We start from the raw sequence: 55495 nt of genomic DNA on the forward strand, positions 1-55495 counted from the left end.
CGGGGGGGGGGGGGGGGGGGGGCCCGGGGGCCCCCCCGGGCCGGGGGGGGGGGGGGGGGGGGGCCCCCCCCGGGGGGGGGGCCGGGGGGGGGGGGGGGGCGGGGGGGGGGGGGGGGGGGGGGGGGGGGGGGGGGGGCCCCCCCCCCCCCGCCGCGGCCCGGTCAGACCTTGGCCGGGGCCTCCTCCGCCGCCTGTTCCTGCGGCGGGACCGCCGTCGGGCGGGCCTCGCGCTTCGCGGAGCGCTTGGCGCGGCGGCGTTCCTTGCGGAGCTCCACCATCGTGTAGAGGGTCGGCACCAGGAGCAGCGTCAGCAGGGTCGAGCTGACCAGGCCGCCGATCACCACGACCGCGAGCGGCTGCGAGATGAATCCGCCCTCGCCGGTGACGCCCAGCGCCATCGGGAGCAGGGCGAAGATCGTCGCCAGGGCCGTCATGAGGATCGGGCGCAGACGGTGCCGGCCGCCCTCGACGACCGCCTCGACGACGCCCAGGCCCTGGGCACGGTACTGGTTGACGAGGTCGATCAGGACGATGGCGTTGGTGACGACGATGCCGATGAGCATCAGCATGCCGATCATCGCGGGGACGCCCATCGGGGTTCCGGTGACGAGCAGCAGACCGAGTGCGCCGGTCGCGGCGAACGGGACGGACACCAGCAGGATCAGCGGCTGGACGAGCGACCGGAAGGTCGCCACCAGCAGCATGAACACGATCGCGATGGCCGCGAGCATGGCGAGGCCGAGTGAGCCGAACGCCTCGTCCTGGTCCTCGGAGACACCGCCGATGGAGGCGGTGGCGCCGTCGGGCAGGTCCAGGGCCTTGAGCTTCGTCTGGAGCGCGGCGCTGACCGCGCCCGTGTTGTCGCCCTGCGGGCGGGCGGTGATGGTCGCGGCGCGGGCGCCGTCGATCCGGGTCATCGCGACCGGGCCGGGGACCTCCTTGACCTCGGCGATGTCGCCGAGCCGGACCGGGCCGACCGGGAGCGCCCGCAGTTCGGCCAGGGTGGTGGCCGGCTGCGCGGACTTGATGACGATGTCCCGCTCGGTGTCGTCCAGTACGGCCTTGCCCGCCGGGTTGCCCCGTACGGCCTGGGCGACGAGTCCGCCGAGCGCGGCCTGGTTCAGGCCCGCCTCCGCCGCCTTGGGTGTGGCGGTCACCGAGATCCGGGGCACGGACTGGGACAGGTCGCTCTGCACGTCGGTGACGTTGTCCAGCTTCGCCACCTCGGCGCGGACCTGCTCGGCGGCCTTGGCGAGGACCTCGCCGTCACCGGCCTTGACGACCACGCTGAGGTTCTGGCTGCCGAAGGCGTCGCCCGCCGCGATGCGGGTCTCGCCGATGCCGTCGAGGGCGGCGAGCTGCTCCTCGATCCGCTTCTTCACGGCCTCGGCCTCGCCGGCGTCCTTCAGGGTGACCTGGTAGGAGGCCTGGTTGGAACCGGTGCCGCCGCCGAAGGCCGCGAGGAAGCCGGAGGAGCCGACGGTGACCTGGTAGCTCTTGACGCCGTCGACCGAGCCGAGGACCTTCTCGACCTTGCGGCTCGCCTCGTCGGAGGCGGCCAGCGAGGTGCCCGGGGCCAGTTCCTGCTTGACCGTCAGGAGGTCCTGCTCGCCCTGGTCGAAGAAGTTGGTCTTCAGCATCGGGGTCATGCCGAAGGTGCCGAGGAGGACGACCACCGCGATGGCCACGCTGGTCAGGCGGCGCCGGGTGGCGAAGCCCAGGACGCGCACGTAGAAGCGCTGGAGGCGGCTGCGCGATTCCTTCTCCTCGGCCTCGCGCCGGGCCTTCGCGGCGCTCTCGGCGTCCCCGGGTGTGACGCCCTTGGGAGCGCTGAGGAACCAGTAGGAGAGCACCGGAACGACCGTCAGCGAGACGAGCAGCGAGGCCAGCAGGGCCGCGGTGACGGTGAGCGAGAAGGAGCCGAACAGCTCGCCGATCATGCCGCCGGTGAGGCCGATGGGCAGGAAGACGGCGACGGTGGTGAGCGTGGAGGAGGTGACCGCGCCCGCGACCTCCTTGACCGCGGTGATGATCGCGGCCTCGCGCTCCTCGCCGTAGCCGAGGTGGCGCTTGATGTTCTCCAGGACCACGATCGAGTCGTCGACGACCCGGCCGATGGCGATGGTCAGCGCGCCCAGGGTCAGCATGTTGAGCGACAGGTCGCGGGTCCACAGCACGATGAGGGCGAGGACCACGGACAGCGGGATGGAGACCGCGGTGACCAGCGTCGAGCGCAGCGACGCCAGGAAGACCAGGATCACGACCACCGCGAAGAGCAGGCCGAGCATGCCCTCGGTGGTGAGGCTGGAGATGGACTTGGCGACGGCCGGGCCCTGGTCGCTGACGACGGTCAGCTCGGCGCCGGCGCCGAGGGTGGAACGCAGCTCGGGCAGTTTGTCCTTGACCGCGTCGGAGATGGCGACGGCGCTGCCGTCCTTGTCCATGGTCAGGACGAGCGCCAGGCTCGGCCTGCCGTTGGTGCGGGTGATGGAGACGGCCTTGGCCGGCTCCTGCTTGACGACGGCGACGTCGCCGAGGCGGACGGCCGGCTTGCCCGGACCGGGGCTCAGGCGCAGGTCCTCGACCTGGGCCAGGGAGGTGAAGCCGTCGCCCACGCGGACGGTGCGGTTCTTGCCCGCCTCGTCGAAGGAGCCGGCGGGGACGGCGGCGCCGCCCGCCTGGAGGCCCTGGGCGAGGGAGGCGACGTCGAGGCCGGCGGCCGCGAGCCCGGCGTCGTCCGGGGTCACGGTGACCTGGAGGTCCTGGACGCCGTCGACGCTGACCTGGCCGACGCCGTCGATGTCCGACAGGACGGGTACGACGGACTTCTCCAGCTGGTCGGCGAGCGCCTGCTGGTCCTTGTCGGAGGTGACGGCCAGGACGACCGTCGGGATGTCGTCGGTGGAACCGGCCACCACCTGCGGGTCCACGTCGGCGGGCAGCCGTACGCGGGCCCGGTTGACGGCCTGCTGGACGTCGGCGACGAGCTGCTTGGTGCCGCTGTCGCCGTAGTCGAAGGTGGCCATGATGAGGGCGTTGCCCTCGCTGGCGGTGGAGGTGATGCCGGTGATGCCGTCGACGCCCTTGAGCATGGCCTCGATCGGTTCGACGACCTGCTTCTCCACCACGTCGGGCGAGGCGCCCTGGTACGGCGCGAGCACGGACACCATCGGGAGTTCGATGGAGGGCAGCAGCTGCTGCTTGAGCTGCGGGATGGCTATGGCGCCGAAGAGGAGCGCGACGATCGACACGAGGCCGACCAACGCCCTTTGGGCAAGGCTGAAGCGGGACAGCCAGGACATGGGTATGGGATCTCTCTGCAGTGACGAACCGAGGGCACTCCCACCCTGTCCCACGGGGTGGGGGCGTTTCGTCGCTCGCAGGTCCCGTCCTTATGTGCGGCATACCGCGTCCGTAGTACGCGGCCCTGCTCCGCTCCTGCGCCTCGCTACTCCACGCGGGGCCGGACCAGTCCCGATTCGTAGGCGATGACCACCAATTGGGCCCTGTCGCGCGCGCCGAGCTTGGCCATGGCCCGGTTCACATGCGTCTTGACGGTGAGCGGGCTGACCTCCAGCCGCCCGGCGATACCGTCGTTGGACAGGCCGGCGGCGACGTGTACGAGGACCTCGCGCTCCCGGACGGTCAGCGCGGCGAGCCGCTCCGAGTGCGTCCCGGCGGAGGCGCCGGCGTCGGCCGGGTCGGCGCCCCCGCCCTGGGCGAGGAAGGTGGCGATGAGGCCCTTGGTGGCGGCCGGGGAGAGCAGGGCCTCGCCGGCGGCGGCGACGCGGATGGCGTTGAGGAGTTCCTCGGGCTCGGCGCCCTTGCCGAGGAAGCCGGAGGCGCCCGCCCGCAGCGCGGAGACCACGTACTCGTCCACCTCGAAGGTCGTCAGCATCACCACGCGCACGGCGGCCAGTTCCGGATCGTCGCTGATCATGCGGGTGGCGGCGAGCCCGTCGGTGCCGGGCATCCGGATGTCCATCAGCACGACGTCGGGGCGCTCCCGCCGGGCCAGCGCGAAGGCCTGCGCCCCGTCGGAGGCCTCCCCCACGACCTCCATGTCGGGCTCGGAGTCGACGAGCACCTTGAAGGCGCTGCGCAGCAGGGCCTGGTCGTCGGCGAGCAGCACCTTGATGGGGCCGGTGGGCGTGCCGGGCGCGGCGGAGGGCAGGTCCGTCGGAGAGTGGTCCACGGGGTGAGCGTACGCGGGCCGGTTCCGGGCCGGGCGGCGTGGGACCGGACGGGCAGACGGGCCTCAGCCGAGGGCGAGGACGATGAGCGCGGTGGTCGCCGCCACCTCGGCCAGGGCCCCGAAGACGTCGCCGGTGACCCCGTCGAAGCGGCGTACGCAGCGGCGGAGCAGGACCTCCGCGGCGAGCAGGGCTGCGAGGACCGCCGCCGCGGACCGGGCCGCGGCGGGCAGGCCGATCGGGAGCGCGGCGGCCGCGGCGGCGACGGTGACCAGGGCGGCGAGGGCGGCGGCGGCCGGGCGCGGTACGACCCCGGCGACCGCGGCGCCGAGCCCTTCGGGCCGGGCGGGCGGGACGCCGTCGCGGGAGGCGAGGGTCATGGCGAGGCGGGCCGTGACGGCGGCGACGACGGCGGCGAGGGCGCCGCGGACCCAGCTGTCGGCGTACACCTCGGAGAGGGCGGCCGTCTGCACGAGCATGACGATCACCAGGGCGATCACGCCGAAGGGTCCGATGTCGGACTTCTTCATGATGCGCAGTGCCTCGTCGGCCGGTTTGGCGCTGCCCAGGCCGTCCGCCGTGTCGGCGAGCCCGTCGAGGTGCAGGCCGCGGGTCAGGGCGGCCGGCACGGCGACGGTGACGGCCGCCGCGAGCAGCGGTCCCCCGCCGAGCAGCAGGAGCAGCACTCCGGGGACGGCCGCGAGCACGCCGACGACCAGTCCGGCGAGCGGGGCGCAGGCCATTCCGGTGCGGGCCGCGGGGCGGTCCCAGCGGGTGATGCGGGCGGGCAGCACGGTGAGGGTGCCGAAGGCGAAGCGGACGCCGTCGGGGAACGAGGCGCGTTCCGCGGGCGGCGTCGGGGGCGGATCGTCGAACGAATCTGTCATCGGCGCGAACGCTACCCGCTCGGGACGGACGGTAAATTACCCATTACGGTCCAAACAGGGAGTCAGTGGGATGGGTCACTGGTGGTATCGGAACATCGTCGAGCCGGGGAAGCTGCCCATGCTGCTCGCCCTGATCTCCTTCGTGATGTCGTTCCTGGTCACCCGTGTGATCACCCGCATGATCCGGGCCGGCCGCGGCCCCTTCAAGAACGTGACCCCGGGCGGCCTGCACATCCACCACGTGGTGCCGGGCGTCATCCTCGTGATCATCGGCGGGTTCGGGGCGATCGGCAGCGCCGGGCACAGCTTCGGCGCGGCCCTGTCGGCCGTGGTCTTCGGGCTGGGGGCGGGCCTGGTACTGGACGAGTTCGCGCTGATCCTGCACCTCGACGACGTCTACTGGAGCGAGCAGGGCCGCAAGAGCGTGGAGATCGTGGTGGTGACGGCCGCGGTGGTGGCGCTGGTCCTGGGCGGGTTCGTGCCCTTCGGGGTGAACGACCTGTCGCCGGAGGAGCGCCAGAGCCGGGGGCTGGTCGTCATGAACGCGGCGGGCAACTTCTGTCTCGCCCTGATCGCGCTGTGGAAGGGCAAGGCGCGCACCGCCCTCTTCGGCGTGGTCATCCCCTTCGTGGCGCTGGTCGGTGCGATCCGGCTGGCCCGGCCCGGGTCCCCGTACGCGAAGCGGTTCTACGTGAACCGGCCCCGCGCCCGGGCCAAGGCCGGGCTGCGGGCCTTCCACCACGACCGGCGCTGGACGCGGCGGCGCCGCAGGTTCGAGGACTTCATCGGCGGCACCCCGGACCCGCGGCCGGTGTCCCTGGAGAAGTCGCCGGAGCCGGAGAAGTCGCCGGAGCCGGAGAGGCCGCCGACCCCGCGGGACTGAGCACACGGGCCCGCCCCCTGCCCGGGGAGGGCCCGCCGCGGTGTCGGTGCGTCCGGGGCGTCCCCGGTCCGAGGCGTCCCGGTCCGGGGACGCCGGCGGTCAGCCCGGGATCAGGCCGCCGTCACTGAGCATCGCCCGGACCTCGCCGAGGCTCGCGTCGGGCGCCGGCAGGATCAGCTCGGACGGCTCCAGGGAGTCGTCCGGGAGCGGCTCGCCCAGCCGGCGGACCGCTTCGAGCAGCGCCCCGAGGGTGCGCCGGAAGCCGTCCTCGTCACCGCCCTCCATCTCCGCGAGCAGCTCGTCGTCCAGCGCGTTGAGCTCGGCGAAGTGACCGTCGGCCACGTCCAGCTGGCCTTCCCCCATGATGCGAACGATCATGACGGGCCCCGTCCTACTGCTTGTCGAACCGGTGCTGGGTCTGCGGCTGCTGGGCGTTGCCCTGGGCGCCGCCCTCGATGGCCTGCTGCTGCGCGGAGGGGCCTCCGGCCAGCTCCGCCTTCATCCGCTGCAGCTCCAGTTCCACGTCCGAACCGCCCGACAGGCGGTCCAGCTCGGCCTGGATGTCGTCCTTGGAGCCGAGGCCGCTCTGGTCGTCGAGCGCGCCGGAGGCCAGCAGCTCGTCGATCGCACCCGCGCGGGCCTGCAGCTGGGCGGTCTTGTCCTCGGCCCGCTGGATGGCCAGGCCGACGTCGCTCATCTCCTCGGAGATGCCGGAGAAGGACTCCGCGATCCGGGTCTGGGCCTGGGCCGCGGTGTAGGTGGCCTTGATGGTCTCCTTCTTCGTGCGGAAGGCGTCCACCTTCGCCTGGAGCCGCTGCGCGGCCAGCGTCAGCTTCTCCTCCTCGCCCTGGAGGGTCTGGTGCTGCACCTCCAGGTCGCTGACCTGCTGCTGGAGCGAGGCGCGGCGGGAGAGGGCCTCACGGGCCAGGTCCTCGCGGCCCAGGGCGAGGGCCTTGCGGCCCTGGTCCTCCAGCTTGGCGGACTGCCCCTGCAGCTGGTTCAGCTGCAGTTCGAGGCGCTTGCGGGACGTCGCCACGTCGGCGACGCCGCGGCGCACCTTCTGCAGCAGTTCGAGCTGCTTCTGGTACGAGTAGTCGAGGGTTTCGCGCGGGTCCTCGGCCCGGTCAAGGGCCTTGTTCGCCTTCGCGCGGAAGATCATCCCCATACGCTTCATGACACCGCTCATGGGCTTCGCGCGCCCCCTTCTAGACGGACTGTGCTCCAGATCACCGACAGAACCCACAGTACGGGCCCTGTCTCCATTACCGCACTGTTCGAGGACGGATGCGCTCCTCCTCCAGGACGACTGTGCCCGCGCCGTATCAGGCGTGAGGAGGAGGTGCGTCCCCGACCGTACGGCGGCGGGCCCGCCGCTCGGACCGTGCACAGGGAAGGACGCCCGCCGTTGCCGGATCGTTCCCCGCCGGGGTGGGGCCCGTGCCCGCAACCACGTAGGCTTGGGTTTTGTGTTTGGTAGCCGCTCCTCCAAGGAAGAGAAGGCCGCCGCCGCCGACAAGGTGAGCGCCGACCTCTCGCAGCCCCGTGACCCGCAGGCCCCGAAGGGCCGTCCTACGCCGAAGCGCGCCGTGGCCCAGTCGCAGCGCAAGGCCGTGGTGGCCTCGACCGGCAACCGCAAGGAGGACGCGAAGCGAGCCCGTGAGCGTCGCCGCGCCGAGATGGCCAAGCAGCGCGAGGCGCTGGCCAACGGCGACGAGCGTTACCTGCCGGTCCGGGACAAGGGCCCCGTCCGCAGGTTCGTCCGCGACTTCGTGGACTCCCGCTTCTCGGTCGCCGAGATGTTCCTGCCGCTGGCCGTCGTGATCCTCGTGCTCAGCATGGTGCGCCAGCCCGCGATCCAGAACATCGCGCTGCTGCTGTGGCTCGCCGTGATCGCGCTGATCATCCTGGACTCCATCGGTCTGGTGTTCCGCCTGCGCAAGGCGCTGATCACGCGCTTCCCGAACGAGCCGCGCCGCGGCGCCGTCGCGTACGGCCTCATGCGCACCCTGCAGATGCGTCGGCTGCGCCTGCCGAAGCCGCAGGTCAAGCGCGGGGAACGGCCCTGAGCGGAGGGACGCCCGGGGCGTCGGGGGAAGGTTTCGCCGAGGGGGCACGGCTGTGGCTTGAGGGCCTCGGCGGACTGCGCAACGCGGTCCGTCAGGAGCTTGTGGGCCGACAGGTCGACGAGCAGATCGCGCAGCGCTTCCCCGTGGGGCAGCGGCTGCGCGTCCTCGACGTCGGCATGGGCCAGGGAACCCAGGCGCTGCGCCTCGCCCGCGCCGGGCACAAGGTGACCGGTCTGGAGCAGGATCCGGGGATGCTGGCCGTCGCCCGCGAGGCGCTGGCCGCGGAGCCCGCCGGGATCCGTGACCGGGTCAAGCTGCTGGAGGGGGACGGGCGCGAGACCGGCGCCCATTTCCTGCCGGGCAGCTTCGACGTGGTGCTGTGCCACGGGGTGCTGATGTACGTGCCCGAGCCGGACGCGATGCTGGCCGGGCTGGCCCGGATGCTGGCCCCCGGTGGGCTGCTGTCCCTGCTGGTGCGCAACGGCGACGCGCTCGCCATGCGGCCCGGGCTGGACGGCGACTGGCAGGGGGCGCTGGCCGCCTTCGACAGCACCGACTACACGAACCGGCTGGGCCTGGACGTCCGCGCCGACCGGCTGTCGGGGCTGACCGCGACGCTGTCGGGGATCGGTGCGCCGCTGCAGGCCTGGTACGGCGTGCGCGTCTTCACGGACGGCACCGAGGCCGGCGGGGCGCTGCCGCCCGACGAGGAACTGGAGCGGCTGCTGGCCGCCGAGGACCGTGCGGGGCGCAGCGATCCGTACCGCGGTGTCGCGGCGCTGCTGCACCTCTGCGGAGTCCGGGGCTGACCCCGGTCCGTTCGGCCCCGCCGGGACTGCGGCGGGGCCGAACGGTCAGCAGGGCCGGCCGCCCCGCGGGGTCAGGCCTCCAGGGCGGAGCGCAGGCTCATCGTGTAGAGCTCGGTGCCGCCGTCGTCGGACAGCCTCACCTGTTCGGTACCGCCTTCCAGCAGGTCCTTCCAGTACTCGCCGATCCAGGACTCCGCGTCCCCCTGCGTGGTGAACTCCTCGGGTACCACCGACGGGCTCGTCTCCGTGCCGTCGGCCGTCTCGAACCGCCACGTCCACGCCATGTCCGCCTCCGTTGCTCGTCCGCTGCTCACACGCTTCTCGCCTTGAGTGTGCCCGCAGAGTAACCGGGCGCGCAGCAGTCTCCGCGACGCGGGAGGATCATCCTGTGGAACTCACTCTGCTCGGCACCGGCGCCCCCGAGGGGCTGCCCCATCCCGGCTGCCCCTGTGCGGCCTGCGCCGTCTGCGTCGGTACGCGTTCCCGCGCGGCCACGGCGGTCCTCGTCGACGGGGCGCTGCTGCTCGACCTGACCCCCGGTGCGGTACTGGCCGGGGCCCGGGCCGGGCATTCGCTGACCGGGGTGCGGCAGGTCCTGCTGACCCACCCGCACGACGGGCCCGCCGTGGAGCTGCCGCCGGGGCTGCCGACCGCCGGCCGGGTGCCGGACGGGCAGGAGCTCTCGGTGATCTCCGGGCACCGGGTGCGGGCGGTGCCCATGGACGCTCCCGGCACCGGGTACGAGGTGACCGGCCCGGACGGCGGCCGGCTGCTGTACCTGCCGCCCGGCGGGGCGCCCGCGGGGACCGCCGGGCAGAACGGGCAGCGCCCGTACGACGCGGTGCTCGCCGACGTGCTGGGCCGGCCGGAGGGGCTGGCCCGGCTGCGGGCGAGCGGGGCCGTCGGCCCGGCCACCGACGTGATCGCCGTCCACCTCGACCACGACGTGCCGCCGGGCCGGGAGCTGGACCGGCGGCTGGCGGCCGCCGGGGCGCGGACGGTGCCGGACGGGACGACCGTGCTCGTCGGGGAGTACCACGCGGTACCGGACCTGCCGCGCCGCACGCTGGTGCTGGGCGGTGCCCGCTCGGGCAAGTCCGTGGAGGCGGAGCGGCGCCTGGAGTCCTTCCCCGAGGTGGTCTACGTGGCCACCGGAGGCACCCGGGACGGGGACGCGGAATGGACGCGGCGGGTCGGCCTGCACCGGGAACGCCGGCCGGCGACCTGGCGGACGACGGAGACGTGCGACCTGGTCCCGCTGCTCGCCGAGGACGGGCCGGCGCTGCTGATCGACTGTCTGGCGCTGTGGCTGACCGACGCCATGGACCGGGCCGGGGCCTGGGACGACGAGGTGTGGGCGGAGCGCGGCCGGCAGGAGCTGGACGAGCGGACCGCGGCGCTGGTGGCGGCGGTGCGCGCGACCCGCCGGCAGGTGGTGCTGGTGAGCAACGAGGTCGGCTCGGGCGTGGTTCCGGCGACGGCCTCGGGCCGGCGTTTCCGTGACGAGCTGGGCCGGCTGAACGCGCGGGTGGCGGGCGAGTGCGAGCACGTCCTGCTGGTCGTCGCGGGGCAGGCGCTCGTCCTCAAGGAGTAGGCCCCGTCGGGGTGTTCGCCGGGATGCCGTACCTCCGGGAGGGGCCGGAAGCGGCCGGACCCGCCGAGGCCTGAGGGAGGGCTTCACCGGCTGTACTCTCTGGCAGATGAGCACGCTGAATCTCGACGACTTCTCCGATCTGATCGAGCGCCCCGACGGGGGCGTCCGGCGTGACGCCGAGGAACGCCGTGAGCGCCTCGCCGTGCCGCCCGGGGCGCTGGGGCGGCTCGACGAGCTCGCCGAGTGGCTCGCCGCCGCGCAGGGGCAGGTCCCGGTCAGGGCGATCGAGCGGCCCCGCGTGGTGCTGTTCGCGGCCGACCACGGGATCGCCGCCCGGGGGGTCTCCGCCCGGGCCGCGGCCACCGGTCACGAGCTGGTACGGGACGTGCTCGACGGATCCAGCCCCGTCGCGGTCCTGGCGGGCCGGTTCGGCGCCACGATACGGATCGTCGACGCCGGGCTCGACTGCGATCCCGGGCTGCTGCCCGAGGACGTCGTGGCGCACCGCGTCCGGCGCGGCAGCGGCCGCATCGACGTCGAGGACGCGCTGACGGTGGAGGAGGCGCGGCAGGCGCTGCGGCTCGGCATGCGGATCGCCGACGAGGAGGCCGACTCGGGGACCGACCTGGTCGTCCTCGGCGACCTGAGCGTCGGCGGGACGACCGTGGCCGCGACCCTGGTCGCCGCCCTGTGCGGAACCGACGCGTCGGTGGTGACGGGCCGCGGTGGCCGGCCCATCGACGACCTGGCCTGGATGCGCAAGTGCGCGGCGATCCGCGACGCGCTGCGCCGGGCCCGTCCGGTGCTGGGCGACCAGGTCGCGCTGCTGTCGGCGGTCGGCGGTGCGGACGTGGCGGCCATCACCGGATTCCTGCTCCAGTGCGCGGTGCGCCGTACGCCCGTCATCCTCGACGGTGTTGTTTCGGCCGCGTGCGGACTGGTGGCGCAGCGGGCCGCTTTCCGGGCTCCGGACTGGTGGCTGGCGGGTCAGGCGAGCGGCGAGCCGGGTCAGGCGAAGGCACTTGACCGAATGGCGCTCAACCCCGTGCTCGATCACGGCGTCACAGTGGGTGAAGGCACCGGGGCATTGCTGGCTCTTCCCCTCGTCCAGGCGGCCGCCGCACTCGCGGCGGAGCTTCCTGAACGGGCGGCCGAGGAGCCGACGGAATGAGCCGCCGGGGGCCGCGGTCCTGACCAGGCCGTGGCCCCCGACCGCACCATCACGGACAGCGACGCCCCATATGATCGCTTTTTATGGGAGAGGTCCGTTTGACCAGCGCAGCCACCGACCGCACCGCCGTACCGGCGACCGGTCCGTCATCCGGCAGGAAAGAGACCGGTGGAGACCCCGCCGGCAAGGCGGCGGGGGGCCGCCGGGAGACCGGTCGGGGGAGCGCCCGCTCACAGCGCGGTGCCGCCTTCGCGGTCTGGTACCTGCGCGTCGTCACCTTCATCAACTTCCTCAGCGCGGTGTGGGTTTCGCTCGGGCAGGACCTGCGTCGGCACAACGTCGAGGACTTCTACACCCCGTACATGCTCACCGCGGGCTTCGCGTCGGGCCTGTTCACGCTGCTGCTGGCGGTCACCCTCGGCCGCCGCAAGCGCGCCTCCTGGATCCTGAACCTCGTCGTGAGCGGCCTCCTGGCGCTGCTGCTCGCCTACGCCCTCTTCGCGTACGAGGAGATCCGCGAGCACCCGCAGAACTGGGTCTCGCTGGCCCTGACCGCGGCCTTCACGGGCGCCCTGCTGGTGGGCCGCCGCGAGTTCTACGCCAGGGGCGACCGCTCCAACCCGGCCTTCGCCGCCGCCGTCGCCGCCGCGGGCCTGCTCGTCACCTCACTGGTCGCGGCCCTGCTCGTGGGCGCCGCCAACACCGCCCCGGACAGCTCCGACGTCTCCTTCCTCGAACGCTGGAAGTACGGCGTGATGCGGCTGATCACCCTGGCCCCCGACGACCCGGGCTCGGCGGTGATCACCCCGCCCGGCTGGGTGGACGTCTTCATCAACGTCATGTCGATGCTGCTGCTCCTCGCCGTGCTGTTCGCCGCGTTCCGTTCGCGCCGCGCCGTCGACCCGATCAGCGAGGAGGACGAGGAGCGGCTGCGGGCGCTGCTGGCCCGCCAGGGCGACCGCGACTCGCTCGGCTACTTCGCGCTGCGCCGCGAGAAGTCCGTCATCTGGTCCCCCACCGGCAAGGCCGCCGTGACCTACCGCGTCGTCGGCGGGGTCTCGCTCGCCTCCGGCGACCCGATCGGCGACCCGGAGGCATGGCCCGGCGCCATCGATCCGTGGCTGGCCGAGGCCCGCGAGCACGGCTGGGTGCCGGCCGTCATGGGCGCGAGCGAGGAGGCCGGGCAGATCTACGCCCGGCACGGCCTGGACGCGCTGGAGCTCGGTGACGAGGCGATCGTGGAGACCGCCGACTTCACCCTGGAGGGCCGCGCCATGCGCACCGTCCGGCAGGCCTACAACCGGGTCAAGCGGGCCGGGTACACGGTCCGCATCCGCCGGCACGCCGACATCCCCGCCGAGGAGATGGCCGAGCTGGTGCGCCGCGCCGACGACTGGCGCGACGGGGCCACCGAACGCGGCTTCTCCATGGCGCTGGGCCGGCTGGGCGACCCCGCCGACGGCCAGTGCGTGATGCTGGAGTGCACCGACGGCGACGGCGACCTGCGCGCCGTCCTGTCCTTCGTGCCGTGGGGCCCGGGGGGCCTGTCGCTGGACCTGATGCGCCGGGACCGGGACTCCGAGAACGGCCTGATGGAGTTCATGGTCATCGAACTCCTCGAACGCTCCAAGGAGATCGGGGTCACCCAGGTCTCCCTCAACTTCGCGATGTTCCGGTCGGTCTTCGAGCGCGGATCCCGGCTCGGTGCCGGTCCGGTGCTGCGGATGTGGCGCTCGCTGCTGAGCTTCTTCTCCCGCTGGTGGCAGATCGAGTCCCTCTACCGGGCCAACGCCAAATACCGGCCGATCTGGGAACCGCGGTTCATGCTCTTCGAGAAGAGTTCGGACCTGCTGCGGATCGGTGTCGCGGCCGGCCGGGCCGAGGGCTTCCTGGAGGCCCCCGGCCTTCCGAAGTGGCTGCACCGCAGACACCTGGAGACCCGCCGTTGACAGCGCGGAACAGCAGCACCCCACTGCGGCGGTTCGCCCGCCGCGAGTGGGGACCCATGTTCTGGACCGTCCGGGACGCCCTCGTCCGCGACAGGTGGCGGGCGATCCCGATGACCCTCGGCGCGGTCTGCCTGACCTCGGTCTTCCAGATCGTGCAGAACACCTCGTGGGGCTTCCAGCCGGTGCAGGACCTCGGGTCGGTCAAGGCCGTCGACCCGTTCTGGCTGGCCCTGCTGCGCACTCCCCTGTCGCTGTTCGTCCCGGCCCTCGACCTGCCGGTGTGGGGGGCGCTCGCGCAGGTGCTGCTGGTGTTCGGCATCGCGGAGATCTGCATCGGCCGGTGGCGGACGCTGGTGATCGGCTACGTCGCCACCCTCGCCGGGACCACGTACGCGCGGATCGGCGTCGCGCTGGGCCCCGACCACCCCTTCGGCCTGCCGGTGTCCGACCGCGTCGTCAACGACACCGGGCCCTCGGCGGCGGTGGTCGGCCTCGCCCTCTACCTCTGCTGGCGCTACCGGGCGTACCTGACCGGCGCCCTGGTGATCCTCGCGATGATCGGCGAGGTCCTGATCAAGAACAATCTCGCGGGCAAGGAGCACCTGGCGGCCATCGCCGCCGTCATGGCCGTGTGCGTGGTCCGGACGCGATGGGGTCCGGTGCGCTCCCGCGTCCCGCTGGGGCAGGGCCCGCCGCCCTGAGCGGCGTCCCGGAAGGCCGTACCGTATCGGGGTGACGACAGACCTCGGGCGGTTCGCCCCCACCCGGCAGTGGATGCGGGCCCATCCGCTGGCCACCGACGCCGTGCTGGCGTTCGGCGCGCTCGTCGCCATGGTCGTCGGCTCCTTCGCCGACCCACACGGCCCGCACGGGCCCACCTTCGGGACCCGCACCCCCGAGCCCTTCTCCCTGCTGCTGATGCTGCTCGGCTCGGCCACGCTGGTGTTCCGGCGCCGGCAGCCGATCGCCGTGCTCGCGGTGACCTGCGGGCTCTCGCTGCTGGAGCTGACCACCGGGGAGCCGCGGGCGCCCGTCGTGATGTGCACGGTGATCGCCCTGTACACGGTGGCGGCCCTCACCGACCGGCCGACGACCTGGCGGATCGGGCTGCTCACCATGGCGGGCCTGACCGGTGTGGCGATGCTCGCCGGGCCGCTGCCCTGGTACGCGCAGGAGAACCTCGGGATCTTCGCCTGGACCGGCATGGCCGCGGCCGCCGGGGACGCCGTGCGCAGCCGGCGGGCCTTCGTCGACGCCATCCGGGAACGGGCCGAACGGGCCGAACGCACCCGCGACGAGGAGGCCCGCCGGCGGGTCGCGGAGGAACGGCTGCGGATCGCCCGGGACCTCCACGACGTGGTGGCCCACCACATCGCCCTGGTCAACGTGCAGGCCGGGGTCGCCGCGCACGTCATGGACAAGCGCCCGGACCAGGCCAAGGAGGCACTGGCGCACGTACGGGACGCCAGCCGGTCGGCACTGAACGAGCTGCGGGCGACCGTGGGCCTGCTGCGGCAGTCCGGTGACCCGGAGGCGCCCACCGAGCCGGCGCCGGGGCTGGGCGTCCTCGACGAGCTGGTGGACACCTTCCGGCACGCCGGACTGCCGGTGGAGGTGATCGTCCAGCTGGACTGCGGTACGGGCCCGCTGCCGGCCGCGGTGGACCTGGCGGCGTACCGGGTGATCCAGGAGGCGCTGACCAACGTGCGCAAGCACGCGGGGCCGGGGGCGCGGGCCGAGGTGAGCGTGGTCCGGGTCGGCCCGTCGGTGGAGGTGACCGTGCTCGACGACGGGGGCACCGAGCCCGTCGACACCGAGCCGGGCGGTGGGCACGGGCTGCTCGGCATGCGCGAGCGGGCCTCCGCCCTGGGCGGCTCCTGCTCCACGGGCCCCCGCTTCGGCGGCGGCTACCGCGTCCACGCCGTGTTGCCGTGGGCCTGACCGCCGACTGTCTTCTCCCCGCCCCGCCCTCTCGCCGTCTCCCGGGCTCCGCCCGGCCCCTCTCCCGGCTGTGCCGGCCACTTTCGGCCTCGCCGGCGTTCGAGGCGCGGGGTCCGGGGCGGCGCCCCAGGGACCCCGGCTCCGCCGGGCACCGGCCTACGGGCAGGTTTTGCGCCAGGCGTCGAGGTCGTACCGCTTCTGGATCGAGCTGAGCTTCAGCGTCTTCGACCGTGTGCAGAAGCGGGACGTGGACAGCTCGTATTCCGCGTGGAAGACGGCCTTGCCGGCTTCGACGAAGGGGGTCAGCCGCTCGCACTCGTCGTACTGCGCGCACTGCTCGTTCACCGCGAAGTCGAAGTCCCCGACGAGCTGCGGGATCTGGTCGAGGTCGTTCTTCAGGCCGACGGCCATCCCCCGGTCGTGGGCGAGCTTGGCGATCAGCCGGTTGTAGCGCAGTTGGTCGTCGGCGGTGAGCGGGAAGCCCGAGGCGTTCTGGTAGCCGTCCATGTTGTCCGGTTCGACCGCGTCGAAGCCCTTGTCCCGGCACATGTCGAACCGCTTGGCCATCAGCGGTTCCAGCTCCGCCACGCGCCGAATGTCCAGCCAGCGCTCCCCCTCCCAGCCGTTGCCCTTGCCCAGGAGGTCCCGCGGGAACGCTTCTGCGTCCGGGCGGAAGTCCTCCCACGCCCCCGTGGAGAGGTAGCAGATGGTCTTGCGGCCGGCCTTCTTCAACTCGGCGACCTGCGCCTTGGTGGTGGTGAAACCGTCGATGTCGTAGACCGGTGCCTTCACCGAGGTGTCGAGCCTTCCGGTGAGCTGCCACTGCCAGCCGGTGCCGGGCGGGGGCTGCCAGCGTTGCCCGGGGGCGAGTTCCGGCCAGCGGTACGGTGCGTCGTCGCCCTCGCCGTCCGGTCCGGACGTACAGGCGGCGAGCAGCAGGAGGGGCACGACCAGCAGGAGCCGCAGCGGCCGCGGGGCCCTCATTCCGCCGCCTCCAGTGCGTACGGGAGGGTCCCCCACGGGTGGGGGCCGTTCCCTGGGACGGCGCAGTGCACGCCCGCACCCCGCTGGGCGGCCAGTTCCCCGGCGAGCCGGGCGGCGGGTTCGCCGGGCGGGACCCCGTAGACGAGGTGGCAGAACCGCTGGGCGGGGTGGTCGGTCGTCCAGGGCGGTGGCTCCGCCGCGTCCCGGTAGGCGTCCCAGGGGCCTTCGAAGGTGACGAGGAGGTCGGCCAGTTCGACGTAGCCGGGATGCGGGTGGGCACCGTGGTTGAGGACGAGGGTGTGGGCGCCCGCGGCCCGGGCGGCGACCGTGAGCCGCCCGTAGTGCGGGAGGAGTCCGGGATCGGCGGAGGCCTGGTCGAGGAAGGCCCCGTCGCTGGCGTACCAGTCGCGGTGGCGCAGCAGGTCCTGCACCACCGCGGCGTGCGGGCGCCGTCCGTAGTCGGTGTCGACGTATCCGAGTACGGGCACGCCTGCCTCCCGGAGCCGCTCCGCGACGAGGGCGAACCGCTCGTCGCGGGCGGCTCCTGGCCCGCTGTCGGGGTTGAGCACCACCGAGTGCAGCCGGTCCGCGGAGTGGATGAGGCGCTCCCAGACCTCGGGCCGGTCGGCGGGATGCTCGTAGAGGGGCACCAGCAGCATGGGGTCCTTCTTCTCGTCCGTGTCGTGCGTCGCGTGCGTCTCGTGCGTCGCGTGCGTCATCGGTGGGCGGTCGCGCGGCCGAGGAGCAGGCAGACCAGGACGGCCAGGGCGGCGGCGGCCGTGCCCGCCACGACCAGCTGGACGACCCGGGGCTGCCCCAGCCCGGTCAGCAGGGCCAGGCTCTGGGCGACGGCGGCCGAGGCGCAGACCACGGCGGCGGGCCGGACGGCGCCGAAGGACTGCAGGAGCAGCCCGCTCCACATCACCGCCCCGAGCAGCAGCAGGGTGGCGACGCGGACTCCGGTGAGGCCCGGGGCGCCGGGCCACAGCAGGGTTCCGGTCGTGCCGAGGACCAGGAGCACCGCCAGGTAGATGCCGAGGCAGCGGGAGAGGGTGGCGAACATCCGGTGCCGGAACTGCCGGGGCGAGCGGGCCCCCCGGAGGCCGGAGAGGCTGCCGCTGCGGAAGCAGTGCAGGAGCCATTCGGCGGGGCCCATGCTGAGGGTGAGGGCCACCGCGGAGGGTGCCGCGACGGCCTCGGCGGGGCCTCCGGCGAGGACCTCGCCCAGGGCGGCGTAGAGCACGAGCAGGCCGGTTCCGAGGCCGAAGACACCGAAGGGCACCGAGTCCCCGAGCCGGGGCCCACGGGGTGTGTACTCCTCCTCGGCTCCGCGCAGCATCTGCCAGCGCACGGGACCGACCCGCGCGGGGCGGCGGGCCGACCGGTCCCGGATCCGGTGCGCGGCCGTCCGGAGCCCGTCGGCCAGCGGGAGTTCCCGTACGGCCAGGGCGCAGGCGGCCAGCAGGGACACCACGAGCAGGGTCACCCTTACCGGTACGGGCAGGTCGACGAGGAGCACGGTCACGGCCCCGGCGGCCATCGGGGCGAGGGCGGCGAGGAGGACCCGTTCCCGGCCGAGGACCAGCAGGACGGTGGCGGCTCCGACGTAGCAGGCCTGTCCGGCGGCGAAGGCGTAGGAGAACGGCGGCCCGCCGGGCACGGACAGCGCCGCCGCGGTGCCCAGCAGGGCTCCGACGGGGGCGCCGACGAGGAGGGTCCGCCCGGCGGCGGCCCGGTCGCCGAGGCCGAGCCAGGAGTAGGCGCGGTGGGACAGCGTCTGGTCCCAGACCCAGCCGACGAGCGCGCCGGCGAGCAGGGTCAGGGTCCCGGCCGGCAGGCCGAGTCGGTCCCGGGGGCCTTCGAGGAGGGGCGCGCCCAGGAGGTAGGCCAGGCCGGGCAGGGCGAAGACGACCCCGCGCAGCAGGCAGGCGGTGAGGGAGACCTTCCAGGGGTCGGAGGCGGGCCCCGGATCCGGGAAGGAGCGGGGCACGCGGGCGTAGAGCTCCTCGGCGAGGGCGAAGGAGTCGTGGCGGCCGTAGGTGAGCCGGATGTACTCGTCCGTCATGCCGTCGGATTCGAGGACGGCGGCGATCTCGTCGGGGTGGACGGCGGAGGCGATGAACGCGTCGAGGCGCTCGGCGAGTTCCTCCATCGGGTCGGCGGCGGGTCCGGGGTCCCCGGCGCGCTGCCGGGGGATCGCCGGGAGTGTTGCGGAGTCCGGGCCCGGGCCGGAGCCGGGACCGGGGGGTTTGAGCCAGAGGGATCCGCTCACCAGACCCTGCCTTCCCCGGACTCCGCCTGGGGGCGTCCCATCGCCGCGAGTTCGCGGTACCAGGGGTCGGCGAGCCGCTGGGTCCAGGCGTCGCCCGCGTGGACGGGCAGGACGGGCTGGCCGGCGAGTTCCCGGTAGATGTGCCGGAAGCCGTCGACGGACTGGTGGAGGGTGAACTTCTCCACGACCCGTCGGCGGGACATCCGGCCGAGTTCGGCGCGGCGTTCGTCGTCGCGGAGCAGGGCGAGGGTGGCGCGGGCCATGGTCTCGGGTTCGCGGGGCGGGACGACCAGGCCGGTGTCCCCGACGGCCTCGCGGACCCCGCCGACGTCGGTGGAGACGGTGGTGCGGCCGCAGGACATGGCTTCGATGATGCTGAAGGGGAAGCCCTCGCTGATGGAGGAGAGCATGACGATGCTGCCGGCCGCGTAGGCCCTGGCCACCTTCTCGATGCGGCCCTCGTAGGTGATCCCGTCGGTCACGCCGAGTTCGGCGGCGAGTTTCTCCAGGCGGAGCTTGTAGTTCTCGCAGCCGGCCGGGACGGGGCCGAAGAGGCGCAGCCGCAGGGCGGGCATCTCCCGGCGCATGAAGGCGTAGGCCCGGATCAGGGTTTCGAGGTCCTTGATCGGGTCGATGCGGCCGCACCAGCTGAGGGTGGGTACATCCGGTTCGGGGCCGGCCTCGGGGAAGGCGCGCGGGTCCACGCCGTTGTAGACGGTGCGGATCCGTGTCGAGTCGGCGCCTCCGCGTTCCTCCCAGCGGCGGTTGTACTGGTTGCACGGGGTGATCAGGTCGGCCTGGCGGTAGCCCTCGGTGTTGAGCTCGCGGTAGAAGCCGAGCATGAGCGCCTTGACGGGCCAGCGCTGTTCGGCGGTGCGGTAGCCGAGGTAGCGCTCGCGCAGGTAGATGCCGTGCTCGGTGAGGAGGAAGGGCACCCCGTCGAGGTGTTTGGCGGCCAGGGCCGGCAGGGTGGCGAGGCCGCTGCTGACGGCGTGGGCGACGCTGTCGGGCGGGATGCGCACCGCGAGCGGGCGCAGGGCGTGCTCCAGCAGGTCGGTCGCGGTGAGGGCGTCGTGGACGGTGGGCTCGGCCTCGGCGGTGGAGAGGCCGCGCCGGGTCCAGACGTTCATCAGGAGGCGCAGAACCGATTCGGAGCGCAGGGCCGGGGCGAGTTTCCCGGCGCGGGCCAGGACGGCCAGTTCGCGCAGGGCCTCGGAGAAGGTGCGGTCGGCGGGGTCGGCCGACGGGTGGAGCAGGGAGAGCAGGAAGCTCTCGTAGACCTGGGTGAAGCGGCGGTGGGCCCTGCCGCGCAGGGCCGACCGGCGGCCACGTCCGGGCGGTGGGCCCCAGAGCGGGACGGCCGTGTGCCGGTAGACGTTGCGGGGCAGTTCCCAGGTGACCGGCTCGCGGCCGGAGCCGGTCAGGGCTATGACGTTGAAGTCGACCTCCGGCATGCCGCGGACCAGCTGGTCGCACCAGGTGCTGACGCCCCCGTGAACGTGTGGATAGGTGCCTTCGGTGAGCATGGTGACATGACGCCCATGACTCATGCGGTGTGTCCCCCCAGGACGGAAAAGGGGCCGGCGCCCGTCGGGATCGCGGAGCGCCGGCAGTAGGTGTTACGGGTGGTCGCTCGCCGGTGGGTCAGCTGGGCAGCTTGAGCTTGACGGCGCGCTGCAGCAGCTCGGGACCGGTCCAGGCGGAGCGGTTGCCGGCGTAGGCGGTGCCGAAGTCCGAGGAGCCGAGCAGCATCTGCTTCTTGGTGCCGTTGGGGGCGGTGACCGGAGCCACGACTCCGGACGGCGCCTTGATGGTGACGTCGCTGCCGATGCGGTAGGCCGTGACCTTGCCGTCCGCGAGCGCCTTGTCCCAGGCGGCGCGGCGCTGGAGCTCGACGCCGGTGTCCTTCATGCTCTGGTTGACGATCGGCGCGCTGGGCGCGTAGAGGCCGCGGTAGGTGTCGAGGACCTGGTTGAGCACGGGGTAGAGGGTCCGGTCCTCGGCGAGGTTGGACTGGTGGACGTAGTGCGGCCGCGGGTCGTTGGCCAGGACGTGCCGCAGGGCGGTGCGGGCCTCGGCGGGGACGATGTGGTCGAGGTAGCCGGTGTTGACGTCCAGCGGGGCCGGCAGGCAGGTGGAGGTCGCCGGATTGTCCTCGCAGACCCCGCTTCCGCCGTGGGCGCGGCTGGTGTAGATCCAGTTGTACTCGTCGGCCATCTCGGCGTTGGTGCCCGTGTTGTAGTACACGTTCATCGGGTGCCGGGGGACGGTGAGGGTGGAGCCGATCGCCCGCTGTGCGGGCTCGCGGGAGTTGTCGCTGCCGGCCCACTTGACCCCGTTGTCGGCGAGGGCGCCGGCCAGGTTGGGGTTGTCCACGGGCTGCTGCGGGGCGGTCTTGAGGCCGGAGTGCTCGCCGGTGACGAGTTCGGACCTGTCGAGGGTGATGCCCTTGGAGGCGGCCCAGTTGTTGTTGTCGCGGATCTGGGCGGAGATCTCGGCGCGGCTCATGTACTGGACCGCGCCCTGGGCGTTCTTCGTGCAGCTCCACGGGATGGTCGTGGTGTCCTGGACGCAGCCGAGGAACGGGTGGGTGTAGGTGTGGTTCATCCACCGGTACTTGGCGCGGTCGGCGACGAGCTGGGCGGTCAGCGCGTCGACGCCGCCGTTCTCGGCCTTCCATTCCTCGCCGGCGCCGCCGTTGAAGAGCATGTCGAGCTTGAAGTCCTTGGAGGTCTGCCACTGCGCCGCGTACACGGCGTCGGCGGCGGACATCCGGATGGTGCTCTCCTGGCCCTCGCCGCCCGGGCAGGCGTAGTCGCCGGGCGTGCAGTTCAGGTCCTTGTTCCAGCGGGCGTCGGGGGCGAAGACGTCGTCGACGTGGACGGCGAAGTAGTTGCGGCTCTGGCCGAGGTGCACGCCTTGCGTCAGCCAGTCGACGATGCCGCGGGCGAGCAGCCGGAACTGCTGCTGGTACTGGTTGTAGCCGAAGGTGACGACCAGCTCGCTGCGTCCGTCGTGGACGTACTCGCCGACGAGCGAGGCCCGTCCGGAGCCGACGGGGGCGTCGACGAAGCTGGTGTAGCCGGGGCGCGGCTTGGCCATGTAGCCGTAGCTCTCGGGGACGAGGGCGGAGTTGTCCTCGAAGGTGACCTGTCCGCCGAGGTAGGCGAACGGGCCGGCCTGGCCGGCGGTGGTGACGGCGGCCTGGGTGCCGTCGAGCTGTCCGCTGTATCCGCCGTTGTCGGTGTATTCCAGGCCGACGCCCGGGTGGGCCCAGGTGTAGGCGTCGACCTGGCGGATTCCGTACGTCGTCTCGTACGCGGCGAGGGCGGCCATCTCGGCGGAGCCCTCGCCGAAGGGGTTCTCGTTGGGCAGGACCACGCCCTGGTACTTGGCGCGCGGCCGGCCGTCGACCGTGTCGCTGAGGAACGCCGCGTTGATGACCGGGCGGCTCGCGCTGCCCAGCTGGACGCGGGTGAAGGGCACTCCGGTGTCCCGGAGCTCCGCGGTGATGGCCTCGACCGAGCTGCCGCCGTCGTCGACGACGAGCACCTTGAGGTCGATCCGCGGTGGTGTCGCGGCCGCCTGGGCGGTCGCGGCGGGTACGGCGACGGACACCAGGGCGGCCGCGGCCATGACGGCGGCCAGCCTGTTCATCCGGTTCTTGTTGACCATTTCGGCCTTTCCCCCCGCAGGCGTCCCTCGACGCGGCCCCGGGCGGTGTGCCGGGCCGTGGGAGGCTCTGTGGAAATCATGCAAAGGGACCCCGCGTCCCCTTGCGAGAGTGGACCGAGTCTTTCGGACCTCGTCAGGTCTACGAGGCAAACCTGGAGCAGAGTCCACGGATGGGTGAACCCGATGGCTGCTTGATCGAACAACCTGCCAAACCTTCGAGTGGCGTACGGGCGAGCCCGTGCGCGTAGGCTCCTTCCAGGCGGCCGTCGGGCCCCGAATACGATCGCTACGGATGGCCGTCCACCCACTCGGCCCACACACACAAACGGAAGCGAGACTTCACCACCGTGACTGCTCTGACTCTCAGCACTGCCGGCGCTGCGACGCTGCGCGCCGACGCCCTCGTCGTCGGTGTCGCCAAGGGCCCCAAGGGCGCGATCGTCGCCGCGGGCGCCGAGGCCGTGGACAAGGCGTTCGACGGCAAGCTCGCCGGTGTCCTCGACGCACTCGGCGCCTCGGGTGCCGAAGGCGAGGTCACCAAGCTGCCGGCCCCGGCGGGCCTCAAGGTCCCGGTCGTGCTGGCGGTGGGGCTCGGCTCCGTCCCCGAGAAGGACGAGTCGTTCGACGAGGAGGTGCTGCGCCGCGCCGCCGGCGCCGCCGCCCGCGCGCTGCACGGCAGCAAGAAGGCCGGCTTCGCCCTCCCGCTGGAGGACGCCTCCGCCGTCACCGCCGTCGCCGAGGGCGCGCTGCTGGGCGCGTACGCCTTCACCGCCTACCAGGGCGGCGAGAAGAAGGCCGGCAAGGAGAAGGACTCCGGTCCGAAGCAGCCGCTCGCCGAGGTGGCCCTGCTGGGCGCCAAGCCGCGCGACAAGGAGCACAAGGCCGCCGCCGAGCGCGCCACGGTCGTCGCGGCCGAGGTCAACGTCGCCCGTGACCTGGTGAACACCCCGCCGAACGACCTGACCCCCGAGGCCTTCGCCGCGGTCGCCTCCGCGGCCGCGAAGGAGAACGGCGTCAAGGTCCAGGTCCTGGACGAGAAGGCGCTGGTCAAGGGCGGCTACGGCGGCATCATGGGCGTCGGCAAGGGCTCCGAGAACCCGCCGCGCCTGGTGAAGCTCTCCTACACGCACCCCAAGGCGGAGAAGACCCTGGCCTTCGTCGGCAAGGGCATCACCTACGACTCGGGCGGCATCTCCCTGAAGCCGGCCGGCCACAACGAGACGATGAAGTGCGACATGGCCGGCGCCGCCGCCGTCTTCGCCTCCGTCGTCGCGGCCGCGAAGCTGGGCCTGCGGGTCAACGTGACCGGCTGGCTCGCGCTCGCCGAGAACATGCCGTCCGGCTCCGCCACCAAGCCCGGTGACGTCCTGCGCATGTACAGCGGCAAGACCGTCGAGGTCCTCAACACGGACGCCGAGGGCCGTCTGGTCCTCGGTGACGCGCTGACCAAGGCCTCCGAGGACAACCCGGACGCGATCGTCGACGTCGCCACCCTGACCGGCGCGATGGTGCTGGCCCTCGGCGACCGCACCTTCGGGATCATGGCGAACGACGACGCCTTCCGCACCTCGATCCACGAGATCGCGGAGGAGGTCGGCGAGTCCTCCTGGCCGATGCCGCTCCCCGCCGAGCTGCGCAAGACCATGGACTCCCCCACCGCGGACATCGCGAACATGGGCGTCCGCATGGGTGGCGGCCTGATCGCCGGCCTCTTCCTGCAGGAGTTCGTCGGCGAGGGCATCACCTGGGCCCACCTCGACATCGCCGGCCCGGCCTTCCACGAGGGCGCGCCGCACGGCTACACCCCCAAGGGCGGCACCGGCTCGGCCGTGCGCACCCTGGTGCGGCTGGCCGAGCGCACGGCCACGGGCGACCTGGGCTGACGCACCCGGTGTGACGCGTACCGCACCCCGGGGCCCGGTCGGGTCCCGGGGTGCGTTCTGCCGACAACGAAATCCGTAGGTTCCTACGCAGCGGTAACCCTCGCGTCGGAGAGAACGCCCTCTCACAACGTGGGCCCGGCGTCCCGCGTTCCCCCGACAAATGCGAAGATGGGTTCTCGGCAGGACAGGGCCCCCACCACAGGGCCGAAGAAACAGCGGCCGATTACCAGCCGCCGCCCGGTCACAGAGGACCGGTGCCCGGCGCACATGCATGGAGGACGTGACGTGGCGAACGACGCCAGCACCGTTTTCGACCTAGTGATCCTCGGCGGTGGCAGTGGCGGTTACGCCGCGGCGCTGCGCGCATCCCAGCTGGGTCTGGACGTTGCCCTGATCGAGAAGAACAAGCTCGGCGGCACCTGCCTGCACAACGGCTGCATCCCCACGAAGGCTCTGCTGCACGCGGGTGAGATCGCGGACCAGGCTCGCGAAGCGGCCCAGTTCGGCGTGAAGGCCACCTTCGAGGGCATCGACATCGCGGGTGTGCAGAAGTACAAGGACGAGGTCATCTCGGGCCTGTACAAGGGCCTGCAGGGCCTGGTCGCCTCCCGCAAGGTGACGTACATCGAGGGTGAGGGCCGCCTTTCCTCGCCGACCTCCGTCGACGTGAACGGGCAGCGCATCCAGGGCCGCCACATCCTGCTGGCGACCGGCTCCGTGCCGAAGTCCCTGCCAGGCCTGGACATCGACGGCAACCGCATCATCTCCTCGGACCACGCGCTGGTCCTGGACCGCGTGCCCGAGTCCGCGATCGTCCTGGGCGGCGGCGTCATCGGCGTCGAGTTCGCCTCGGCGTGGAAGTCCTTCGGTTCCGAGATCACCGTCATCGAGGGCCTCAAGCACCTCGTGCCGGTCGAGGACGAGAACAGCTCCAAGCTGCTGGAGCGCGCCTTCCGCAAGCGCGGCATCAAGTTCAACCTCGGCACCTTCTTCGACAAGGCCGAGTACACGGAGAACGGCGTCCGCGTGACGCTGGCCGACGGCAAGACCTTCGAGGCCGAGGTGCTGCTGGTCGCCGTCGGCCGCGGCCCGGTCTCGCAGGGCCTGGGCTACGAGGAGCAGGGCGTCGCGATGGACCGCGGCTACGTCCTGGTCGACGAGTACATGCAGACCAACGTGCCGACGATCTCGGCCGTCGGTGACCTCGTCCCGACCCTCCAGCTCGCGCACGTCGGCTTCGCCGAGGGCATCCTGGTCGCGGAGCGTCTGGCCGGTCTCAAGGCCGTCCCGATCGACTACGACGGTGTCCCGCGCGTCACCTACTGCCACCCCGAGGTCGCTTCCGTCGGCATCACCGAGGCCAAGGCCAAGGAGATCTACGGCGCGGACAAGGTCGTGGCCCTGAAGTACAACCTGGCGGGCAACGGCAAGAGCAAGATCCTGAAGACCGCGGGCGAGATCAAGCTCGTCCAGGTCAAGGACGGTGCCGTGGTCGGCGTCCACATGGTCGGTGACCGGATGGGCGAGCAGGTCGGCGAGGCCCAGCTGATCTACAACTGGGAGGCCCTGCCGGCCGAGGTCGCGCAGCTCATCCACGCGCACCCGACCCAGAACGAGGCGCTCGGCGAGGCCCACCTGGCCCTGGCCGGCAAGCCGCTTCACTCGCACGACTAGTTCGTCCCGGGCGCGACGACCACTTCCGCACTTTCGTAAGGAGCAACAGAAACCATGTCGGTTTCCGTAACCCTTCCGGCGCTCGGCGAGAGCGTCACCGAGGGAACTGTCACCCGCTGGCTGAAGGCCGAGGGCGAGCGCGTCGAGGCCGACGAGCCGCTGCTCGAGGTCTCGACCGACAAGGTCGACACCGAGATCCCGTCGCCCGTCGCCGGCATCCTGGCCTCGATCAAGGTCGCCGAGGACGAGACCGTCGAGGTCGGCGCCGAGCTGGCCGTCATCGACGACGGCTCCGGCGCCCCGGCCGCGGCCCCGGCCGCCGAGCCGGCCGCCGCCGAGGCCCCCGCGGCCGCTCCGGCCCCCGTCGCCGAGGCCCCCGCGGCCCCGGCTCCGGTCGCCGAGGCGCCCGCCGCCGAAGCCCCTGCCGCCTCCGGCACCGATGTCGTGCTGCCCGCCCTGGGCGAGTCCGTCACCGAGGGCACCGTCACCCGCTGGCTGAAGGCCGTCGGCGAGTCGGTCGAGGCCGACGAGCCGCTGCTGGAGGTCTCCACGGACAAGGTCGACACCGAGATCCCCGCACCGGTCTCCGGCACCCTGCTGGAGATCCTGGTCGGCGAGGACGAGACCGCCGAGGTCGGCGCCCGTCTGGCCGTCATCGGCGTCGCCGGTGCCGCCCCGGCCGCTGCCGCTCCGGCCGCCGCCCCGGCTCCGGTCGAGGCCGCTCCGGCTCCGGCCGCCGCTCCGGCTCCCGCCGCGGCTCCGGCTCCGGCTCCGGTCCAGCCCGCCCCGGCCGCCGCTCCGGCTCCGGTCCAGGCCGCCGCGCCCGTCGCCGCTCCGGCTCCGGTGACCCCGGCTCCGGCCGCTGCCCCGGCCGCTCCGGCCGCCGCTCCGGTGTCCGCCGGTGACGAGGGCGCGTACGTGACCCCGCTGGTGCGCAAGCTCGCCTCGGAGTCCGGCGTGGACCTGTCCGCGGTCTCGGGCACCGGTGTGGGTGGCCGTATCCGCAAGCAGGACGTCCTGGCCGCCGCCGAGGCCGCCAAGGCCGCCGCTGCCGCCCCGGCTCCGGCCGCCGCCGCCCCGGCCGCCGCGAAGGCTCCGGCCGCCGCGGTCTCCGAGCTGCGCGGTCAGACGGTCAAGATGACCCGCATGCGCAAGGTCATCGGCGACAACATGATGAAGGCCCTGCACTCGCAGGCGCAGCTCAGCTCCGTGGTCGAGGTGGACATCACCAAGATCATGAAGCTGCGCGAGAAGGCCAAGGCCGGCTTCCTCGCCCGCGAGGGCGTCAAGCTGTCCCCGATGCCGTTCTTCGTCAAGGCCGCCGCCCAGGCGCTGAAGGCCCACGCGGTCGTCAACGCCCGGATCAACGAGGACGAGGGCACCATCACCTACTTCGACTCGGAGAACATCGGCATCGCCGTGGACTCCGAGAAGGGCCTGATGACCCCGGTCATCAAGGGTGCGGGCGACCTCAACCTGGCGGGCATCTCCAAGGCGACCGCCGACCTGGCCGCCAAGGTCCGCGGCAACAAGATCACGCCGGACGAGCTGTCGGGCGCGACCTTCACCATCAGCAACACCGGCTCGCGCGGTGCGCTGTTCGACACGGTCATCGTGCCCCCGAACCAGGTCGCCATCCTGGGCATCGGTGCCACGGTGAAGCGCCCGGTGGTCATCGAGACCGCCGAGGGCACCAACATCGGCATCCGCGACATGACGTACCTGACCCTGTCCTACGACCACCGCCTGGTGGACGGCGCGGACGCGGCCCGGTACCTCACCGCGGTCAAGGCGATCCTCGAAGCCGGCGAGTTCGAGGTCGAGCTCGGCCTCTGAGCCGAACGGCTTGTAACCAGCCTCACTGTCGGCGCCCCCGTCCGGGATACTCCCGGGCGGGGGCGCCGCCGTATTGTCTACGCATCAGGCCCCGCGTGACCCCTGCACACCCACCAGGAGATGAAGCCCCGATGATCACCCCACCCGTCGTGCACTCGCTGCGCGAGCAGATCCGCGAGCACATCGTGGAGGGGATCGTCAGCGGGCGCTGGAAGCCCGGTGAGCGGATCGTGGAGCGGCGCATCGCCGTGGAGCTGGAGGTCAGCCAGACCCCCGTACGGGAGGCGCTGCGCGAGCTGGAGACGCTGCGGCTGATCGAGTCCGCGCCGAACAAGGGCGTGCGCGTGCGGAACCTCTCCGCCGCGGACCTGGAGGAGATCTACCCGGTCCGGGCCGGTCTGGAGCAGATCGCGGCCGAGCTGGCGGCCCCGCGGCTGGCCGCGGACTGCTCGGCGCTGGAACCGCACGTGGCGGCGCTGTGGGAGGCCGACCGGGCCGAGGACGGGACCGCCCAGGTGCGGCACACCGTCGGGTTCCACCGGGAGATGGTGCGGGCCGCCGGGAACAGCGTGCTGCTGCACACCTGGGAGAGCCTGGGCATCGAGGTGTTCACGGCCCTGTCCATCCGCTGGCTGGGCACGGTGCAGAAGTCCTACGCGGAGGAGCACGAGGCGCTCGTCGAGGCCTTCCGCAGTCGTGATCCGGACATCGGTGTGCTGGTGAAGCGGCATGTCCTGGGGTGCGCACCCCGGGCCTGAGACGCCGTTTCGCCCCGTTTTGACCGGGCACCGCGTGCCCGTTTCCCTGGCACGCGGTGCCGACTTTTGTCGGATCGACATTTCTTCGTCACTTTTATTTGATCGATCATCGATCAGGGATTTACAGTCGTCGCGGACCTCAACCAGGTCCATCGACCCTGTCCTGCCCGTCAGGGATTTTCTTCACCACCTCTCCTTTGTCCGGAAGGCGGCGCACAGCGATGTCCGACCCCGTAGGAAAGCTTCCGAGCGAGCTCGACCAGCTCCCGGACCGCGACACCGAGGAGACCGCCGAATGGGCGGCCTCCCTCGACGCCGTCGCACAGGCCGCCGGTACGCGCCGCGCCGAATACCTGCTCCGCCGCACGCTCCAGCACGCCGAGGCCGCCGGCCTGGCCCTGCCGAAGCTGCTGGAGACGGACTACGTCAACACCATCCCCACCGCCGCGGAGCCCGAGTTCCCGGGTGACGAGGCGATGGAAGCGAAGATCACCGCCTGGAACCGCTGGAACGCGGCCGCCATGGTGACCCGCGGCTCCAAGTACGGCGTCGGCGGCCACATCGCCACCTTCGCCTCCGCCGCGTGGCTGTACGAGACCGGCTTCCAGCACTTCTTCCGCGGGAAGGAGGCCGACGGATCGGGCGACCAGCTCTACATCCAGGGCCACGCCTCCCCCGGCATCTACGCCCGCGCCTTCCTCGACGGCCGGATCTCCGAGCAGCAGCTCGACAACTTCCGCCAGGAGTCCGGCGGCAACGGCCTGCCGTCCTACCCGCACCCGCGGCGCCTGCCGTGGCTGTGGGAGTTCCCCACGGTCTCCATGGGCCTCGGCCCGCTCTCCGCGATCTACCAGGCGCGCTTCAACCGCTACCTGCAGAACCGCAGCATCAAGGACACCGCGAACTCGCACGTCTGGGCCTTCCTCGGCGACGGCGAGATGGACGAGCCCGAGTCGACCGCCGCCCTGGCCCTGGCCTCCCGCGAGCGGCTCGACAACCTGACCTTCGTCATCAACTGCAACCTGCAGCGCCTCGACGGTCCGGTCCGCGCCAACTTCCGCGTGGTCCAGGAGCTGGAGGCGCAGTTCCGCGGCGCCGGCTGGAACGTCATCAAGACCCTGTGGGGCTCCGCCTGGGACGAGCTGTTCCAGCTCGACACCACCGGCGCCCTCGTACGCCGCCTGCGCGAGGTACCCGACGCGCAGTTCCAGACGTACGCGACCCGCGACGTGGCCTACATCCGCCAGCACTTCTTCGGCGCCAACGCCGAGCTCACCGCCCTCGCCGGCCTGCTCTCCGACGCGAAGATCGCCGAGTGCTTCCACACCTCGCGCGGCGGCCACGAGCCCCGCAAGGTCTACGCCGCGTACAAGGCCGCGCTGGAGCACAAGGGAGCGCCGACGGTCATCCTGGCGCAGACCGTCAAGGGCTACACGCTGGGTGCCGGGTTCGAGTCGAAGAACGCGAACCACCAGATGAAGAAGCTGACGATCGACGAGTTCAAGAGCATGCGCGACAAGCTCGACCTCCCGATCCCGGACAGCGCCTTCGAGGGCGGCCAGGTCCCCTACGGCCACCCGGGCGCGAACAGCCCCGAGGTGCGGTACCTCAACGAGCGCCGCGCGGCCCTCGGCGGCCCGGCCCCGGCCCGCAAGGTCCACCACGTGGCCCTGCCCGCCCCGGCCGACCGCTCCTTCGCCCCGCTGCTCAAGGGCTCCGGCAAGCAGGAGATGGCCACCACCATGGCCTTCGTCCGTCTCGTCAAGGACCTGATGCGGGACAAGGAGACCGGCAAGCGCTGGGTGCCGATCGTCCCCGACGAGGCCCGTACCTTCGGTATGGAGTCCCTCTTCCCGTCGGCCGGCATCTACTCGCCGCTGGGCCAGACGTACGAGCCGGTCGACCGCGACCAGCTGATGTACTACAAGGAGGCCAAGGACGGCCAGATCCTCAACGAGGGGATCACCGAGGCCGGCGCCATGGCCGACTTCATCGCCGCCTGCACGTCGTACGCGACGCACGGCGAGCCGATGATCCCCTTCTACATCTTCTACTCGATGTTCGGCTGGCAGCGCACCGCCGACCAGATGTGGCAGCTCGCCGACCAGCTCGGCAAGGGCTTCATCGTCGGCGCCACCGCCGGCCGCACCACGCTGACCGGTGAGGGCCTGCAGCACGCGGACGGCCACTCGCACCTGATCGCGTCCACGAACCCGGCGTCGCTCAACTACGACCCGGCCTTCGCGTACGAGATCGCGGTGATCGTCAAGGACGGTCTGCGCCGCATGTACGGCGAGACGCCGGAGGACGTCTTCTACTACCTGACGGTCTACAACGAGCCGAAGGTGCAGCCGGCCATGCCGGAGGGCGTGGAAGAGGGCATCCTCAAGGGCCTCTACCGCTTCAACCAGGCCTCCGACCTGGAGAACGCGCCCGCCGCCGACGCCGCGAAGATCCAGCTGATGGCCTCGGGCACCGCGATCCACTGGATCCTTGAGGCGCAGGCGCTGCTCGCCGCCGAGTGGAACGTGGCCGCCGACGTCTGGTCCGCCACCTCCTGGGGCGAGCTGCGCCGCGACGCGCTGGAGTGCGACGAGGCGCTGCTGCGCGGCGAGGTGCGCACCCCGTACGTCACCCGCGCGCTGGAGGGTGCGGCGGGCCCGGTCCTCGCGGTGTCCGACTGGATGCGTCAGGTCCCGGACCAGATCAGCCAGTGGGTGGAGCAGGACTACACCTCGCTGGGCACCGACGGCTTCGGCCTGTCCGACACCCGTGAGGGCGCCCGCCGTCACTTCGGTGTCGACGCCCGGTCGATCGTGGTGGCCGCGCTCGCCCAGCTTGCCCGGCGCGGCGAGGTACCGGCCTCCGCGGTCAAGGAGGCCCGGGAGCGCTACGGCCTCTGAGCCGTGTGAATCCGGACGAGAAGGGCCGGTGTCCGCCCCTCAGGGGGTGGGCACCGGCCTTTCGCCGTACGAGCGGTGGCGGCGCCGGGGCGCAGCCGTGATGCTGGAGCCGTGATGGACGAGACGGAGTTCTGGGAGATCGTCGACCGTACCCGTGAGGCCGCCGACGGCGACCCCGAGGAGCATGCCGAGTTGCTCGTGGAGCGGCTGGCGCAGCTCGATCCGGACTCCGTCCTGGACTTCGCCCGCCACTTCGAGTCCCGGTACAACCGGGCGTACACCTGGGACCTGTGGGGCGCGGCCTGGGTGCTGCTCGACGGGGCGAGCGACGACGCCTTCGACTACTTCCGCTGCTGGCTGATCGGCCAGGGGCGGGAGGTCTTCGAGGGTGGCGTGCACGACCCGGACCACCTGGCGGAGCTGCTGGGCGACTTCGACGAGGAGATCGACGGGGACGGCGAGGAGCTCGGGTACGCGGCCGACGAGGCGTACGAGCAGCTGACCGGGGCCGTGGCCCCGGACCTGGGGATCCCACTGCAGGCGGCGGAGCCGGTCGGCGCCCCGCTGGACTTCGAGAACGAAGCCGTGCTCGCGGAGCGCTTCCCCCGGCTCTGGGACCGTTTCCGGGGCTGACGCCCCGGTTCAGCAGTGCGTGCCGCCGTCGATGCGGATCTCGGTGCCGGTGATGAAGGCGCCGTCCTCGGAGCCCAGCATGGCGACGACGCCCGCGACGGTCTCGGGGCCGGCGAAGCCCTGGCCGATGGCCGGGGCGAGCTTGGTGAAGAGGGACCAGTCGGTGTCCTCGGGCAGGCCGGGGCCGTTGCCGGTGGTCATGCCGCTCTCGATGGAGCCGGGCGCGACGCTGACGAAGCGCAGGCCCTGCTTGCTGTACTCGGCGGCGAGCGCGTGGGTCATGGACTGGATGCCGCCCTTGCTGGCCGCGTAGGCGGACATGTAGGGGTGGGCGAAGGACGCCGAGGTGGAGCTGAAGTTCACGACGACCGGCCGGTCCCCGGCGAGCAGGGTCGGCAGGGATTCGCGGATCATCAGGAAGGTGCCGGTCAGGTTGACCGCGATGACCTGGTTCCACAGCTCCAGCGTGGTCCGGTGCGTGTGCGCGGAGCGCAGGATGCCCGCCGCGTTGACGAGGACGTCGATCCCGCCGAGGGTGCGGGTCGCGGCGGCCACGCCCTCCTTGACGGAGCTCTCGTCGGATATGTCGAGGAGCGCGGTGGTCAGCCGGTCCCCGTGGCCCGCGGCGGCGGCGTGTTCGGCGGTGGCCTTCAGGCCGGGCTCGCTGACGTCCACGGCGTGGACCCGGCCGCCCTCGGCGAGGAGGCGGTGGACGGTGGCGCGGCCGATGCCGGAGCCGCCGCCGGTGATGAGGACGCGACGTCCTTCGTAACGGTTCATGGCGTGAGCGTACCGAAGTGGTGGCACGTTTTGTCAGGTCGACAAAGAATGACTTCGCGGGAGAGGGCGGGCGGTAGGCTTCCCCCGTGAGATCCCCTCGTCCGTACGCCCCCCAGGCCGGCCCCGGAGCCCAGTCGCTGACCGAGCGCCGCAAGGCCGCCACACAGCTCGACATCGCCCGCGCGGCCTGCGAGCTGTTCGCCGAGCACGGCCCCGACGGCACCACCGCCGAGGACATCGCCCACCGGGCCGGCGTGGCGCTGCGCACCTTCTACCGCTACTTCCGCAACAAGCAGGAGGCCGTAGCCCCGCTGCTGGCGGGCGGCGGCGACGCCTGGCGCGCACTGCTGGCGGAGGAGGACCCGGGCACCCCCCTCGCGGAGGCGCTGGAACGCGCCGTCACCCGGTCGCTGAGCGGCCCCCAGGCGGTCGAGGAGGGCCTGGAGGTGACCCGCGGCCTGCTGCAGGCGGCGGCGGACGACCCGGCGCTGCGCGCGGTCTGGTACCGCGTGAACCAGGAGTCCGAGGAGCGCCTGGCGCCGGTGATCGGCAGGCTGGCGGGGGCGGAGGCCGACGCACGGGAGGTGCGGCTGCTCGCGGCCGCCGCCACGGACGCGATCCGCGTGGCGCTGGAACTGTGGTCGACGACGGACGCCCCGGTCTCGGGGCCCGGCTCCCCCGCCGAGCTCGCGGTCCTGTGTCTGCGGGACCTCACAGGGGCGATGCCCCTGCTGCGCTGAGCCTGCGCGGCAGGGGCATCATCCCGGTCCCACGAGCCTTCGCGGTCGGATCGACCTCAGCGGCCACCGCCCCAGCCGCCGCCGTGGCCGCCACCGCCGCCATTGCCGCCGCCCCAGTCACCGTTGCCGCCCCGGCCGCCACCCCAGTCACCGCCGTGGCCGCCACCGCCACCCCAGTCACCGTTGCCGCCCCGGCCGTTGCCCCAGTCGCCGTTGCCACCGCGGCCGCCGCCCCAGTCACCGTTGCCACCGCGGCCGTTGCCCCAGTCGTTCCAGTGGCCGTTGCCGCCGCGGCCGGAGTCGTTCCAGTTCGCGTCGTCGCGCCAGTTGTTGCCGTTGTGGTGGCGCCAGTCGGAGTCGTTCCAGTTGCCGTCCCGCCAGTAGCCGCGGTCGCCGCCGACGCCCGCGTGGTCCCAGCACCAGCTGGGCCGGTCGCGCCAGTCGCGGTTGCAGCAGTGGTCCCACCGCGCGTCGGAACGGTTCGAGGGGTACCGGTGGCAGTCGTAGCCGCCGTTCCCGCCGCCGCTGCCGGAGACGACCGAGGCCGAGGCACTGGCGACGGGCAGCAGACCGATGGCGATTCCTGCGGCTCCTGCCATGGTTGCCGCAACGATCCTACGGCGCATTCTCATGCACCTCCGAACATGTCTCGCTTATCAGGCCTTTACGGTCCTCTCCACCGTCACTCCGCCCGGCCGACCTGTCAAAGCGGAAAGGCCCCCCGCCGCGCTCCGTGGAGCGTGGCAGGGGGCCTCCCATCAGGCATTTCTAGAGGTCGAAGTACAGCTCGAACTCGTGCGGGTGCGGGCGCTGCGCGATCGGGGCGATCTCGTGCGTGCGCTTGTAGTCGATCCAGGTCTCGATCAGGTCGGGGGTGAAGACACCGCCGGCCAGGAGGTACTCGTGGTCCTCCTCCAGGGCCTTGAGGACGTCCTCAAGGCTGGTCGGGACCTGCGGGACGTTCGCGTGCTCGTCCGGGGAGAGCTCGTAGAGGTCCTTGTCGATCGGCTCCATCGGCTCGATCTTGTTCTTGATGCCGTCGAGGCCCGCGAGGAGCAGGGCCGAGAAGGCCAGGTACGGGTTCGAGGACGGGTCCGGCGCGCGGAACTCGACGCGCTTGGCCTTCGGGTTCGAGCCCGTGATCGGGATGCGCATGGCGGCGGAGCGGTTGCGCTGCGAGTACACCATGTTGACCGGCGCCTCGAAGCCCGGCACCAGGCGGTGGTACGAGTTCACCGTCGGGTTGGTGAAGGCGAGCAGCGACGGGGCGTGCTTGAGGATGCCGCCGATGTAGTAGCGGGCGGTGTCCGACAGGCCCGCGTAGCCGGCCTCGTCGTAGAAGAGCGGCTCGCCGCCGGCCCACAGCGACTGGTGGACGTGCATGCCCGAGCCGTTGTCACCGAAGATCGGCTTCGGCATGAAGGTCGCGGTCTTGCCGTTCTTCCAGGCGACGTTCTTCACGACGTACTTGAAGAGCATCAGGTCGTCGGCCGCGGCCAGCAGCGTGTTGAACTTGTAGTTGATCTCGGCCTGGCCGCCGGTGCCGACCTCGTGGTGCTGGCGCTCGACCTGGAGGCCCTGGGCGTCCAGCTCCAGGGAGATCTCGGCGCGCAGGTCCGCGAAGTGGTCGACCGGGGCGACCGGGAAGTAGCCGCCCTTGTAGCGGACCTTGTAGCCGCGGTTGTTCTCCTCGGAGCCGGTGTTCCAGGCGCCGGCCTCGGAGTCGATGTGGTAGAAGCCCTCGTTCGCGGTGGTCGCGAAGCGCACGCTGTCGAAGATGTAGAACTCGGCCTCGGGACCGAAGAACGCGGTGTCGGCGATGCCGGTGGAGGCGAGGTACGCCTCGGCCTTCTTCGCGATGTTGCGCGGGTCGCGGCTGTAGGCCTCACCCGTGATCGGGTCGTGGATGAAGAAGTTGATGTTCAGCGTCTTGTCGCGACGGAACGGGTCCAGGCGCGCGGTGGTGATGTCGGCGCGCAGGGCCATGTCGGACTCGTGGATCGCCTGGAAGCCGCGGATCGAGGATCCGTCGAAGGCGAGCTCCTCCGCCGGGTCGAACGCCCGCGCCGGAATCGTGAAGTGCTGCATCACACCCGGCAGGTCGCAGAAGCGGACGTCGACGAACTTGACGTCGTTCTCCTCGATGTACTGCTTGACTTCGTCGGCGTTCTGGAACATCCAACTCCTCCTACTCCCGGCCCCGGGGGAGGGACGGGCTTTATAGCTCGTGGTGCGTCAGTGCGGTGCCGCACGCTGACCCGACCATAAGCAGACGGGATTTCCCAAGCGTGACCCATTTGTTTCGCACAAGTTAACCAGGGTCCGGCCGGAGTGCCGTGAGGCGCCACCGGTACCGTGGTCGGGTGGACAACAGACAGGCAATCGGATCCTGGCTCTCCGGCCCCAAGGCGGCCGCCGAGGACATGGGCGTCGACTTCGGCCATCCGGGCCAGCGGCTCGGCCTGCCGCAGGAGGGGCCCGGCTCGGTGGCGCGGTTCGGGCGCCGGATCGGAGCCGTGACCATCGACTGGATCGGCTGCCAGCTCATCGCGTACGGGCTGATCACCGGCAGGGACCTGGGCGCCGCGGGCAACTGGACCCTCGGGCTCTTCGTGGTCCTGGCGATCCTGACGGTCGGCACCGTGGGCTTCACACCCGGCAAGCGGGCCCTGGGCCTGCGGGTGGTCGCGGAGGACGGCGGCCGGCTCGGCTTCGGCCGGGTGGCCGTGCGCACGCTGCTGCTGGCCCTGGTCATCCCGGCGCTGATCTGGGACCGCGACGGCCGCGGTCTCCACGACCGCCTCGCGCGCGCCGTCCAGGTCCGCATCTGAGTCCACCGAGACCGGGACAGGGGCGCCCCCGAGCCGGTCGGCTCGGGGGCGCCCCTGTCCCGTATACGAAAATCGGCTGAGCGCGTCGGCGCGTCAGCGCATCTTTCCGCCGCGCGGCATCTTCATGCCCTTGGGCATGGGGCCCTTCGGCAGCGGCATGTTGCTCATGAGGTCGCCCATGGCCCGCAGCTTGTCGTTGACCTGGGTGATCTGGGGTCCGGTCAGTACGCGCGGCAGCTTGAGCAGGGTGGTGCGCACCTTCTTGAGCGGCACCTCGCCCTCGCCCGTGCCCACGATGAAGTCGTGGACCGGCACGTCCGGCATGATCCGGGCCATCTTCTTCTTCTCGTTCGCGAGCAGCGGCTTCACGCGGTTCGGGTTGCCCTCGGCGATCAGCACGACACCGGCCTTGCCCACGGCGCGGTGGACGATGTCCTGCTGCCGGGTCATCGCGATGGCCGGGGTGGTCGTCCAGCCCCGTCCCACGTTGTCCAGTACGGCCGCGGCCGCTCCCGGCTGCCCCTCCATCTGCCCGAAGGCAGCCCGCTCGGCCCGTCGCCCGAAGACGATCGCCATCGCGAGGAACGCCACCAGGAAGCCCAGGATGCCCAGGTAGACCGGGTGGTCGATCAGGAAGCCGATCGCAAGAAAGACACCGAAGGTGACGATTCCCACGCCCGCGACGATCAGACCGACCTTCGGGTCGGCCTTGCGCGTCATCTTGTACGTCAGGGCGATCTGCTTCAGTCGCCCGGGGTTCGCAGCAGTCTCTGCGTTTGACTTCCTCGCCATACCCAGAGTTTACGTGGCCTGCGGGGTTCGGGTAGCCGCGGCCTCAAGTACGTGTTCGGTTTCGACGCGGTCCTTGGCCCTCTTGCGGTCCTCCAGGACCGCCGTCCAGGCGTTGCGGCGGGCCCCGCTCATGAGGAGGGACTCGATGCCCCGGAAGGCGTCGGAGAGCGTCGGGATGGCGATGGCGCGTACGGGCGCGGCCTGCATGATGTCGATCCCTTTCACGATGCTCACGTCTGCGCGAGGCGGGCGGGTGTCTACGGTGCGTGGTCCAAGCGTCACTGACTGGTGTTACCAGGGCGTGACCGGGCGGTCAAATGTGATGGACACGTTGCATACGCCGACGCGGCCCGCCGGGTTCTCTCCTCGGGAAAGAGCCTAGGGGCCGCGCCGATGCGGTATTACTCGTTGGTAGCACTTTGTGCGCGACTTCACACGTACAGTCGCGCCGCACGTCACACGGCCGCGCGCCGCTCGCCCTCTCGGCCGAGCTCCGCCTCGCCACCGCTGCGGCCGCGTGCCCGCCCTCCCGCTCCGGGCGGACCCGCGACCTACGCCACGGCTCCGCTGCGCTTCTCCATCGCCTGCTGGTAAAGACGACCCGCCCGGTACGACGAACGGACGAGCGGGCCGGACATCACGCCCGAGTAGCCGATCTCCTCGGCCTCCTTCGCCAGCTCCACGAACTCGGCCGGCTTCACCCAGCGCTCGACGGGGTGGTGCCGCGGCGAGGGCCGCAGGTACTGGGTGATGGTGATGAGCTCACAGCCGGCCTCGTGCAGGTCCTTCAGGGCCTGCGAGACCTCCTCGCGCTCCTCGCCCATGCCGAGGATCAGGTTCGACTTGGTGACCAGGCCGTACGCGCGCGCCTTGGTGATCACATCGAGCGAGCGCTCGTAGCGGAAGCCGGGGCGGATCCGCTTGAAGATCCGGGGCACCGTCTCGACGTTGTGCGCGAAGACCTCGGGGCGGGAGGCGAAGACCTCCTCCAGCAGCTCCGGCACCGCGTTGAAGTCGGGGGCCAGCAGCTCGACCTTGGTGTGGCCGGCCTCGCGGCCCGCCGTCTGCTGGTGGATCTGGCGCACGGTCTCCGCGTACAGCCAGGCACCGCCGTCGGCGAGGTCGTCGCGGGCGACACCGGTGATGGTGGCGTAGTTCAGGTCCATCGTGACGACGGACTCGCCGACGCGGCGCGGCTCGTCGCGGTCCAGCGCCTCGGGCTTGCCCGTGTCGATCTGGCAGAAGTCGCAGCGCCGGGTGCACTGGTCACCGCCGATGAGGAAGGTGGCCTCGCGGTCCTCCCAGCATTCGTAGATGTTGGGGCAGCCGGCCTCCTGGCACACCGTGTGCAGTCCTTCGCCCTTCACCAGGGCCTGCATCTTGGTGTACTCGGGACCCATCTTCGCCCGCGTCTTGATCCACTCGGGCTTGCGCTCGATGGGGGTCTGGGCATTCCGGACCTCCAGACGCAGCATCTTGCGACCGTCGGGTGCGACTGCGGACACGACCGGCTCCCTGTGACTTCGATTGTTCGGGCGCCCACCAGGGTACGCCCGTAATTTCGTACGTTCTTACGCCGACCAACCTGCGAGCGGCCGGACTCATTCCCGTAGCCGGGAGGTCTCTATGCGGTCTCGATCTCGCGGGGACGCAACTCGGCGTGCTCCAGTACGTCCTTCAGGTGGCGCTCGACGACCGGGAGCACCTCGGCGATGGTGACGTCGCGGCCCAGTTCGTACGAGAGCGAGGTCACACCGGCGTCCCGGATCCCGCACGGGATGATCCGGTCGAACCAGGTGCTGTCCGGGTTCACGTTGATCGCGAAGCCGTGCATGGTGACGCCCTTGGCGACCCTGATCCCGATGGCGGCGAGCTTGCGGTCCTCCCGGCGCTGGCCGGCGTTGGAGGGGGCGTACTCGGGGCCGTTGAGCCGGGGGTCGAACTCCTCGTCGTGCAGGCGCGGGTCCAGCTCCAGCGAAAGGCCGCCGATCTTCGGGCGCTCCTCCATCGGGTCGCCGAGCACCCAGACGCCGGAGCGGCCTTCGACCCGGGTGGTTTCCAGCCCGAACTCCGCGGCGGTGCGGATCAGGGCCTCCTCCAGGCGGCGGACGTGGGCCACGACGTCCACCGGGCGGGGCAGCTTCATGATCGGGTAGCCGACCAGCTGGCCCGGGCCGTGCCAGGTGATCTTGCCGCCGCGGTCGACGTCCACCACGGGGGTGCCGTCCAGCGGGCGCTCGCCGGGGTCGGTGCGCCGGCCGGCCGTGTAGACCGGCAGGTGCTCCACCAGCAGGCAGGTGTCCTCGATCTCGTCCGCGAAGCGGGCCGCGTGCACCCTGCGCTGCTCTTCCCAGGCCAGGGTGTACTCGACGGATTCCGCTCCGAATCCCATACGGACAAACCCGAGCTCAGCCACCGCAGCGCCTCCTCATTGAACCTGCTGTGTGCACGTACTTCACTGAGCAAGGGTACGGCTGCCCGTCCCGGCCCCTTCAGGGCCCCGCGTGCGGCCCCGGCTCCGGCCCCGGCTCCGGCAGCGGCCACGGCCGTTGCTTCGGCCGTCGCCGGCCCTTCGGCGGGCGGTCCGGGTCCTCGTCCGCGCGCGGCAGCCGCCGGTGGCCCTCCGAGTGGTCATTCACCCAGCCGCACACACCACAGGCGTAACGCCCGTCGAGCCCCGCGATGTAGGTGCCGCAGCGCCGGCACTCGGCTTCGGTCAGCTCGGGCGGAGGCAGCGGAGCGGTGGAATCCGTCCGCTCCTCGGGCAGGTGTGACGGGTGGTGCCGGCGGGTCATGGCCCGCAGCGTACGCGGGCGGAGGGGACGAGTCCGTAAAGAGCCCTACCGATTCTGCACACAAACGAGTGAGTGCGGCCCTGAGCTGCATCTATGGACTGAACCATGTACTAGTCCCAGCATGAAGTCATCACCGGTGCTCAGTAGCCGTTACGCGGCCAGCCCCTGATGCCGTCGTGGACGTTCACGGCCTGGACCATGGAGTCCGGCATCATGTGCCCGCACGTGTCGGCGGTGATGGTGATGGAGGCGTTTCCGAGCCATCGGGACACGGCCAGGATGGACAAGCCGTTCAGGAGACATGTCGAGGCGAAGTAGTGCCGGAGGTCGTGGCCGTCCCGCGTCGCGCGCTCCCTCGGGCCCAACGCCCTTGCCGGCCGCAGGCCACCGGGAACCGATCGCGCGGCGGTGGCGCCGCAGCTGCTGCGCGAGGAAGCGGAGGGTGGAGCTGGACACGTCGACGCCCGACGGGTAGACAAGCACGTGATGCCTCTGGTGGAGACGGTTCTCTTGGTCGAAAACCCATTTACCAGGGGCTTCACCACGTTGTCAGGCCAACATTCATACTCCAGAACCAGGTTGGAAAAGGCTCACGGTCTTAGTTTGGGTTTTGGAGCGCCTCTCCAGCCGTTTGGATAAAACGTGAGTAGCGTTCACGAAGCGGCATACTTGCGAACGCTGCCTCGAATGTCGCAGTGTCCGGTACTGAGGTCCTGGCTACAGCGACCCAGTCCTTCATTACGAAGACGGCTGAGGAAACTTCCCCGGAAAGCGCCTTAGCTGCATCGCTAAGCTGATCTGGCCCCCAGAGGCGTAGGTGATTTGCTGCGGTCATGAGAGGGAGGGCAGCCCCCTCTACCTTGAGGTGGTCTTCCTGGCTCGGAAGACCACCGGAGCTTAGCGCCCCGGTGGATGCGACCAACGCACGGCTGAAGTCTGAGTAGGTATCCATAATTTTTGTGCATGCCAGACGCCGCTGTTCGCGAGCCCAGTGTCGATGTTCGACTACAGCTTGATCGGCTGTCTGCTGGAGGAGGGCAGCAGACGTCTTTTCAGCGCTGATCCGTGCACCATACACGGCAGCTGCACCACCCACGACGGCTCCTACGAGTGCCGCCAAACCGGCGATGAGTGCTGCTAGACCTTGGTCCATAGAGACACTCTGAATGACTGATTCAGGTTTAGGTGGTAGCCGACACGCCTTCACGTGTCGTGTCGAAGTCACTGGCCCGATAGCCCGAGGGGCCATCTCAGTCGCGAGACCCTGCGCCACATCCTGCACGAGGGCAGAGTCCCCTGGCAGACCACCACTATCTGAAGATCCTCCAACGATCTCCACCGAGGACTCTCGGGTCCTGGCGACTCCTCCGTAATCAGCGATGCTCGACCACCAGGATCACCAACCTCGTCCAAGCCGTCCTCGCCCTGCATCTGGCCAGCTCAGGGTGAGGATGGAAAGGGCTCAGTAGTGGCCTACTGCAAGTTGGCGTTCCCGTGGCGAGGCCGGCGGGCCAGTGGCCTTGACTGTTCCGTACAGCCGATCCTCAACTCGACATAGCTAAGCCCTATAGATGGGACCGTACGCCGCTAACTGGTCCGGAGTAACCTCGTCGACCGTGAGGTTCCCGGTCCAAAGGTGGTCGCGGTAGCAGTACCCGTGAAGCTCGGCCCGTCGTCCCGGGGTGACCTTCCACGTGCCAGCGGGGAGCTTCACCACCACGTCGCTGCCGCACGTGAACGAGCGGCTCGCCTGTGCCATGATCCAGCGCGCATGGTCGGCGGACCCTTCCGTCTCCCGGCACATCGTCCGGGCTGTGTCCCATAGCCTCCCCCACTCGACCCCGGGAGTCAGCGGGCCGACGATCGCCACCTCTCCAATGCTCCGGCTGTCCAAAGAATGGGTGGCGTAGCCGTACACGGCGCCGAACATCCGGAACACGGTGACGCGGCTCCGCCCGGCCAAGGGCTCGACAACTGCCATGCGGCTAACCTCTGTTCGTGGGCGAGCCCCGGGCTCATTGGCCGCGCCCGGGGCTCATCTCTCGGGGTGGATCAGGCATGGAGCTGAGCCGTGCCGTTACCGGGGAGCGCTACGCGACTCCCTCAGCAGCCGTCGCCGTCGCCGCAGCAGGCTGGCGGGTTGCAGTCCTTCGCGGAGCCCCACAGCCGGTCATCGACGTGGAACCCGGCGGCGCTGACCCGGTCCACCACAGAGCCGATCAGCGGACGGGTACGGACGGTGGCCTTGGGTTCGTGTCCGAGGAAGAACCCGAACTGCTCGTCGCACCACGTGGCGTAGGCCTGCGTGTGGAGTACGAAGGAGTGCCAGCCGAGGTCCACGGCGTCCGACGGGGTCATGTCGAAGGCGCGGGCGTCGCCCATAACCTTGAGGAAGGCAAGGGCCTGGTCCACGATCCGCCGGGCGGTGGACAGCTCGTGTCCATACTCCTCGGCGCAGAATTCAGAGACCTTCTCGAACAGCTCGGGACTGACGAGGTCCCGCCCGTGCCGTAAGGCGACGGGCGATTCCAGCATGGTCGTCACAGTGAGATTCCCTCTCTCGACGGTTGGGGGCTGGTTACGCGGCGGGCGGGGGCGGCCACTTCGCTCCACCGCCGTCGCCGGACTTGTCGCCAGGGTCGGTCATCGCTGCGCCTCCTCTCGGCTCGCAGCCGGCATGGGTGCCCGCCCCCATAGGAGGCGGGAGTCTGTGACAGGCAGCGCGCCGCTTGATCGCGTGCTCGGCCTCCCATTGGAAGGCTCCGGAGCCTCGGATCGTGCCGCTGTGCTCGTCCTCGTGGCCCTGGTCGCGGACGCACTCGATCATGTAGTTCGACAGGTCACGGCCGGTAATGCGGCGATGAGTCTCGACCGCCTCGAGCGGGAGGAACGTGTACGCCCCGCAGTACCAGGGGGCGTCATCATGAACCGTGATCTTCACGTGCCGCTCCGGCGACGTAGGTGCGGGTGGCTGCCGATCTCCTGGTTGATCTTGGCCACCTCGCGCCACTCGCCCGCGTCGGCCGCCTCGTGCCGCTCCCCGTCCAGGGCGGTACACACGCCACACGTGGGGTCGTACGTCCGCCACTGGCCCTTGTCGAGGGCTGTGGCGACGGCCCTCACTGGTGGCCCTGGGCAGCGTGGCGACGGATCAACACGTTCCTGTCGCTCACGATCGTCCCCGCCAGAGGGCCCTTCGCCACAGAGCGCTCCTCGTCCCACTTCTGGCTGGCGGGAGGCTGCGGCCACGGGGACATGGAGAGCTTTGCTGCCTGCTGCTGTGCCGTCGTTGCTGCCGCCATCACCGCACCCCTTCGCTTCACCCATTGCTGCGTCGGCAGCAATAGTGACCAGGGCCGGAGACGGTTCCTAGCCGGTTTCCTGTTCCCTCAAAAACCCGTCCCGGATACCTTCAGCGAGGCTCTGCATTTCATCGCCGGACACCGCCGCTTTCTCGAATCCTTCGAACTTCCGAACGTACATTTCAACGTCGCGCGGATCCGTAACGACTATCTCGGCGTGCACCGTCTCAACGGTCACCATGCGGTCGTCTCGGACGACGAAGGCGTGATTGGCGATGTCCGTCTGCGGGACGGACAGCGGCACGACCCTGATGTCCACGTGCGCGAGGCGGGACATGGAGACGATCCGGTCGAGCTGCGCGGCCATCATCGGGGGCGGGACGATCCGCCACCGAAGGACGGGTTCGGTGATGACGAAGCGGAGCTTCTTCGTGCTGTCGAACAGCACCGCCTGACGTTCAAGCCTGCCGCTGATCGTGCGCGTGAGGGCCTCCTCGCTCAGGTCATGGCGCTGAAGGACGGCGCGGATGTACTCGGGTGTCTGGAGCAGCCCGGGTACCAGGGCGGGCTGGAACAGCCGCAGGACGGTCATTTGAGCTTCTAGGGCCTTCGCCGCCTGCTGGCCCTTGTGGATGCCGGCCCGCTTGAGGAGCCGCCAGGCGGTGGCTTCAGTGGTCGCCGCGCGGGCAGCTTCGGTGTACTCGGCTTTGATCACGTCAGAGACACCTATGGCCGTAAGGATGCGCTCCACGTCCGCGGCGCTGGGAAGGAGATTGGCGTTCTCAATCTTGGAGAGCTTGGACGGAGACATGAGGGCGCTACGGGCGACTGCTTTGGCTTCCTTGCCTGACGCCTCTCGCAGTGCCCGCAGCGCGGCCCCGAGCTGTGCCTTGTTCACTCGCCGTACTTGGCCCACCAGTCGGTGAACGGCTCCGCGTGGGCGAGTGCCGTTTCCCGGTAGACGACGTAAGCGGCAGCTTCGTCCTGTGACAGAACGTCGGCGCCGAGGTACGCCGCGGCGTCGTCGTATCGCATCACGGCCGTGTCCTTGGAGTCGAAGAGCCAGAAGTCCGGAACAGCGTCGAGCGGGTTCGGGGCGTCCGTCACGTCGAGGATGAAGAATTCTTCCCCGCCGGTCATGTTCGTCCGGTAGCCCCAGCCCAGCTCGAATCGGAGGTACTCCGTGAGAGGCCGCTTGAGGACGTGCACGCGGTACACCCGCTTGCCCTCGTGCGTGAGTTCCCTGAGTTCTTCAACCCATCCGGCGTTGTAGCCCTCAGGCCGCTCCTGACCGGCCTGGAAGGCCCGGTAGGCATCAACGTTCCCGGAACCGCTGTAGTCGTCCAGAGTCTCCAGGCGGAACGCCTCGTGCTGGAACCGCTCGAAGAGTTCGGCGAGAGTGCTAGACGAGGCCATCGGCAATGGCCTTCTTGATCAGCTCGACGGGGATCTCCACGAGGCTTTCGTGAGCGGGAATCTTGAGCCCGTGGTCGTCGGGCGTCTCGCCCTGCACAAGGAACGTGCCCCTGTCGGTCGCGTAGATCGTCGGGCAGTCCTTCACGTCAATCGTCGGGCAGTCCTTCACGTCACAGGTGCTGATCAGCTTGGTCACCTTCATGGCTTCCGGTTCCCCTCTCCCGTTCGGCGGAGTGCCGCGTTCGATGCTCCCGAGCCTGTGACCCCGGGGTCAAGCGATCACGATTGCGAGAACGGGAAACCGGCCCGGACAGCAGACGACCCCCGGCCTTGTGGTCGGGGGCCCTGTGCGCTGGATTCCAACACAGTGCAAGCACCGCTACGCCTAGCCAGTATTGACTTGGCTGGATATGTCGGTTATCGGTCGACGGCTCTTCCTGGCCACAGCCCACTGTCCACCCCGGGTCCTGTTCTGCACACGATCGGATGAATGTGGGGCAGAGAGGGCGGCCCGGCCGACGTTCGCCGCTACATTCACGCCGTTCAAGGGCCGGGACTCCGGTCCGTCACGTCAGGAAACCGTGGAGCCGATGACGGAACGACCTGCCCAGCGTGTCCCCAACCGGCAGCTCGCGGCGCTGATCGCGGAAGCCGGGTTCTCCAACGCCGGGCTCGCCCGCCGCGTCGACCAGCTCGGTCTGGAACACGGTCTCGACCTGCGGTACGACAAGACCTCCGTGACCCGCTGGCTGCGCGGCCAGCAGCCGCGCGGGACCACCCCGGCGCTGATCGCCGAGGTCTTCACCCGGCGGCTCGGCCGCCGGCTCTCCGCGCAGGACCTGGGCCTCGACGCCTGTGCCCCGGTCTACGCGGGGCTGGAGTTCGCGGCCACCCCGGAGGAGGCCGTGGACATCGCGAGCGGCCTGTGGCGCAAGGACTCCGGCTCCCACGCCGAGCTCCGGAAGATCGCCTTCACCCCGGCCGGGCTGGTCGTGCCCAGTCGCGACTGGCTGATCGGGCGGCCCGACGAGCGCGTGGCCCGGGGGGCGGAACCGGCCGCGGTCCGCGTCCCGCTCCAGGGCCGGACCTCGGTGCCGCGGCAGCGGCAGATCGACCGCGGGCCCGGACAGCGCGTGACGGCCGGCGACATCGCCGCGCTGCGGTCGGTGAGCGAGCTGTTCCGGACGTTGGACCACGCCTACGGCGGCGGACACGCCCGCCAGGCGCTCGTGCGGTACCTGGAGCACGAGGCCGAGCCGATGCTCCGGGGCACCTACGGCGAGACCACGGGGCGGCGGCTGTTCGCCGCCGCCGCGGACCTGACCCGGCTCGCGGGCTGGACCTCGTACGACATCGCCGCGCACGGACTCGCCCAGCGGTACTTCGTGCAGGCCCTGCGGCTCGCGCAGGCGGCCGGGGACCGCCCCTACGGCTCGTACGTGCTGGTCACCATGAGCCGGCAGGCGGTCTACCTCGGCCACGGCAGGGAGGCGGTGCAGCTGGCCCGGGTCGCCCAGCAGGGCGTCGGCTCCGGGCCGCCGCCCGTGGTGCAGGCACTGCTGCACGCGGCGGAGGCGCGGGGGCACGCGGTCCTCGGCGAGGTCCGGGCGGCCACGGCCTGCCTGGTGCGGGCCGAACGCGCGCTGGGCGCCGCCCGGCCGGGGGACGACGTGCCGCACTGGGCGCGCCAGTACGACGAGGCGCAGCTGGCGGACGAGTTCGGGCACTGCCACCGGGACCTCCAGCAGTACCGGGCCTCGGCGCAGCACGCGGAGCGGTCCCTGCAGCTCAGGGCGCCGGGGTTCGCACGGTCGCGGCTGTTCTGCCGGGTGGTGCTGGCCACGGCCCGGCTGGGACTGGGCGAGCTGGACCAGGCGTGCGCGCTGGGCGCGGAGGCGGCGCAGCAGGCGATGGAGATGCGGTCGGTGCGCGCGGTGGAGTACGTACGGGACTTCGAGCGGCGGCTGGAGCCGTACCGGGACGCCTCGGCCGTGCGGACGTACCGCGACCGGGTGGCGGCGCTGTCCTGAGCGGCAGCCCCGGATCGGCCGCCCCGGAGCGTCCTGTGCGCGGCAGGGGCCCGGTCCCGAGGCGGGAGGACCGGGCCCCTGGGTCGTGGGTGGTTCTCAGGCCGCCACCGGGAGTGCGGGCTCCGGGACCACCGGGAGCGGGATGCCGAAGTCGCGCAGGACCGCGCAGGCGGCGCGGCGGGCCGAGTGCAGGGCGCCCTGGACGGTGTTGGTGTCGCGGTGGTCGCCGCACACGTAGAGCCCGGCCAGTACCCGGACGGGGCGGCGCCGGTCGTGCGGCGGGGGCATCGCGGGGACGGCGTCCGGGGTGTGGTGGACGGCCAGCAGCTCCCACTCGCGGGTGCCGGTGTCGTAGAGGCGGGCGAGGCGCGAGGCGACGGTGCGCAGCGGTGGCGGCGGACCGAGCACGGTCGTGGTGACCAGGCTGCGGCCGGCCGGGGCCCGTGTGGGGTCGACCGCGCTCATGACGGCGGTGTGGCAGACGGGCCAGTCGGGGTCCCCGTCCACGATCAGCGAGGCGTCCCGGTGCAGCGGGGTCGCGGTGGCGTGGTGCAGGACGGTGAGCTCGTGGAATCCGGGCACGCGCAGGCCGGGCAGGAGTTCGGCGGCGGCGCGGGCGCCGGTGGCGAGCAGGACGGAGCGGCAGCGGAATTCGCCGTGCTCCTCGGTGGTGACCAGGTTGGTGGCCACCGACCGGACCGTGATGCCGGTCCGTACGGTGCCGGGCGGCAGGCCCGCGGCGAGCAGGTCGGGCAGGGCCGCCGCACCGCCTTCGGGTACGGCGAGGCGGCCGCGGGCGAAGGTGCGCAGGGCCAGGTCGGCGACCCGGCTGGAGGTGGTGAGCTCCGGGTCGTGGAGCAGGGCGGAGAGCAGCGGCCGGAGCACGCCGTGCAGGGTCCGCGACGGCAGGCCGCGGGTGCGCAGGGCGGCGGACGCGGTGCGTTCGGGCCGGGCGAGCAGCTTGTCCTCGGGCAGTGCGGCGAGCCTGCCGAGGGCGGCGCCGAGCCGGGCCTGGTCGAGGGAGCCGCTGGCCAGGGCGCGGGCGGGGGTGAGGGACGCGGCCCGCACCTGCCTGCCGTCGGTGTGGACCAGGGCCCCGGGCGAGAAGGGGCGCAGGACCAGGGCGCGCAGGGCGTGGGTGCGTTCGAGTTCGCTGTAGGCGGTGCTGAGCAACTGGGCCGTCCGGTCGAGCCGGAACCCGTCGGCGGATTCGGTGGCCATCCGCCCGCCGGGGCCGTCCGCGGCCTCCAGGACGGTGACCGTGACCCCGGCTGCGATCAGGTGGTGCGCGGCCGCGAGTCCTGAGACCCCGGCTCCTACGATGACGACGTCCGCATGGTGTGCGGCATTGGGTGCGCTGCTGAGCACGTGCCCCTCCCCGAGGTCGGCGCGGCTGTGTGGGGATCCTCCTTCCCCCAACCGGTCGCGCGGGAACCCCGGTTCGGCCGGGTATTGCGGACAGCTCCGGTCGCACAGCGGTCGCATCCGGGTCACGAACGGTCGCACACGGTCGCACGCCGTTCATTCGAGTGCGGCTATTCGAGTGCGGCGCGGATGGCCTGCTCGATGCCGGGGTCGCGGAAGACGAAACCGGACTCCAGGAGCCGGGCGGGGCGGGCCCGCTGACCGCCCAGCACGTCCTGGGAGAACTCCCCGAGCACGACCCGCAGGGCCACGGCCGGCACGGGCAGCACCGCCGGCCGGTGCAGCACCCGGCCCATGGCGGCGGTGACCTGCCGGTTGGTCAGCGGCTCGGGGGCGGTGAGGTTGACCGGACCGCTGAGCGAGGGGGTGTCGATGATGTGCCGCAGGGCCGCGACCTCGTCCCGGAGGGAGATGTACGGCCAGTACTGGCGGCCGTCGCCGAGCCGGCCCCCGACACCCGCGCGGAACAGGGGGAACATCCGCGCCCAGGCCCCGCCCTCCTTGGCGACGACCAGTCCGGTACGGGCGAACGCGGTCCGGATCCCGGCTTCCCGGGCGGGGGCGGCCGCGGCCTCCCACTCCACGCAGACCGAGGGCAGGAAGCCCTGACCGGCGGGGGCGTCCTCGTCCACGGGGCGGTCGCCGGTGTCCCCGTAGTAGCCGACCGCGGAGCCGCTGACCAGGACCGCGGGCGGCTCGTCGAGGCCGGCGAGGGCGTTCGCGAGCGCGGCGGTGCCCAGCACCCGGCTGTCGCGGATCTTCCGCTTGTACGCGGCGGTCCACCGGCGGTCCCCGAGCCCGGCCCCGGCCAGGTGCACGACGGCGCCGCAGCCGGCCAGCCCGGCCGGGTCCACATGGCCGCGCTCCGGATCCCACCGCGCCTCGTCCGGGGCGGCCGGCTCCCGCCGCACGAAACGCACCACCTCGTGGCCGTCCTCCCGCAGGGACCGCACGAGTGCACTGCCGATGAGCCCGGTCGACCCGGTGACTGCGATGCGCATGCCCCCATCCTGCCGGGTCGCTGCGCCGCGCTCGGGCCGTTCGGGGCGCGTCGTCGTCCTCCGCCGGAGGGGCGTCCCCCGGTGGACGTCACGAACCGGCGCTCCCGCGCCTCGATCTCCCCCGGCCACCGCTGACAACCGCACCCGAAGACCTGCGGAGGCAGGTTCAGGCCCCGCCGGCGTTCTGAGGCGCGGGGTTCGGGGCGGAGCCCCGGGGCCCCGTCAGGCGGTGGCGGCGCGGGGTTCGGGGCCCCGCCGGCGTTTGAGGCGCGGGGTTCGGGGCGCGGAGCCCCGGGGCCCCGTCAGGCGGTGGCGGCGCGGGTTTCGGGGCGGAGCCCCGGGGCCCCGTCAGGCGGTGGCGGTGCCGAGCCAGGTGCCGACCGCGTAGGTGACGGCCATCGCCAGGGCACCACCGGCCACGTTGCGGACGACCGCCCTCGGCACCGGCGCCCCGCCCAGCCGTGCGCTGAGCACCCCGCACAGCGTGAGCGCCCCCAGCACCGAGACCACCGTCACCGGCACCCGCGCCGACGGCCCCGGCAGGATGATCGCCAGCAGCGGCAGCAGCGCCCCCACCGTGAAGGCGACGAGGCTCGCGAAGGCCGCGTGCCAGGGATTGGCGAGTTCGTCCGGGTTGATCCCCAGCTCCACCCGGGCGTGGGCCCGCAGGGCGTCCCGCTCCGTGAGCTGCACCGCCGCCTCCCGGGCGACGTCCCGGCTCAGGCCCCGCTCCGCCAGCAGGTCGGTGAGCTCGTCGAGCTCCTCCTCCGGCTCTTCGGCCAGCTCCTTGCGTTCCATGTCGAGCGCGGCCCGTTCGGAGTCCCGCTGGGAGCTGACGGAGACGTACTCCCCCGCCGCCATGGACAGGGCGCCCGCCAGCAGCCCGGCGACACCGGCCGCCAGGATCGTCGCGCGGGACGTGGTGGAACCGGCCACGCCGACCACCAGGCCGGCGGTGGAGATGATCCCGTCGTTGGCACCGAGCACCCCTGCGCGGAGCCAGTTGAGGCGGGTGCTCATCCCCGCGCTCGCGGGGCCCTCGCCGGTGCCGTGCGCCTCGACGTGGGCGCGGCCGAGCGCCCTCCGGGGACCTTCGTTTCCCGTCACGCCACCACTGTCGCGGCCCGGGGCGCGGGGAGCCACCCGGCAGACCGGTCCGGGGTGCGCGGGCCGGGCCCGCGTACCAGGGTGGAGGGGTGAGACGCGGACGCGAGGATCCGGGCTGGCTGCACGGCGAGCCACCGCCGCGCTGGGCGCGGATCGCGCCCGCGGCGGCCCTGGTGGGACTCGTCCTCGCGCAGGCGCTGACGGCCGACGTGGAGCTGGGCTTCTTCCTGGCGGGTCTGCCCCCGGTGGCCGCCTTCGCCTACGGGGCGGCCGGGACCGCGGTCTTCGCCGCGATCGTCCTGCTGCTGCTGGGGGTGCACGACATCGGCGTCGCCCATGCCCGGGGCACGGACCTGGCCACGGTGGCCGTCGTCGGGCTGCTGAGCGTGGTCATCGCCTGGGTCCGCCAGCGCCGGGACGAACAGCTGGTCAGCGTGCGGACCGTCGCGGAGGCGGCCCAGCTGGCGGTGCTGCCGCCGGTGCCCGAACGGGTGGGCGAGGTGCGCTGCTCGGCCCTCTACCGGGCGGCGCAGCGCGGCACGCTGGTGGGCGGCGACCTGTACGACGTACGGGTCGGGCCGTTCGGGGTACGGGCGCTGGTCGCGGACGTGCAGGGGCACGGCCTGGCGGCGGTGGCCACGGTGGCGGCGCTGCTCGGCGCCTTCCGCGAGGCCGTGCTCGACGACGCGGAGCTGGCGGCGGTGGCGGTCCGGCTGGACCGGCGGTTGCTGGCGGACGCGGCCGACGCCCACGTCGACCATCCGGAGCTGTTCGCGACGGCGGTGCTGGTGGAGTTCCCGCCGGGGCTGGACCTCGTACGGTTCGTGTCGTGCGGGCATCCGCCGGCGCTGCGGCTGCGGGGGGCGGCGGTGGACGAGGTGCCGGTCGAGCCGGGCCCTCCGCTGGGTCTGGGGCTGGCGGGGCTCGATCCGCCGAAGGTGGTGGAGCTGCCCGTGCTGCCCGGGGACCGGTTCCTGCTGCACACCGACGGGGCGACGGAGGCCCGGGACGCGGCCGGGCACTTCTACCCGCTGGCGACCCGCGTGCCCTCACTGGCACGGGACCCGGCGGGACTGGTCGGGGCGGTGTGGCAGGACCTGGCGGCCTTCACGAACGGCGGGCCCGGCGACGACGTGGCCCTTCTGCTGCTCTCCCCGGACGGCCGCGCGTGACCTCCCCGCCCGGGGCCCGGACCGGGCGCGGCGTGGCCCGGACCGGGCGCGCCGCCCTGGAGGGGCCCGGCCGCCCGTGGAGGGCGGGCCGGAGCCCCGGCGTGCGGTGGTGAGCCGTCACGAGTCCTTGATGAACGCGCGCACCATCTTGCAGGTGACGTTGGACGGCCGGTGGATCCCCGTCCGGACGGCCATGGTCCGGATCTTCCGGTTGGTGGCGCGCTTGGCGTCATAGGTCCCCGAGTCGAGCAGGGATATCGCCAGCCGCATCGCCTTCAGACGGCGGTTGTGGCTCTCGTACCACTCGCGGGGCAGGCCCGCCGGCAGCGGCTTCTTCTGGACGGGCCGGACGGTGCTGGCAGTGGCCATCTACAGCCTCCCAAACGGTAGTTGGCTTCCTGTCGTTCTCCCTCGATTTTACCGGCGACCACTGACATCGACCCTGGCCGGACGGGCCCCGGATAGGGTCGGCGCCATGGAGATCTGGATCAATCCCGCGTGTTCCAAGTGCCGCAGCGCGCTCACCCTGCTGGACGCGGAGGGCGCCGACTACACCGTGCGCCGCTACCTGGAGGACGTGCCGTCCGAGGACGAGATCCGCGAGGTGCTGGGCCGCCTCGGACTGGAGCCGTGGGACATCACGCGCACCTCGGACCCGCTGTCACGGGAGACCGGCGTACGGGACCTGCCTCGCGAGGAGACCGACGCGGCACGGGCCCGCTGGATCGCCCACCTGGCCGCGCACCCGAAGCTCATCCAGCGCCCGATCATCACCGCGCAGGACGGCACCGCGGTGGTAGCCCGCTCCGAGGAGGCCGTCCGCGACGCGCTGTCCCGCCGCGGCTAGGAGCGTGTCCCAGTAATCAGCGCCGGGCCCATCATCGGACGATCAACCCACTCGTCCGAAACGCGATGCCGTATTTCCGCCAGCATCGGCGTCTCGCTCACGAGAGAGTCAGCGACGGTTCGCGTTCCTGATCGCGGACCTGTCCGTCTGGCACTCCGCGAAAGGCGCAGCGCATGCACGTCGTCCCCGGGCTCAAGGTCCTGTACTTCGGAACTCCGGTGGTGCTGATCAGCTCACTCAACGAGGACGGCACGGCGAACCTCGCGCCGATATCCTCGGCATGGTGGCTGGGCCAGTCCTGCATGCTCGGTCTCGGCAACAATGCCCAGACCACCGCGAACCTGCTGCGAGAAGGTGAGTGCGTTCTCAATCTGCCCTCATCGACGATGGCCGATGCCGTCGACCGGATCGCGCTCACCACCGGAAAGCCGACCATGTCGGACTACAAGAAGAAGCAGGGCTACCAGCATGAGTCCGACAAGTTCTCGACCGCACAGCTGACCGAACAGGCATCGGACCTGGTCCGGGCCCCCAGGGTTGCGGAATGCCCGGTCCAGCTGGAATGCAGGCTCGTCTCGGCCCACCCCTTCGGCGGTCCCGAACCGCGCGCCACCGCCTTCGAGGTCGAGGTCCTTCGCGCCCATGTCGAGGAAGACCTGGTCATCCCGGGGACGCACTACGTGGACCCGCTCGGCTGGGACCCGCTGATCATGAAGTTCTGCGAGTTCTTCGGCGGGGGACGCAACGTTCACCCGTCGAGACTCGCCGAGGGCTGGAACATGCCGCACCAGCTCCGGTCGACAACCGTCTGAGCAGGCATCCGGCGGCCTGGGCCGCGTCGCCCTGGACGGCACCAAGCTTGAAGCGAACGCCTCCAAGCACAAGGCGATGAGCTACGGCCGCCTCGTCGACAGGGAAGAGCGGGTCGAGGCCGAGATCGCCGCGCTGGAGGCGAAGGCCGCCGCCCTGCTCGCCGACGCCGAGGCCACCGACGCCAGGCAGCGACCGAACAAGTGAACCTGAAACCACGTCAACCTGCTCTGACTCGTACCGGACGCACGCGCGGGGTCCGACGACGCGGCGAGGTGTCGTGTCCGGGCGCCGCGACCCGGTGAACGCTAGGCCGTGTCCGGCCCCGATCCGCCGGACACCCCCTGGTCGGCGAGCAGGTGGGCGATCTCCGCAGCGGCCGTCAGGGGCAGCGCGTGGTGCGCGACCCCGGGCAGTACGTCGACCCGCGCGCCCGGCAGGGCCTCGCGTGCGGCGCGGGCCGCCCGGCCGGGGTCGTGGCAGCGGGCCCGCCCGGCGAACAGCACCTCCACCCGCACCTCCGCCCGTCCGCCCGGCGGCTGCGCGAGCCGGGCGAGGTCCGGCCCGGGGCCGGTGGCCGGGCGGGCCGCGGGGAACCGGGCGGTCTCGTCCTGGAGCCTGAGCCAGGCCGGGTCGAGGGCCGTCCCGCCGGTCTCCCAGGCGAGGAAGGACCGGATCCGCTCCGGGGTGGGCCGCAGCAGCATGGGCAGCGCGCGCAGGACGTAGCCGGGGCGGAGTCCGGCGAAGACCCGGGTCGGGTCGAGCAGGACGAGGCGGCCGGTCCGGGCGGGCCGCCGGGCGGCGTGGTGGGCGGCGATCCAGGCCCCGTACGAGTGCCCGCCGAGGGTCACCGGGCCGTGCGGGGCGAGCCCGTCGAGCACCGCGTCGAGCCAGCCGGTCAGGTCCTCGGGGGTCCGCAGGGGCCGCCCTGGTGCCGGGACGCTGAGCCCCGGTTCGCCCACGAGGTCCACGGCGTGCACGCGGTGGGTACGGGCCGCCCCGGCGGCGGCGCAGGCGCCCCACACCGCGGAGGTCGCTCCCCCTCCCGGGAGCAGCACCAGCGGCGGGGCACCGGCCGGGCCGCAGCTGTTGACGCGGGTGACCCCGTAGGGGGTCGGAAGGTCGACGGAGTCGACGGGGCCGGGCCAGCCGGCGAGCACCTCGTCATAGGCGGCGCGGAAGGCGGCGGAAGAGGTGGAAGGGGTGGTCCGGGACACGGGCTGTCCAATCTCTCGCCAGGCGATAATCTCGCTGAACGAGATACTAGGCAGGGGGCGATGTGCACGACAACCTCGAACCGGGCGACGGCCGACCGGGAGACCGCGAGCCGGGCGGCCGTGAGCCGGAGAACCTGGAGCTGGTGCACCTGCTGCGGGCGGTGACCGTCGAATTCGGCCTCCGCCAGACGGAGTTCGCAGCCCGCAACGGCATGCACCCCACCGACGTACGGGCCCTGATCTGCCTGCTGGACGCGGCCCGCGCGGCCGAGCCGGCCACGGCGGGCCTGCTCGGCGCCCGGCTCGGGCTCAACTCGGCGGGCACCACCGCCGTGATCGACCGGCTGGAACGGCTCGGCCACGTGGCCCGGGTTCGTGACGAGCACGACCGGCGCCGGATCCTGCTGCGGGTGGAGCCGGCGGCGATCCGGCTGGGCAGGGAGTTCTTCGGCCCCCTGATCGACGGGGTGCTGGGGGTTCTGGACTCCTTCGCTCCCGCCGAACGGGACACCGTCCGCCGCTTCCTGACGGCCACCCACGCCGTCTTCGCGCCGGAGCCCCGCCCATGACCGCCGCCGACCCAGGAGCGGACCCGGGAGCGGACCCTGGAGCCGGCACGCGCGCCGCCCCGGGCTCTGCCGCGCGCTCCGACTCCGGCTCCGACTCCGGCACGGGATCCGGCACGCGCTCCGACTCCGGCTCCGGCTCCGGCACGCGCTCCCGCTCCGACTCCGGCTCCGGCTCCCGCTCCGGCACGGGATCCGGCACGCGCTCCGACTCCGGCTCCGGCTCCGGCACGCGCTCCCGCTCCGACTCCGGCTCCGGCTCCCGCTCCGGCTCCGACCCGGGATCCCGCTCCCGCTCCGGCTCCGGCTTCGACCTGCACCTGGAGCTCCCCGCCGAGGGCGCGCGGCGCACCGCCCTCGCCCGGGCCCTGCGCAGCGCCGTGCGCAGCGGACGACTGGCCGGCGGGACACGGCTGCCGCCGTACCGGGCCCTGGCCGCCGACCTCGGTCTGGCCCGCAACGCCGTCGCCGACGCCTACGCCGAACTGGTCGCCGAGGGCTGGTTCACGGCCCGGCAGGGCTCCGGCACCCGGGTGGCGGAGGGGGTGGCGGC

Annotated in this window: 54 protein-coding genes and 3 pseudogenes (1 of these 57 cut by a window edge); 24 read left to right on the forward strand and 33 right to left on the reverse strand. The window is 71.9% G+C overall.

Annotated features, from left to right (window positions below; genetic code table 11):
* Positions 1-161: 161 nt before the first annotated feature.
* From ACIPXC_RS24335 to cobS, 3 genes are all read right to left on the reverse strand, one after another.
* Positions 162-3302: an efflux RND transporter permease subunit gene (locus tag ACIPXC_RS24335; protein WP_401621940.1), complete on the reverse strand. Its 3141-nt coding sequence runs from the start codon at positions 3300-3302 to the stop codon at positions 162-164.
* A gap of 146 nt (positions 3303-3448) precedes the next feature.
* Positions 3449-4195: a response regulator gene (locus tag ACIPXC_RS24340; protein WP_401621943.1), complete on the reverse strand. Its 747-nt coding sequence runs from the start codon at positions 4193-4195 to the stop codon at positions 3449-3451.
* Between the two features lie 63 nt (positions 4196-4258).
* Positions 4259-5080, reverse strand: a complete 822-nt coding sequence (gene cobS / locus ACIPXC_RS24345) for an adenosylcobinamide-GDP ribazoletransferase (RefSeq protein WP_401621946.1) — start codon at positions 5078-5080, stop codon at positions 4259-4261.
* Between the two features lie 70 nt (positions 5081-5150).
* On the opposite strand from cobS, the gene ACIPXC_RS24350 reads away from it, so the two are divergent.
* Entirely contained in the window at positions 5151-5963 is an 813-nt protein-coding gene (locus ACIPXC_RS24350; protein WP_401621949.1) for a hypothetical protein, read from the forward strand.
* Positions 5964-6062: 99 nt separating this feature from the next.
* Here the strand turns inward: ACIPXC_RS24350 and ACIPXC_RS24355 are convergent, their stop codons facing one another.
* Together ACIPXC_RS24355 and ACIPXC_RS24360 are read right to left on the reverse strand one after the other, a co-directional pair.
* On the reverse strand, positions 6063-6341 hold the full coding sequence (locus tag ACIPXC_RS24355) for a hypothetical protein (protein WP_401621952.1): 279 nt from the start codon (positions 6339-6341) through the stop codon (positions 6063-6065).
* 13 nt (positions 6342-6354) lie between these two features.
* Positions 6355-7149, reverse strand: coding sequence for a PspA/IM30 family protein (locus ACIPXC_RS24360; protein WP_401621955.1), 795 nt, complete (start codon positions 7147-7149; stop codon positions 6355-6357).
* A gap of 271 nt (positions 7150-7420) precedes the next feature.
* On the opposite strand from ACIPXC_RS24360, the gene ACIPXC_RS24365 reads away from it, so the two are divergent.
* The gene (locus tag ACIPXC_RS24365; RefSeq protein ID WP_401621957.1) at positions 7421-8029 is read left to right on the forward strand and encodes a DUF3043 domain-containing protein; all 609 of its coding nucleotides are present in this window, start codon (positions 7421-7423) and stop codon (positions 8027-8029) included.
* Between the two features lie 50 nt (positions 8030-8079).
* Positions 8080-8838 (forward strand): class I SAM-dependent methyltransferase, encoded by a 759-nt coding sequence (locus tag ACIPXC_RS24370; RefSeq protein WP_401622141.1) that lies wholly within the window; start codon positions 8080-8082, stop codon positions 8836-8838.
* Positions 8839-8909: 71 nt separating this feature from the next.
* Here ACIPXC_RS24370 and ACIPXC_RS24375 read toward each other — a convergent pair whose 3' ends face one another.
* Entirely contained in the window at positions 8910-9122 is a 213-nt protein-coding gene (locus ACIPXC_RS24375) for a hypothetical protein (protein ID WP_401621960.1), read from the reverse strand.
* 104 nt (positions 9123-9226) lie between these two features.
* Between ACIPXC_RS24375 and ACIPXC_RS24380 the strand changes: the two genes are divergently transcribed.
* From ACIPXC_RS24380 to ACIPXC_RS24400, 5 genes are all read left to right on the forward strand, one after another.
* The gene (locus tag ACIPXC_RS24380; protein ID WP_401621963.1) at positions 9227-10432 is read left to right on the forward strand and encodes a bifunctional adenosylcobinamide kinase/adenosylcobinamide-phosphate guanylyltransferase; all 1206 of its coding nucleotides are present in this window, start codon (positions 9227-9229) and stop codon (positions 10430-10432) included.
* A 115-nt stretch (positions 10433-10547) separates the two neighbouring features.
* The gene (gene cobT, locus ACIPXC_RS24385) at positions 10548-11603 is read left to right on the forward strand and encodes a nicotinate-nucleotide--dimethylbenzimidazole phosphoribosyltransferase (protein ID WP_401622144.1); all 1056 of its coding nucleotides are present in this window, start codon (positions 10548-10550) and stop codon (positions 11601-11603) included.
* Positions 11604-11686: 83 nt separating this feature from the next.
* Complete coding sequence (locus ACIPXC_RS24390; protein ID WP_401621966.1) at positions 11687-13552, forward strand: phosphatidylglycerol lysyltransferase domain-containing protein; 1866 nt, start codon at positions 11687-11689, stop codon at positions 13550-13552.
* Positions 13553-13608: 56 nt separating this feature from the next.
* Positions 13609-14253: a hypothetical protein gene (locus ACIPXC_RS24395; protein ID WP_401622147.1), complete on the forward strand. Its 645-nt coding sequence runs from the start codon at positions 13609-13611 to the stop codon at positions 14251-14253.
* Positions 14254-14326: 73 nt separating this feature from the next.
* On the forward strand, positions 14327-15493 hold the full coding sequence (locus ACIPXC_RS24400; protein WP_401622150.1) for a sensor histidine kinase: 1167 nt from the start codon (positions 14327-14329) through the stop codon (positions 15491-15493).
* Between the two features lie 156 nt (positions 15494-15649).
* On the opposite strand, the gene ACIPXC_RS24405 is transcribed toward ACIPXC_RS24400, so the two are convergent.
* The 5 genes from ACIPXC_RS24405 to ACIPXC_RS24425 all read right to left on the reverse strand — a co-directional run bounded on the left by ACIPXC_RS24405 (position 15650) and on the right by ACIPXC_RS24425 (position 22424).
* The gene (locus ACIPXC_RS24405) at positions 15650-16477 is read right to left on the reverse strand and encodes an endo alpha-1,4 polygalactosaminidase (protein WP_401621969.1); all 828 of its coding nucleotides are present in this window, start codon (positions 16475-16477) and stop codon (positions 15650-15652) included.
* Positions 16474-17136, reverse strand: a complete 663-nt coding sequence (locus ACIPXC_RS24410; protein WP_401622153.1) for a spherulation-specific family 4 protein — start codon at positions 17134-17136, stop codon at positions 16474-16476. Before ACIPXC_RS24410 ends, ACIPXC_RS24405 begins: the two co-directional genes overlap by 4 nt.
* A 56-nt stretch (positions 17137-17192) precedes the next feature.
* Positions 17193-18749, reverse strand: a complete 1557-nt coding sequence (locus ACIPXC_RS24415) for a hypothetical protein (protein ID WP_401621972.1) — start codon at positions 18747-18749, stop codon at positions 17193-17195.
* Entirely contained in the window at positions 18746-20299 is a 1554-nt protein-coding gene (gene pelF / locus ACIPXC_RS24420) for a GT4 family glycosyltransferase PelF (RefSeq protein ID WP_401621975.1), read from the reverse strand. Before pelF ends, ACIPXC_RS24415 begins: the two co-directional genes overlap by 4 nt.
* A 94-nt stretch (positions 20300-20393) precedes the next feature.
* Entirely contained in the window at positions 20394-22424 is a 2031-nt protein-coding gene (locus ACIPXC_RS24425; protein ID WP_401621978.1) for a hypothetical protein, read from the reverse strand.
* 347 nt (positions 22425-22771) lie between these two features.
* Between ACIPXC_RS24425 and ACIPXC_RS24430 the strand changes: the two genes are divergently transcribed.
* From ACIPXC_RS24430 to ACIPXC_RS24455, 6 genes are all read left to right on the forward strand, one after another.
* Positions 22772-24307 carry a leucyl aminopeptidase gene (locus ACIPXC_RS24430; RefSeq protein WP_401621981.1) on the forward strand — a complete coding sequence of 512 codons (1536 nt, stop codon included), beginning with the start codon at positions 22772-22774 and terminating at the stop codon, positions 24305-24307.
* 285 nt (positions 24308-24592) lie between these two features.
* Positions 24593-25981 carry a dihydrolipoyl dehydrogenase gene (lpdA, locus tag ACIPXC_RS24435; RefSeq protein WP_401621983.1) on the forward strand — a complete coding sequence of 463 codons (1389 nt, stop codon included), beginning with the start codon at positions 24593-24595 and terminating at the stop codon, positions 25979-25981.
* Between the two features lie 54 nt (positions 25982-26035).
* On the forward strand, positions 26036-27817 hold the full coding sequence (gene sucB, locus ACIPXC_RS24440; protein ID WP_401621986.1) for a 2-oxoglutarate dehydrogenase, E2 component, dihydrolipoamide succinyltransferase: 1782 nt from the start codon (positions 26036-26038) through the stop codon (positions 27815-27817).
* Between the two features lie 134 nt (positions 27818-27951).
* The gene (locus ACIPXC_RS24445) at positions 27952-28575 is read left to right on the forward strand and encodes a GntR family transcriptional regulator (RefSeq protein WP_364851455.1); all 624 of its coding nucleotides are present in this window, start codon (positions 27952-27954) and stop codon (positions 28573-28575) included.
* A gap of 221 nt (positions 28576-28796) precedes the next feature.
* Positions 28797-31478, forward strand: a complete 2682-nt coding sequence (aceE, locus tag ACIPXC_RS24450; RefSeq protein ID WP_401621988.1) for a pyruvate dehydrogenase (acetyl-transferring), homodimeric type — start codon at positions 28797-28799, stop codon at positions 31476-31478.
* A 114-nt stretch (positions 31479-31592) separates the two neighbouring features.
* Entirely contained in the window at positions 31593-32111 is a 519-nt protein-coding gene (locus ACIPXC_RS24455; protein WP_401621991.1) for a DUF4240 domain-containing protein, read from the forward strand.
* Positions 32112-32120: 9 nt separating this feature from the next.
* Here ACIPXC_RS24455 and ACIPXC_RS24460 read toward each other — a convergent pair whose 3' ends face one another.
* A complete protein-coding gene (locus ACIPXC_RS24460; protein ID WP_401621994.1) occupies positions 32121-32891 on the reverse strand; it encodes an SDR family NAD(P)-dependent oxidoreductase in 771 nt (256 codons plus the stop codon).
* 86 nt (positions 32892-32977) lie between these two features.
* Here ACIPXC_RS24460 and ACIPXC_RS24465 point away from each other — a divergent pair, with 86 nt between their 5' ends.
* Positions 32978-33631, forward strand: a complete 654-nt coding sequence (locus ACIPXC_RS24465) for a TetR/AcrR family transcriptional regulator (protein ID WP_401621997.1) — start codon at positions 32978-32980, stop codon at positions 33629-33631.
* Positions 33632-33687: 56 nt separating this feature from the next.
* On the opposite strand, the gene ACIPXC_RS24470 is transcribed toward ACIPXC_RS24465, so the two are convergent.
* Both ACIPXC_RS24470 and glnA read right to left on the reverse strand, forming a co-directional pair.
* Positions 33688-34230, reverse strand: a complete 543-nt coding sequence (locus ACIPXC_RS24470; RefSeq protein ID WP_401622000.1) for a hypothetical protein — start codon at positions 34228-34230, stop codon at positions 33688-33690.
* A gap of 169 nt (positions 34231-34399) precedes the next feature.
* The gene (gene glnA / locus ACIPXC_RS24475) at positions 34400-35809 is read right to left on the reverse strand and encodes a type I glutamate--ammonia ligase (protein ID WP_401622003.1); all 1410 of its coding nucleotides are present in this window, start codon (positions 35807-35809) and stop codon (positions 34400-34402) included.
* 185 nt (positions 35810-35994) lie between these two features.
* On the opposite strand from glnA, the gene ACIPXC_RS24480 reads away from it, so the two are divergent.
* Positions 35995-36462 (forward strand): RDD family protein, encoded by a 468-nt coding sequence (locus tag ACIPXC_RS24480; RefSeq protein WP_401622006.1) that lies wholly within the window; start codon positions 35995-35997, stop codon positions 36460-36462.
* A gap of 93 nt (positions 36463-36555) precedes the next feature.
* On the opposite strand, the gene ACIPXC_RS24485 is transcribed toward ACIPXC_RS24480, so the two are convergent.
* The 7 genes and pseudogenes from ACIPXC_RS24485 to ACIPXC_RS24515 form a co-directional block, all read right to left on the reverse strand.
* Complete coding sequence (locus ACIPXC_RS24485) at positions 36556-37254, reverse strand: DUF4191 domain-containing protein (RefSeq protein WP_030961648.1); 699 nt, start codon at positions 37252-37254, stop codon at positions 36556-36558.
* A 9-nt stretch (positions 37255-37263) separates the two neighbouring features.
* On the reverse strand, positions 37264-37461 hold the full coding sequence (locus tag ACIPXC_RS24490) for a hypothetical protein (RefSeq protein ID WP_030010916.1): 198 nt from the start codon (positions 37459-37461) through the stop codon (positions 37264-37266).
* Positions 37462-37805: 344 nt separating this feature from the next.
* Positions 37806-38759, reverse strand: a complete 954-nt coding sequence (gene lipA, locus ACIPXC_RS24495) for a lipoyl synthase (protein ID WP_356812181.1) — start codon at positions 38757-38759, stop codon at positions 37806-37808.
* A 119-nt stretch (positions 38760-38878) separates the two neighbouring features.
* Positions 38879-39670 carry a lipoyl(octanoyl) transferase LipB gene (gene lipB, locus ACIPXC_RS24500; protein ID WP_401622009.1) on the reverse strand — a complete coding sequence of 264 codons (792 nt, stop codon included), beginning with the start codon at positions 39668-39670 and terminating at the stop codon, positions 38879-38881.
* A 76-nt stretch (positions 39671-39746) separates the two neighbouring features.
* Positions 39747-40049: a hypothetical protein gene (locus ACIPXC_RS24505; protein ID WP_401622011.1), complete on the reverse strand. Its 303-nt coding sequence runs from the start codon at positions 40047-40049 to the stop codon at positions 39747-39749.
* 140 nt (positions 40050-40189) lie between these two features.
* Positions 40190-40336 carry a hypothetical protein gene (locus ACIPXC_RS24510; RefSeq protein WP_401622167.1) on the reverse strand — a complete coding sequence of 49 codons (147 nt, stop codon included), beginning with the start codon at positions 40334-40336 and terminating at the stop codon, positions 40190-40192.
* Between the two features lie 97 nt (positions 40337-40433).
* Positions 40434-40532, reverse strand: a pseudogene (locus ACIPXC_RS24515) (IS5/IS1182 family transposase); the annotation flags it as partial.
* 861 nt (positions 40533-41393) lie between these two features.
* Between ACIPXC_RS24515 and ACIPXC_RS24520 the strand changes: the two are divergent.
* A pseudogene (locus tag ACIPXC_RS24520) lies at positions 41394-41498 on the forward strand (IS5/IS1182 family transposase); the annotation flags it as partial.
* Between the two features lie 109 nt (positions 41499-41607).
* Here the strand turns inward: ACIPXC_RS24520 and ACIPXC_RS24525 are convergent.
* From ACIPXC_RS24525 to ACIPXC_RS24555, 7 genes are all read right to left on the reverse strand, one after another.
* On the reverse strand, positions 41608-42030 hold the full coding sequence (locus tag ACIPXC_RS24525; protein WP_401622014.1) for a hypothetical protein: 423 nt from the start codon (positions 42028-42030) through the stop codon (positions 41608-41610).
* Positions 42031-42152: 122 nt separating this feature from the next.
* Positions 42153-42584 carry a hypothetical protein gene (locus ACIPXC_RS24530; protein ID WP_401622158.1) on the reverse strand — a complete coding sequence of 144 codons (432 nt, stop codon included), beginning with the start codon at positions 42582-42584 and terminating at the stop codon, positions 42153-42155.
* A 43-nt stretch (positions 42585-42627) separates the two neighbouring features.
* On the reverse strand, positions 42628-42990 hold the full coding sequence (locus ACIPXC_RS24535; RefSeq protein ID WP_401622016.1) for a hypothetical protein: 363 nt from the start codon (positions 42988-42990) through the stop codon (positions 42628-42630).
* Complete coding sequence (locus ACIPXC_RS24540; RefSeq protein ID WP_401622019.1) at positions 42987-43172, reverse strand: hypothetical protein; 186 nt, start codon at positions 43170-43172, stop codon at positions 42987-42989. Before ACIPXC_RS24540 ends, ACIPXC_RS24535 begins: the two co-directional genes overlap by 4 nt.
* A 246-nt stretch (positions 43173-43418) precedes the next feature.
* Positions 43419-44249, reverse strand: coding sequence for a helix-turn-helix domain-containing protein (locus tag ACIPXC_RS24545; protein WP_401622021.1), 831 nt, complete (start codon positions 44247-44249; stop codon positions 43419-43421).
* Entirely contained in the window at positions 44246-44767 is a 522-nt protein-coding gene (locus tag ACIPXC_RS24550; protein WP_401622024.1) for a DUF6879 family protein, read from the reverse strand. The genes ACIPXC_RS24545 and ACIPXC_RS24550 overlap by 4 nt, the downstream gene beginning before the upstream one ends.
* The gene (locus ACIPXC_RS24555) at positions 44754-44969 is read right to left on the reverse strand and encodes a hypothetical protein (RefSeq protein WP_401622027.1); all 216 of its coding nucleotides are present in this window, start codon (positions 44967-44969) and stop codon (positions 44754-44756) included. Before ACIPXC_RS24555 ends, ACIPXC_RS24550 begins: the two co-directional genes overlap by 14 nt.
* A gap of 388 nt (positions 44970-45357) precedes the next feature.
* Here ACIPXC_RS24555 and ACIPXC_RS24560 point away from each other — a divergent pair, with 388 nt between their 5' ends.
* Positions 45358-46797, forward strand: a complete 1440-nt coding sequence (locus tag ACIPXC_RS24560) for a regulator (RefSeq protein ID WP_401622030.1) — start codon at positions 45358-45360, stop codon at positions 46795-46797.
* A 96-nt stretch (positions 46798-46893) separates the two neighbouring features.
* Here the strand turns inward: ACIPXC_RS24560 and ACIPXC_RS24565 are convergent, their stop codons facing one another.
* From ACIPXC_RS24565 to ACIPXC_RS24575, 3 genes are all read right to left on the reverse strand, one after another.
* Positions 46894-48165 carry an FAD-dependent oxidoreductase gene (locus tag ACIPXC_RS24565; RefSeq protein ID WP_401622033.1) on the reverse strand — a complete coding sequence of 424 codons (1272 nt, stop codon included), beginning with the start codon at positions 48163-48165 and terminating at the stop codon, positions 46894-46896.
* 167 nt (positions 48166-48332) lie between these two features.
* Positions 48333-49223, reverse strand: a complete 891-nt coding sequence (locus tag ACIPXC_RS24570) for a TIGR01777 family oxidoreductase (protein WP_401622036.1) — start codon at positions 49221-49223, stop codon at positions 48333-48335.
* 348 nt (positions 49224-49571) lie between these two features.
* The gene (locus ACIPXC_RS24575) at positions 49572-50243 is read right to left on the reverse strand and encodes a VIT family protein (RefSeq protein WP_401622161.1); all 672 of its coding nucleotides are present in this window, start codon (positions 50241-50243) and stop codon (positions 49572-49574) included.
* Positions 50244-50419: 176 nt separating this feature from the next.
* Here ACIPXC_RS24575 and ACIPXC_RS24580 point away from each other — a divergent pair, with 176 nt between their 5' ends.
* Positions 50420-51502, forward strand: a complete 1083-nt coding sequence (locus ACIPXC_RS24580) for a PP2C family protein-serine/threonine phosphatase (RefSeq protein WP_401622039.1) — start codon at positions 50420-50422, stop codon at positions 51500-51502.
* Positions 51503-51619: 117 nt separating this feature from the next.
* On the opposite strand, the gene ACIPXC_RS24585 is transcribed toward ACIPXC_RS24580, so the two are convergent.
* On the reverse strand, positions 51620-51871 hold the full coding sequence (locus ACIPXC_RS24585) for a hypothetical protein (protein WP_030961661.1): 252 nt from the start codon (positions 51869-51871) through the stop codon (positions 51620-51622).
* 106 nt (positions 51872-51977) lie between these two features.
* Here ACIPXC_RS24585 and ACIPXC_RS24590 point away from each other — a divergent pair, with 106 nt between their 5' ends.
* The 3 genes and pseudogenes from ACIPXC_RS24590 to ACIPXC_RS24600 form a co-directional block, all read left to right on the forward strand.
* A complete protein-coding gene (locus ACIPXC_RS24590) occupies positions 51978-52349 on the forward strand; it encodes an ArsC/Spx/MgsR family protein (protein ID WP_401622043.1) in 372 nt (123 codons plus the stop codon).
* A 173-nt stretch (positions 52350-52522) separates the two neighbouring features.
* A complete protein-coding gene (locus ACIPXC_RS24595; protein WP_401622046.1) occupies positions 52523-53161 on the forward strand; it encodes a flavin reductase family protein in 639 nt (212 codons plus the stop codon).
* A gap of 16 nt (positions 53162-53177) precedes the next feature.
* Positions 53178-53351, forward strand: a pseudogene (locus ACIPXC_RS24600) (IS1182 family transposase); the annotation flags it as partial.
* A 116-nt stretch (positions 53352-53467) separates the two neighbouring features.
* Here the strand turns inward: ACIPXC_RS24600 and ACIPXC_RS24605 are convergent.
* A complete protein-coding gene (locus ACIPXC_RS24605; protein WP_401622049.1) occupies positions 53468-54376 on the reverse strand; it encodes an alpha/beta fold hydrolase in 909 nt (302 codons plus the stop codon).
* Positions 54377-54438: 62 nt separating this feature from the next.
* Between ACIPXC_RS24605 and ACIPXC_RS24610 the strand changes: the two genes are divergently transcribed.
* Complete coding sequence (locus tag ACIPXC_RS24610) at positions 54439-54945, forward strand: MarR family winged helix-turn-helix transcriptional regulator (protein ID WP_401622052.1); 507 nt, start codon at positions 54439-54441, stop codon at positions 54943-54945.
* A protein-coding gene (locus tag ACIPXC_RS24615; RefSeq protein ID WP_401622055.1) for a PLP-dependent aminotransferase family protein crosses the window boundary here: on the forward strand, positions 54942-55495 show its beginning. It continues 1129 nt past the right edge of the window; the window shows 554 of its 1683 coding nt (coding positions 1-554); it begins with the start codon at positions 54942-54944; its stop codon lies off the right edge, out of view. The genes ACIPXC_RS24610 and ACIPXC_RS24615 overlap by 4 nt, the downstream gene beginning before the upstream one ends.

This window comes from Streptomyces sp. NPDC090021, from assembly GCF_044748225.1.
Classification (GTDB): Bacteria; Actinomycetota; Actinomycetes; order Streptomycetales; family Streptomycetaceae; genus Streptomyces.

Bases quoted from the DNA above. Each gene is read 5' to 3' on its own strand.
- sucB (WP_401621986.1), top strand. From the start codon at position 26,036: ATGTCGGTTTCCGTAACCCTTCCGGCGCTCGGCGAGAGCGTCACCGAG.
- ACIPXC_RS24555 (WP_401622027.1), bottom strand. From the start codon at position 44,969: ATGAAGGTGACCAAGCTGATCAGCACCTGTGACGTGAAGGACTGCCCG.
- ACIPXC_RS24390 (WP_401621966.1), top strand. From the start codon at position 11,687: ATGGGAGAGGTCCGTTTGACCAGCGCAGCCACCGACCGCACCGCCGTA.
- ACIPXC_RS24575 (WP_401622161.1), bottom strand. From the start codon at position 50,243: ATGAGCACCCGCCTCAACTGGCTCCGCGCAGGGGTGCTCGGTGCCAAC.
- glnA (WP_401622003.1), bottom strand. From the start codon at position 35,809: ATGTTCCAGAACGCCGACGAAGTCAAGCAGTACATCGAGGAGAACGAC.
- ACIPXC_RS24455 (WP_401621991.1), top strand. From the start codon at position 31,593: ATGGACGAGACGGAGTTCTGGGAGATCGTCGACCGTACCCGTGAGGCC.
- ACIPXC_RS24425 (WP_401621978.1), bottom strand. From the start codon at position 22,424: ATGGTCAACAAGAACCGGATGAACAGGCTGGCCGCCGTCATGGCCGCG.
- ACIPXC_RS24525 (WP_401622014.1), bottom strand. From the start codon at position 42,030: ATGGCAGTTGTCGAGCCCTTGGCCGGGCGGAGCCGCGTCACCGTGTTC.
- ACIPXC_RS24570 (WP_401622036.1), bottom strand. From the start codon at position 49,223: ATGCGCATCGCAGTCACCGGGTCGACCGGGCTCATCGGCAGTGCACTC.
- ACIPXC_RS24505 (WP_401622011.1), bottom strand. From the start codon at position 40,049: ATGACCCGCCGGCACCACCCGTCACACCTGCCCGAGGAGCGGACGGAT.
- ACIPXC_RS24335 (WP_401621940.1), bottom strand. From the start codon at position 3,302: ATGTCCTGGCTGTCCCGCTTCAGCCTTGCCCAAAGGGCGTTGGTCGGC.
- ACIPXC_RS24585 (WP_030961661.1), bottom strand. From the start codon at position 51,871: ATGGCCACTGCCAGCACCGTCCGGCCCGTCCAGAAGAAGCCGCTGCCG.
- ACIPXC_RS24360 (WP_401621955.1), bottom strand. From the start codon at position 7,149: ATGAGCGGTGTCATGAAGCGTATGGGGATGATCTTCCGCGCGAAGGCG.
- ACIPXC_RS24550 (WP_401622024.1), bottom strand. From the start codon at position 44,767: ATGGCCTCGTCTAGCACTCTCGCCGAACTCTTCGAGCGGTTCCAGCAC.
- ACIPXC_RS24595 (WP_401622046.1), top strand. From the start codon at position 52,523: ATGCACGTCGTCCCCGGGCTCAAGGTCCTGTACTTCGGAACTCCGGTG.
- ACIPXC_RS24485 (WP_030961648.1), bottom strand. From the start codon at position 37,254: ATGGCGAGGAAGTCAAACGCAGAGACTGCTGCGAACCCCGGGCGACTG.
- ACIPXC_RS24560 (WP_401622030.1), top strand. From the start codon at position 45,358: ATGACGGAACGACCTGCCCAGCGTGTCCCCAACCGGCAGCTCGCGGCG.
- ACIPXC_RS24590 (WP_401622043.1), top strand. From the start codon at position 51,978: ATGGAGATCTGGATCAATCCCGCGTGTTCCAAGTGCCGCAGCGCGCTC.
- ACIPXC_RS24350 (WP_401621949.1), top strand. From the start codon at position 5,151: ATGGGTCACTGGTGGTATCGGAACATCGTCGAGCCGGGGAAGCTGCCC.
- ACIPXC_RS24460 (WP_401621994.1), bottom strand. From the start codon at position 32,891: ATGAACCGTTACGAAGGACGTCGCGTCCTCATCACCGGCGGCGGCTCC.
- pelF (WP_401621975.1), bottom strand. From the start codon at position 20,299: ATGAGTCATGGGCGTCATGTCACCATGCTCACCGAAGGCACCTATCCA.
- ACIPXC_RS24355 (WP_401621952.1), bottom strand. From the start codon at position 6,341: ATGATCGTTCGCATCATGGGGGAAGGCCAGCTGGACGTGGCCGACGGT.
- ACIPXC_RS24395 (WP_401622147.1), top strand. From the start codon at position 13,609: ATGTTCTGGACCGTCCGGGACGCCCTCGTCCGCGACAGGTGGCGGGCG.
- aceE (WP_401621988.1), top strand. From the start codon at position 28,797: ATGTCCGACCCCGTAGGAAAGCTTCCGAGCGAGCTCGACCAGCTCCCG.
- ACIPXC_RS24530 (WP_401622158.1), bottom strand. From the start codon at position 42,584: ATGCTGGAATCGCCCGTCGCCTTACGGCACGGGCGGGACCTCGTCAGT.
- ACIPXC_RS24490 (WP_030010916.1), bottom strand. From the start codon at position 37,461: ATGCAGGCCGCGCCCGTACGCGCCATCGCCATCCCGACGCTCTCCGAC.
- ACIPXC_RS24410 (WP_401622153.1), bottom strand. From the start codon at position 17,136: ATGCTGCTGGTGCCCCTCTACGAGCATCCCGCCGACCGGCCCGAGGTC.
- cobS (WP_401621946.1), bottom strand. From the start codon at position 5,080: ATGACAGATTCGTTCGACGATCCGCCCCCGACGCCGCCCGCGGAACGC.
- ACIPXC_RS24470 (WP_401622000.1), bottom strand. From the start codon at position 34,230: ATGGCAGGAGCCGCAGGAATCGCCATCGGTCTGCTGCCCGTCGCCAGT.
- ACIPXC_RS24405 (WP_401621969.1), bottom strand. From the start codon at position 16,477: ATGAGGGCCCCGCGGCCGCTGCGGCTCCTGCTGGTCGTGCCCCTCCTG.
- ACIPXC_RS24375 (WP_401621960.1), bottom strand. From the start codon at position 9,122: ATGGCGTGGACGTGGCGGTTCGAGACGGCCGACGGCACGGAGACGAGC.
- ACIPXC_RS24400 (WP_401622150.1), top strand. From the start codon at position 14,327: ATGCGGGCCCATCCGCTGGCCACCGACGCCGTGCTGGCGTTCGGCGCG.